The organism is Cupriavidus sp. 05T41 (assembly GCF_056396525.1).
Map to the genome: position 1 here is coordinate 1 of NZ_JBFTLQ010000050.1, position 57061 is coordinate 57061.

Here is a 57061-nt window from a genome sequence, read left to right on the forward strand (position 1 = left end):
GAACCGGGCTGGCCTGCCGCGGCGCGCGGGCCGGGCGGGCGGGCGGCGCCGCTCATGCCGTATCTCCGGCGACGGGCCGGCGCAGCGTGATGCGGAAGCAGGCGCCGGCCAGGCGCGGCTCGGACTGGTAGACGTTGTCGACGATGCTGACATCGCCGCCGTGCTGCTGCACGATCTCGCGCACGATGGCCAGGCCCAGGCCGCTGCCCTGGGTCTGCGTGCCCAGCACGCGGTAGAAGCGCTCCATCACGCGCTCGCGCTCGGCCACCGGGATGCCCGGGCCGGTGTCCTCCACCTCGAGGTAGGCGAACGGTTCGAAGGCGTCCGCCCTTGCGCGCACGGTGGCGTGGCCGCCCGCGGGGGTGTAGCGGATCGCGTTGTCGATCAGGTTGTTCAGCATTTCAGTGAGCATCAGGCGGTTGCCCTGCACCATGACGGGATGATCGTCGGCGTCGACGCCGAGATCGATGCTGCGGGCCCAGGCCTGCGGCAGCCAGTCCTTGACCACCTCGCGCGCCAGCGCGCCCAGGTCCAGCGGCGCCATGCTGCCGGCACCGGCCAGGTTCTCCGTGCGCGCCAGCGACAGCAGCTGCGTCACCAGGTGGGCCGTGCGTTCCGAGCTGCCGGCGATCTGCGCCAGCGACTTGCGCAATTCCTCGGGCGACTGTTCGCGCTGCGCCAGTTCGGCCTGCATGCGCAGCCCGGCCAGCGGGGTCTTCATCTGGTGCGCGGCATCGGCGATAAAGCGCTTCTGTGTCTGCACCGACATGTCCAGGCGCGCCAGCAGGTCGTTGAAGGACGCCACCAGCGGCGTGATCTCCTGCGGCGCGGCGTGCTCGTCGATGGGGCTGGTATCGCCGGGATTGCGCGCGCGGATGCGTTGCTGGATCGCGGTCAGCGGCGCCAGCCCGCGCGTCAGGCCGAACCACACCAGCACCACCGCGAGCGGCAGGATCACGAACTGCGGCAGGATCACGCCCTTGATGATCTCGTTGGCCAGGCGCGCGCGCTTGTCCAGGGTCTCGCCCACCTGCACCAGCACCGGCTGCGTGTCGCCGCCGTGCTTGAGATCGACATAGGTGTAGGCGACGCGCACGTCGTTGCCGGCCACCCGGTCGTCGCGCAGCGACACCAGCCCGGCGTGGCCGCGGTCGTCCTCGCTGGGCAGCGGCAGGTCGTTGTCGCCGGCCACGAACTCGCCGTGCGTGCCGACTACCTGGTAGTAGATGTTGTCGCTCTCGTCGGCACGCAGGATCTCGCGCGCGGACAGCGGCAGCTGCAGCGTGACGCGCCCGTTGACCTCGCGCACCTGCTGCGAGAGCACGATGGCGCTGGCTTCCAGCGAGCGGTCGAACGGGCCGTTGGCGATGGATTTGGCCACCAGGTAGGTCACCGCGATGCTCATCGGCCAGAGCAGCAGCAGCGGGGCCAGCATCCAGTCCAGGATCTCGCCGAACAGCGAGCGCGGGGACGGATGGCCGGCGCTGTCCTCAAGGTGCGGCAGGGCTTCGGCCAGCGCTTCGTCGGCGACGCCGGCATCCGGCGAGGCGGATCCGTCCGGGGACGATGCGGGCGGCTCGGGCCGTGCGGCCCGCGCGCGCCGCCGGGGCAGTCGCAGCAGGCTCATGAGACGGGAGTAGGGTGGTCCGGAGTGGCCGGAGTGGCGTAACCAGGGTAAGCAGGGGAAGGCAAGGCGCGGATGGTGTCTCCTAGCCGTGGACCGCGGCAGCCTGGAATTTCTCCAGGCAATAGCCCAGGCCGCGAACCGTGGCGATGCGGATGCCGCCCACCTCGATCTTCTTGCGCAGCCGGTGCACGTAGACTTCGATGGCGTTGTTGCTGACCTCCTCGCCCCATTCGCACAGGTGGTCCACCAGTTGCTCCTTCGATACCAGCCGCCCGGTGCGGGTCAGCAGGATTTCCAGCAGCCCCACCTCGCGCGCGGAAAGGTCCAGCATCTGTTCGTTCAGGTAGGCGATGCGGCCGACCTGGTCGAAGGCGAGCGGCCCGTGCCGCGTCAGCGTGGCACCGCCGCCGGACCCGCGCCGCACCAGCGCGCGCACGCGTGCCTCCAGCTCGGACAGGGCAAAGGGCTTGGCCATGTAGTCGTCGGCGCCCAGGTCCAGTCCCTTGACGCGCTCGTCCACGCCGTCGGCCGCGGTCAGGATCAGCACCGGCACCATGGCGCCGCGCGCGCGCAGGCGCTTGAGCACTTCCAGGCCGGGCATGCGCGGCAGGCCGAGGTCGAGGATCAGCAGGTCGAAGGTCTGGGTGGACAGCGCCGAATCGGCCTCCACCCCGCTGGCGACATGATCTACGGCATAGCCGGAGTGGCGCAGGGAGCGCGTGAGGCCGTCGGCCAGCACATCGTCATCTTCGGCGATCAGAATACGCATGGTTGTCTCCACCCAGGCTCGGCTTTGGCGCACCTTTTGTGACCCGTCGTTGCCAGGTGACGCGGGTGGGGCTTGCCAAGCATACTGTTTTTTTATACAGTACCCGCTTGTTCCGGTCGCGCTTTGCGCGGGCCGGCATTTACCGGATTACTAGCCGCCTCTTTTACGCGCAAGTCGCGTGGCGAGTTGCGCGGCGCGGGGCGGGCGCAAGCCCGCAAAAGCAGGCAGCGCGCCACATGCGGCCTATTTATACACCATTGATGGAAGGACGACCATGGATGACGGCAAGAAGGCGAGTGCTGGCGTGAACGCCGAAAAGCAGAAGGCGCTGGCGGCCGCGCTGGCCCAGATCGAGAAGCAGTTCGGCAAGGGCTCGATCATGAAACTGGGCGAAGCCGACATCGATCAGGATATCCAGGTCGTGTCCACCGGCTCGCTGGGCCTGGACATCGCGCTGGGCGTCGGCGGCCTGCCGCGCGGCCGCGTGGTGGAAATCTACGGTCCGGAATCCTCGGGCAAGACCACGCTGACGCTGCAGGTGGTGGCCGAGATGCAGAAGCTGGGCGGCACCTGCGCCTTTATCGACGCCGAGCACGCACTCGACGTCAACTATGCCGGCAAGCTGGGCGTGTCCGTGGGTGATCTGCTGATCTCCCAGCCCGACACCGGCGAGCAGGCGCTGGAAATCACCGACGCGCTGGTGCGCTCCGGCTCGGTCGACCTGATCGTCATCGACTCGGTGGCGGCACTGGTGCCCAAGGCCGAAATCGAAGGCGAGATGGGCGATTCGCTGCCCGGCCTGCAGGCCCGCCTGATGAGCCAGGCGCTGCGCAAGCTGACCGGCACCATCAAGCGCACCAACTGCCTGGTGATCTTCATCAACCAGATCCGCATGAAGATCGGTGTGATGTTCGGTTCGCCCGAAACCACCACCGGCGGTAACGCGCTGAAGTTCTACGCGTCGGTCCGCCTCGATATCCGCCGCATCGGCTCGATCAAGAAGGGCGACGACGTGATCGGCAACGAAACCAAGGTCAAGGTGGTCAAGAACAAGGTCTCGCCGCCGTTCCGCGAGGCGTTCTTCGACATCCTCTATGGCCAGGGCATCTCGCGCCAGGGCGAAATCATCGATCTCGGCGTGGATGCCAAGGTCGTCGAGAAGTCGGGCGCCTGGTACAGCTACAAGGGCGAGAAGATCGGCCAGGGCAAGGACAATGCGCGCGAATACCTGCGCGAGAATCCCGATATCGCCGACGAGATCGAGAACAAGGTGCGCGAATCGCTGGGCGTGGTGCTGATGAACGGCACGCCTGCCGCCGCGGTCACTGCCGCCGAGGCCTGAGCGCAGCCGGCCGGGGCAATCCCGGCCGCGATCCGAGCCTGACCGGGGCGGCACGTGCGACAGCGCGCGCCGCCCCGGTGTCATTTGGTGTGCATTCGCGACGTCTTTCTTCATGGCCACCCGTCCCCCTCTCTCCCTCAAGGCCCGCGCGGTCGGCTACCTGTCGCGCCGCGAGCACAGCCGCACGGAGCTGGCTCGCAAGCTGGCCCCGCACGCGGAGTCCCCGGAAGCCCTGGAGCAATTGCTGGACGCGCTCGAGCGCGAGAACTGGCTGTCCAATGCGCGCTTCGTCGACAGCCTGGTGCACCGCCGCGCCAGCCGCTACGGTGCCGCCCGCGTCATGCAGGAGGCTCGCACCCACCAGCTCGGCAGCGATCAGCTGGCCGACCTGCAGGAGCGCCTGCGCGATTCCGAGCTGGAGCGGGGCCGCGCGGTCTGGCAGAAGCGCTTCGGCGCCCCGCCGGCCACGCCGGAAGAGCGGGCAAGGCAGATCCGCTTCCTGGTGGCCCGCGGTTTCTCCCGCTCGGTGGTCAGCCGCATCATCAAGGGCGCGGACGAGTGGCTGGACGGCGGCGACTGAGGTGGGCCGCCGCGGGTCGTGGCGTGTCCCTGCGCGACGTGACGCACCCGCAATATCATGCACCGGCACGGGGCGCATACCTGCGTTGCAAGTAGGCGTATTCGCGCCGCGCGCAGCCTGGCCGCGCGGGCCGCATGACCGCCTCGGGGCGCGCTTTCCCGCACCGCAGCAGGCGATCCGCCGCCCGACAATCGCCTCCAACAGCACCGCGTGCAGTTAGTTCCCGGCCAAAGTTGTCCGTCATGTTAAAATCCTGCGGTTTTCCGGCCCAGCCGCCCCCAAAAGCAGTCCTTTGGTCGTTCGTAGCTGTTCATTAGCCGTCCGTTCCCCCCGCTCCAGCCTGCTGTCATGCCGCTTTCCCCGCCCGTCAACCGCTCCCTGCGCCATCGTCGTGCCATCACGGCCGAGGCCTATCTTAGGGACGATGGCCTGTGGGATATCGAAGCGCGCCTGACCGACACCAAGCCGCGTGCGATCCCGCTGGCCGGCGGCGGCGTGCGCCCGGTGGGCGAGCCCCTGCATGACCTGTGGCTGCGCGTCACGATCGACGTGCGCATGAATGTGGTGGACGCCGATGCCTGTTCTGACTGGGTGCCTTACCCCGGGCAGTGCGACACCATCGGCCCGGCCTACCGCAAGCTCATCGGCCTGAACCTGATGAAGGGCTTCCGCAAGGCGGTGCGCGAACGTCTGTCCGGCGTGGCCGGCTGCACCCACCTGACCGAGCTGGCCGGCGTGCTGCCGACCACCGCGATCCAGGCCTTTGCCGGCGACGTCATCAATATTCGCGACGCCGGCGCCGAAGACACCAATCCCGAACCCCCTTACCAGTTGCACGGCTGCCATGCCCTGCATTTCGAAGGTGAGGTGGTGCGCCAGTTTTACCCGCGCTGGTATGGTCACCAGCCGAAGCCGAGGATCAGGACCGAAGGGTCCCCGACCCCGGCGGCGCAGCCAGCGGAGGCGCTCGCCGCCGCCGAAGGCGGCGCCGTATCCCGCAGGCCTACCGGCACGTCCGGCTAAGTCGCACGGCCTGCAAAACGCCGAGATTCCATCTCTACACTTTTACGCCTACCCGAAAGGAAACACGCATGAATATCCATGAGTACCAAGGCAAGGAAATCCTGCGCAAATACAATGTGCCGGTTCCGCGCGGCATCCCCGCGTTCTCGGTCGAAGAGGCCCTGAAGGCTGCTGAGCAACTGGGCGGCCCGGTCTGGGTCGTCAAGGCGCAGATCCACGCGGGCGGCCGCGGCAAGGGTGGCGGCGTGAAGGTGGCCAAGAGCATCGACGATGTGAAGACCTACGCCAGCAACATCCTGGGCATGACCCTGGTCACGCACCAGACCGGCCCGGAAGGCAAGAAGGTCAACCGCCTGCTGGTCGAAGAAGGCGCTGACATCAAGAAGGAACTCTACGTCAGCCTGGTGGTGGACCGCGTTTCGCAGAAGGTGGCCCTGATGGCTTCCAGCGAAGGCGGCATGGACATCGAAGAAGTCGCTGCCCACAGCCCGGAAAAGATCCACACGCTGATCATCGATCCGGCAACCGGCCTGGCCGATGCCGACGCTGACGACATCGCCCGCAAGATCGGCGTGCCCGACGCGAGCGTGGCGCAAGCCCGCCAGGCCCTGCAAGGCCTGTACAAGGCATTCTGGGACACCGATGCTTCGCTGGCCGAAATCAACCCGCTGATCCTGACCGGCGACGGTAAGGTGATCGCGCTCGACGCCAAGTTCAACTTCGACTCCAACGCCCTGTTCCGTCACCCGGAAATCGTCGCCTATCGCGACCTGGACGAAGAAGATCCGGCTGAAATCGAAGCTTCGAAGTTCGACCTGGCCTACATCTCGCTGGACGGCAACATCGGCTGCCTGGTGAACGGCGCCGGCCTGGCCATGGCCACCATGGACACCATCAAGCTGTTCGGCGGCGAGCCGGCCAACTTCCTCGACGTGGGCGGCGGTGCCACCACCGAGAAGGTGACCGAAGCGTTCAAGCTGATGCTGAAGAACCCGAACCTGAAGGCCATCCTGGTCAACATCTTCGGCGGCATCATGCGTTGCGACGTGATTGCCGAAGGCGTGATCGCTGCGTCGAAGGCCGTGTCGCTGTCCGTGCCGCTGGTCGTGCGCATGAAGGGTACCAACGAGGAAATCGGCAAGAAGATGCTGGCCGACTCGGGCCTGCCCATCATTGCTGCCGACACCATGGAAGAAGCCGCCCAGAAGGTGGTGGCTGCGGCCGCGGGCAAGTAAGCCAAGACGCACGAACGCCAACAAAACGCGACGCGAGCAGCGCGCCGGGCCAGGCCCCGCGCTGCTTGGAGCCAAGCAAAGGATTACAGCATGTCGATTCTGATTAACAAAGACACCAAGGTCATCACCCAGGGCATCACCGGCAAGACCGGCCAGTTCCACACCCGTGGCTGCCGCGACTATGCCAACGGCAAGAACTGCTTCGTGGCCGGCGTGAACCCGAAGAAGGCCGGCGAAGACTTCGAAGGCATTCCCATCTACGCCAGCGTGAAGGACGCCAAGGACTCCACCGGCGCCACCGTTTCCGTGATCTACGTGCCGCCCGCAGGCGCCGCCGCCGCGATCTGGGAAGCCGTCGACGCTGACCTGGACCTGGTGGTCTGCATCACCGAAGGCATCCCCGTGCGCGACATGATGGAGCTCAAGGACAAGATGCGTAAGGGCAACAAGAAGACCTTGCTGCTCGGACCGAACTGCCCTGGCCTGATCACGCCGGACGAAATCAAGATCGGCATCATGCCGGGCCATATCCACCGCAAGGGCCGCATCGGCGTGGTGTCGCGCTCGGGCACGCTGACCTATGAAGCCGTGGGCCAGCTGACCGCGCTGGGCCTGGGCCAGTCGTCGGCAGTGGGCATCGGTGGCGACCCCATCAATGGCCTGAAGCACATCGACATCATGAAGATGTTCAACGACGATCCCGAAACGGACGCCGTGGTCATGATCGGCGAAATCGGCGGTCCGGACGAAGCCAACGCCGCCGAGTGGATCAAGGACAACATGAAGAAGCCGGTGGTTGGCTTCATCGCTGGCGTGACCGCGCCTCCGGGCAAGCGCATGGGCCACGCCGGCGCGCTGATCTCGGGCGGTGCCGACACGGCGCAAGCCAAGCTGGAAATCATGGAAGCCTGCGGTATCAAGGTCACCAAGAATCCGTCGGAAATGGGCCGCCTGCTGAAGTCGATCCTGTAATCGCCGCTTTCTGGTGATATCTGGCGGACCCCGCCCGAGGGCGGGAGATTTGCCGGTGCCGGGGTGGCCTGCCTGAACGCAGGTGCGCCGCCGGCCCTCGATGCCCCCGCCTTCGCGCGGGGGCGCGTCATTCTGGGACGCCAGGAACCTAGGGTATCTCCCGAGGCTGGCGAACTGGCGATTGAAACCGAATCGAAAGCTTGATACGGTAAATCTCATGTCTGAAGACTCAGACATCCGAATTCCGTCATCATCGGCTGGACGTCGTCGGTTGGATCGCCCGTCGCCATGCGGCGTTCGAATCATAATTTAAGAAAACTCGAGGAGCTTTACCGTGGAACTGCTGTCCTCCACCGCGTTCTGGATCGCGCTGGGATCCATCATCCTGACCAATATCGTGCTCTCCGGCGACAACGCCGTGGTGATCGCGCTCGCATCCCGCAACCTGCCGCCCGCCCAGCAGAAGAAAGCGATCTTCTGGGGCAGCGCCGCCGCCATCATCATGCGGGTGGTGCTCACGGTTGCCGCGGTCAAGCTGCTCAGCCTGCCTTACCTCAAGATCGTCGGCGCCTTGCTGCTGGTCTATATCGGCGTGCAACTGCTGACCGGCGAAGACGACGAAGACGGCCATTCGGCCAAGGACAATATCTGGGCCGCGATCCGCACCATCCTGATCGCCGACCTGGTGATGTCGCTCGATAACGTGGTGGCCGTGGCCGCCGCGGCGCAGAAGGGACCGGAAGGCAGCCAGCTGATGCTGCTGGTGCTCGGCCTGGGCCTGTCCATCCCCCTGATCGTGTTCGGCAGCACCATCCTGCTCAAGGTCATGGACCGCTTTCCCGTCATCATCGTGCTGGGCGCCGCGCTGCTGGGCTACCTGGCCGGCGAAATGCTGGTGAGCGATCCCGTGGACGCCGCCTGGTTCGAGATGCACGTGCCGCATGCGCACCTTGTGTTCGGCATCATCGGTGCGGCGCTGGTGGTGTTGGTCGGCAAGCTGCTGCAGAAACGCGCGGCGCAGCCAGCCTGACGGCATGACGTATTGAAGCGGAGCCGTCCGGATCGGACGGCTCCGTGAACGGACGGTGCACCTTGCTGCACTACCGGACGGGTGGCCCAGGGGCCACCCGTTTCGTTTTCCGCCGCACCGCCGCGGCCCGGGAATTCAGTGCGGTTTCGCACAGAGTTAAACAGGATTTTGTGTTTACTGACTGTCCGCGTCATCTTAAGTGACAAAATTTGCGCCGTATCAAGGCTCGGAACACTCCGAAGTGGCGAAAATTGTCACTCGCCGACGAAGCCACCGGGGTTTGCGGCGCTGGCACGCTAAGTGCTAAAGGATTTACAGCATCACATGAAACAAAATGTTTCTATCTGTATCCAAAATTCCTTCGAGGGGTCAATCATGCAAAAACGGGTTCAACTGAAGAAACTGGGCCGCCGTGTCCAGAAGGGTTTCACCCTGATCGAACTGATGATCGTTGTGGCGATCATCGGTATCCTGGCTGCGATTGCGATTCCGCAATATCAGCAATACACGCAAAAGGCGAAGTTCTCCGAAGTCATCAATACTGCGGAGTCGTACAAGACCGCTGTGGGTGTCTGCGTCCAGGAAACCAGCAGCGCGACGGGCTGCAGTGCTAACTCCAATGGTATTCCGCAGATTCCGACTACGCTGCCCGGTAACGTTCAGGCATTGACTGTTACAGACGGCGTCGTGACGGCGACTGGCACGGCCGCGGCCGGTGGTTATGTTTTTGCGGTTTCGCCGGTAATTGACAACGGTGTTCTCAAGTGGGCTCATGTCGCCGGTACCGATACCTGCTTCGCCGCGAATTATTGCAAGTAATTGCTGCATCTCCTGCCGCGCCGCGATTACGCAATGCGCGGCAGGTGAAGGAAAGGCGCCTCAGGGCGCCTTTTTTTATGGATCCAGGGAGTGTGCAAACTCTGCGCCTCAGTCTTCTCCGGTGCAGCCTGTGGCGCGCGTGAGAGCTGTTTTCCTGACATCGGAACCAATGCCGTGAAAGCCAGATCTGGGCCGCTGCGCCTCTCGATTACGCTGGTGATGACGTTCGCCCTGTGGACGGTCCCATACCTGATAGCGCCACATCCCCTTCCGATTCCATCCTTCTATGCCGAGTCGCTGGCCATTGCTGCGGCAATGACCATTTGTCTGCTTGCATTCTCTATGGAGGCAGGTCGTGGAGGGGCTTCCAGGGTGGCCGCTGTCGCCGTGGCACCAATTGCCTTTGCCGCCGTGTTGATTGTCCAACTGGCGGCGATTCGGCTCGAGCGGCCCGTGGCCTCTTATCTGGCGATCTTCTTTTGCATCGCTGCCGCACTGACGATCCAGGCCGGATGCTGGCTGTCCCTGGACCGGCGGCGAGCGGAACTGATCCTGCATGTCTGTGCAGTTGGGTGCGTGATTGGTGGCATCATCTCCAGCGGCATGGCTTGGATGCAGGCTTTTGGCCTGGAGCGGTACCTCGCGCCGTGGGTTGTCGCATTGCCCTTTGAAGAGGGGCGCAGGCCTTTCGCCAACCTCCTGCAGGCAAACCATCTTGCCACCCTCGCTGCGCTGGCCGTGGCCAGCGCGCTTTACCTGTGGTGCGGGCGCCTGATCGGCAGGGCCACCTTAGGGGCCTCGCTTGTCGTGCTGAGCATTGGCATCGCGCTGACCGTATCGCGCACCCCGATACTGCAGGCCGTCGTGGTTGGCGCAGGCGCCGCCGCAACGGCGCTTTCGGCCACGAGAGGCAGGCCGGGGAGAGCCGACTGGGTGCGTGCGGCGGTCCTGGGGGCCTTGCCGCTTCTGGTACTGATTGCGGCGATGGCGCTCGTGTCTTTGCTCAATCAATCCCTTGAACTTCATCTGGCCTCGACTACCGAACGCCTGGCGAGAGAGTTGCACGTGTCGCCGCGTCTCGCGCTATGGCGCTATGCGCTGGAAATTGCGCGCGAGCATCCGCTGCTTGGGGTTGGCTGGGGCGAGTATATGCGGGCGCAATATCTCATTGCTGATCGTCTCGGACCTGTCGTCGTTGCCGATAATGCGCACAATATCGTGCTGGATCTGCTTGCCAAGACAGGCATTGCGGGGGCGCTTGCCGTGCTGGTGCCATGCGTCCTGTGGGCCTGGCGTTGCGCGCAAGCCGTGCGCGCAGGCCGCGAGGCTTCGCAACGTATCTATTGCCTCACCATGGTTACGGTGGTCGCGGTGCATGCCATGCTGGAATTCCCGCAAACCTATGCCTTTTTCCTGTTGCCGGTTTGCCTGCTGCTTGGCATGGCGGAAACCTCGGTTTGGCAAAGCGCCTCCGGCAGGCTTCTGTCAGTCCTGAGTCTGTTTTCGCTCGGCGGCGTGCTGTTCGGGCTTGTCGCGGGTGGTTTCGACTATCAGAATGCGAGGGCTGTTTACGAGGGCCAGGCTGCCAGGAACTACACGCTGAATCCGTCACTGATCTTCGGCGACTGGGGACAGCGCGGGCTCGTTGGCGGAATTCCTCTGACCACAGATATGCTCCGGGAAAAGATCGCCCTTCACGAGAGCGCCTTGGACGTGGCTGCTTCACCCAAGTACATCCGCCGCTACACAGTCCTTCTCGCGCTGGACCGTCGGCCGGAGGAGGCGCTTCTACAGGTCAAGCGCCTCAGGAATCTTTCGGGCACGGAATTCGATGCGCACTATGCGTGGCTGATCGCCATGTGCGATAACCAAAAATCCCTGCTGAGTGGATTCAAGTCGCAGTTGCTCAGCCTCTATGGAGAGCCAAAAGTGCATGCCGAGGTGGTGGCCGCGGGCAGTTGAGCAAAACGGATCATTCCCCTGATTTGCATCCCCGCCCTACATCCTCAAGAAAAAGCGCCTCCGGGCGCTTTTTCTTTTCCCGCCCCCCAAGCTATCATCCGCCTTTTGCCAACCGGCATCACAAGGCATCCCGCATGCTGTCCTCCCGGTCAGCCATTCCCCTCAGCTTCCTCGCCGCCACGCTCGTCGTGCCGCTGCTGGTTTCCCGGCATACGCTTCCGCTCGCCACCTTCTACGGCGAATGGACTTCCGCGCTGCTGTTCGCCGTCGCCGTCATCATTCTGGGCGCCGTAACGCCCCGGCAAGCCGCCGGTTACGGCTATGGTTACCAGGCGGGGCCAGCCCAGCTTCCCTGGATCCTCCTCTTCCCCCTCTGGCTGATCGCTACCGGCATCGTGCAGGGGCTCGCCGGCATGGAAGATGTGTCCGGCAGCCGCCTGGTGACGGAACTGGTGCTCGCGCTTGCAGCGGCTGTGATGTGGGCGGCGTGGCGACAGGGGCGGACCGCATCATCGGCCGAGCGGCAGGCAATGGTCGATACGCTGGCCATCGCGTGGCTGGTGGCGGGACTGCTGGGCGCCGTGGCGCAGTGGGTCCAGGTGTTCGGGCTGGAGCCCGACACAGTGGGGCTGGTATCCACCTACTTCTATGACGACAACCGCCGCCTGTGGGGCAATCTGAACCAGCCCAATCACCAGGCCACGGTCGAGGGCCTGGCGCTGGCGGCGGCGGTGTGGCTGGCGGCGCGCGGCCGCTTGCGGGCGCCGGCCTGGCTGGCCGCGGCGGTGCTGCTGGTGAGTGGCATCGTGCTGTCCGGTTCGCGCACCGGGGTGCTGCACGTGGGGCTGGCCGCGGCTTACGCGCTGGTGATGGCGTGGATGGCGCGCGGGCAGGGCGCAGGCGGCGGCATGATGCGGCGTGCGCGTCCGGGCGGCAACAATCCGATGCGCCGTCCCGCGGGACTCGTGTTTGCCGCCGTGGCGATGGTGGTGACGCTGCTGATCCTCCAGCCCGCGATCAAGAGTGCGGGACAGGCAATGGGCTGGCGGCTGTTCGATACGGTGGCGCAACTGCAGGGCGCGGACCAGTTGTCGTGGCGGGGCGCGATGTGGACCCACGCGTGGGCCATGTTCCGCTCGCATCCGTGGCTGGGCGTGAGCTGGGGTGAGTTCGGCTGGGCGCAGTTTGCCCAGATGGAGCAGGTGGGCGTGAAGGTGGAGATGTCCCTCCATGCCCACAACGCCTTGCTGGACCTGCTGGCCAAGACCGGCCTGGTCGGGACGGCCGGCGTGATGTTGTCGCTGCTGGCCTGGCTATGGCGCGTTGCGTACCGTCGCCTTTGGCGCGGCGACGCGAAGGAGCGGGCGCAGACGGTCCTGGTGCTGACCTGGCTGGCGATGCTGTGCGCGCATTCCATGCTGGAGTATCCGCTGCATTACCTGTACTTCCTGCTGCCGTTCTGTTTCATGCTGGCCTGGCTGGAGCCGTCCGGCTTCGGCCGCATGCGTTTGCCGCGCGCGGCCGCCGTGCTGGCCGGGCTCGTGTATGCGGGCGTGGCGGCCGTTGTCCTCACGACCATGTGGCAGGACTTCCGCCGCGCCGAGGCGCGCGAATATGCCCGCGCCGAGCGCCGCGCCGCGCTGCCGATGCCGCAGCGCTGGTTCCGCCAGGCCGCCGCTTCCGACGCCGCCGAGGATGCGGTCATCACGCCGGCGAACGCGGCGCGGCTGCTCGGGCCGCATATCGCCGCCGTACACCTGCTGCCCACGCCGACGATGATCGCGCGCACCGCCTGGCTGCTGGCGCTGACCGGCGATCCCGCGCAGGGCCGCGCCTGGCTGGAGCGCCTGCGTTTCTACTATGCCGGTGACGAAGCGCACCAGTTTGCCGAACTGGCCCACGCCTGTTCCGAGGTGGACGCGGCCGCGCGGCCGCAGGCGTTCTGCGACTGGGTGCAGTCGCGCAGCCAGGCGATGCCCGGGCATGGGCAGGCGCACGATGCCCAGGACGATGCGGAGGACGACCCCGAATAGACACATCCCGCGCCGCGCGGCATCAGGCCTGCGCGGGCACGGGATGCGGGACTGGCTGGCCGGTCGCTACTGCGGAACGTAGCCCGGGGGCGGAGGCGGATAGTAGTAGGTCGGCGCTGCCGGCCGCGGGGCCGACGACACCATCTGGCCATAGACCGGCACGCGGTGGCCGCTGGCGTACATGCATTGCACATAGGCCGCGTCGTACTGGCGCTGGCTGCCATAGCCGGCATATTGCGCGTTGCCCGCACCAACCGCGGCGCCGGTCAGCAGGCCCACGCCCGCACCTACCGCCGCGCCCGCTCCGCCGTTGAAGGCCGCGCCCGCCGCCGCGCCCAGCGCCGTGCCCACCGCGGCGCTGCCGACCGCGCTGGTGGTGGCGGCCTGGTTGGCGGTCACGCCGCCGACCTGCCCGAAGGCGAACTGGCGGCAACCATAGTCGTCGGCGCGGAACTGGTCGAAGTTCTTGCCCGTGCCCGGCAGCACCATCACGCTGGGGCCACTGGGCATCACGGCGCAGCCGGCCAGCACCAGGGCGGCCAAAGGCAGGGCCAGCAAGACGGGGCGTTTGGCCAAAGCTGGACGGATCAACGTTTTCATCTCTGCACCTCGGTACCTCGGTCAGCAAATCGTCAGTCAAGAAAACCGTCGCACGCGGCCGCAAGGCGATGCCGCGAGCGCACGGGTACGCGTTCTCTGCGCGCGCTCAGGCCGGTGGCTGGGCCGGTACCTTCTCCCACCCGCCCGGGCAGGCCTTGATATACGGGTAATAGCCATCCGGCCGGCCGCAGTGATACCAGAACGCCTGCGCGGGAGCGGGCGCCGCGGCTGCCGGGCCGCCCATGTCGACCGGGCCATCCTGGCCCTGCTCGATATATTGCGGCGGCCCCGACGGTGCCGCGACTACGGGCGGATAGTAGTAGCCGGGCGCGTAGTACGGATAGGGGTAGCCCCAGCCATAACCATAGCCATAGCCGAAACCGGGACCGATCACGACGCCCACGCTGCCGTGCCATCCGCCATGCCATCCGCCGCCATGCCATCCACCGCCGCCGTGCCATCCACCGCCGCCGTGCCCGCCGCCGCCATGGCCGCCACCCCCTCCCGCCAGGGCGGTCCCGCTGACCGCCAGCGCTGCCACCACCAGCAGAAGCTGGCCAAACCTACGCCCGTTCATGTTGCTCACCCATGGATGATCGCGGGACGACACCCCGCCGGCGGCGCATTGGCGCCCCCTAAACTGCATTGAATACCAATTTGCCCCAGGCGGCGCGCGCCCCACGGCTGGCGAAATGCCGCGTTACGCTTGTTACAGCGGAATACGCATGGGCGCCAGATCATGTCGGTCGCGACACGAATCGCGGACGCTGGCGAGGGACGGCCTCGATACCCCGGCGGGCGGCGCGCTCCCGTGGCGCCCGCCGGGTGGGCTTGGGTTCCTGCCGCGCCCGGTCCGCCGAGTTGCCACCATGCTGATGGAACTTCACGCATTGCCGCGGGAATGTCCGACAGGCCACGGCGCTGCCGGACGGCACCGCGCAAATGGTTCCGGCCGGCTTCCTGCTACTTCCTCCTATTGCCTCCTATTCGGCGAACAGGTCTGGCCCAAACACTTCGTAGTGAATATGCGGCTCCTGGATTCCCAGCTCTTTCAGCGCGTCATGCTGCATGCGCATAAAGGGGATCGGCCCGCAGATGTAATAGTCGGCATCGGGCAGCAGGATCGCATCCTTGATCGCCTTGACATCGACAAGCCCTGCGTAATCGTAGTCCCGGCCAGCAACATCCTGCGGCAGCGGGTCGTCGTAGAACACGATCACATCGAGATTGGCATACGTCTTGGCGGTTTCACGCAGCCGGTCACGCATGGCGTGTACCCCGCTGTTGCGCGCGCCATGCACGAATACCACTTGCCGCTGCGGGTCTTGTATTGCCCTTTTGAGCATGCTGATCATGGGCGTCAGCCCCACGCCACCGCTGATCAGGACGATCGGGGTCCTGGCATCGACATCGATATGGAAGGTGCCATACGGCGCTGCCAGCTGAACCTCGTCTCCAACCTTGACATGATCATGCAAGAGGCACGACACATGCCCCGGAGGGTTCGTACCGCCGCCTTCACGCTTCACCGAGATTCGATAGCTGCGCCCGTTTGGCATATCCGACAGACTGTACTGGCGAATCTGCCGCACACCGAGCGCAGGCACGTCGACTGCGATGCTGATGTATTGACCGGGTTCGAAGTTCAACACGGGGCCGCCATCCTTGGGCTCGAGGATGAACGACGTGATCACGCTGCTTTCGGGCCGCTTCTCGCGAACGACAAAGGTACGCCCGCCGGTCCAGCCCCCGGGTTCCTCCGCGGACCGCTCGTACAGCTCGCTTTCCATGCCCATCAGCACGTCTGCAAGGTTCCCGTAAGCCTGTGCCCATGCGGAGATAATCTCTTCCGTCGCGGCGCCGCCTAGTACCTCCTTGATGGCCGCCAGCAGATGCTCCCCGACAATCGGATACTGCTCAGGCCTGACGCCCAGGCTCGCATGCTTGTTGGCAATGTTTTTCAGCACTGCCGCCAGGCTGCTCGGATCCTCGATATTCTCGGCATACGCGTAGACCGCGCGCGCGAGTGCTTCCTGCTGCTGCCCCTGCTCCTGATGCGCCATGTTGAACACATTCTTCAGCTCGGGATGCGCGCCGAGCATGCGTTCATAGAAGCGCTTTACGATGGCGGAGCCATGTTCGGCCAGCACCGGCGCAGTTGCCTTCACGATGTCTTTTGTCTTCTGCGTCAACATAGCCGGTCTCCTTTGGGCGCGGTGGTGGACTCGTCAGCTGGATCAAGTCTAGACGGCGGCTTGCCTTGTGACTTCTGCTTTCGCGATTCGACGGTTCGCCTAAGTGAGGAGTCAACGCGAGGAGCCAATGCGGGGAGTCGCCGTTCGATACGCAGGCAGAAACGCAAACACTTCGGATTCCCCCAAGGCCGAAGACCATTTTTAGATCACGGGGTTGCCACCCAGTCCCCCGACTTCCCCCCATGCTTCTCCAGCAACTTCACATCCCCCATCACCATCCCCCGGTCCACTGCCTTGCACATGTCGTAGATGGTCAGCAGCGCGACCTGGACGCCGGTCAGCGCTTCCATTTCCACGCCGGTCTGGCCGTGGGTCTCGGCGCGCACGGTGCAGCGCACGGTGGCGGCGGCCTGGTCCAGCGCAAAGTCCACCGCAACCTTGGTGAGCGCCAGCGGATGGCACAGGGGGATCAGGTCGGAGGTGCGCTTGGTGGCCATGATGGCGGCCACGCGCGCAATGCCCAGCACGTCGCCCTTCTTGGCGGTGCCGTCGCGCACCAACGCGAAGGTTGCCGGCAGCATGGTGATGGCGCCAGTGGCGATGGCCACGCGGTGGCTGTGCGCCTTGGTGCCGACGTCGACCATATGGGCTTGTCCGGCGGAATCGAAATGGGTGAGCTGGCTCATGGCGTGGACGGGAATCGAGGGGAGTTGCGGAAAAAACGGCACGGCACGGATGCTTCGCCGCGCCCGCGGGCTCAACGTCTGGCAGGGCCCGGGCCAAGCCCGGGGATGCCCGATGGGAATGGCTTCCAGAGGCCGCTATCATAGCAAGATGCGCAAGAATTCAACGCTCCGCGGAGCGCTCTCCTCGCCCGCCCGACAGGCAAGCCCGGACTCGCCCGAGGCTCGCATGCGGCATGGCGGACCCGCCGCTTTCCTGGTCCCTCCGATGCTCGTGCGCCGCTCGCTTGCGGCGCTGCTGGCGCTGACCATGGCACTGCCCGCCTGGCCGCAGCAGCGCCAGTTGCTGAACGATCCCGCGCGCACCGCCGCGGATGCCGCGGGCGGCGCAGACGGCAGCGACCAGGTCTACGACAACCTGAACCGCAGCGTGAAGGCGGGCCAGAAATCCGAGTTCGGGTTGCGTACCAATAACACGGTGGTGGAAACCAGTGGCGTGCAGTTGCCGGATCTTGGCGATCCCTCCACCGCCTCGCTCACGCCCGACATGGAACGGCGCCTGGGCGAGCGCATCATGCGCGACATCCGGCGCGATCCGGACTATGTGGTGGACCCGCTGCTGGCCGACTACCTGAACGCGCTCGGCTACCGGCTGGTGCAGGCGGCGCGCCGGCAGAACATCTCGGGCTCGACGGGGTCGGGCACCTTTGCCACCGGCTTCGAGCTGTTCGCGGTGCGTGACCGCAGCATCAACGCCTTCGCGCTGCCGGGCGGGTATATCGGCGTGCATTCCGGCCTGCTGGTGCAGTCGGACACGGAGTCGGAACTGGCCTCGGTGCTCGGCCACGAAATCGGCCACGTGATGCAGCGCCATATCGCGCGCGGCATCACCTCGCAGGACCAGTCGATGTGGATCGCGCTGGCATCGATGGTGCTGGCGGGCCTGGCCGCCACCAAGAGCGGCGACGCGGCGTCGGCGCTGGCAGTGGGCGGGCAGGCCGCGGCGGTGGCCAACCAGCTGTCGTTCTCGCGCGGCGCCGAGCGCGAGGCCGACCGCGTCGGCTTCCAGATCATGACCGCGGCCGGCTTCGATCCGCAGGGCATGCCGGACTTCTTCAAGCGCCTGCAGCGGGTGATGGGCATCTCGGAAAGCTCGGTGCCTGCCTATGTGCGTACCCACCCGCTGACCTCGGAGCGTATCGCCGACATGCAGGACCGCGTCAGCCATGTGGCGGTGCGCCGCGTCGCCAGCACGCCAGAATACGAATTCGCGCGCATGCGCGCCCGCATCATCCAGGAAACCACGCCGAGCGACGTGCAGAACGCCCGCACCGCGCTGCAAGCGCAGCTGGCCGGGGCCTCGCCGGCGCGCACGCCGGCGCTGTACTACGGCATCGCCTTCGCCGAGCAGCGCCTGGGCCGCCTTGCCGCGGCCGAGCAGTCGCTGGCCGAAGCGCGCCGGCTCTACGGCAATATCCCCGGCGCGACCTCGGGCAGCCCCATGCTCGACGTGATGGCGATCGAACTGGCGCGCGGCCAGGGCCGGCCCCAGGAAGCGCTGAACCAGGCGGTGGCGTCGATGAAGGCCTTCCCGCTATCGCACGCGGTGGCGGTGAGCTACGCGGCGACCCTGCTGGGCGCGGGGCGCCTGGACCAGGCGGTGGCCTTCCTGCGCGAACGCACGCGCGAGGATCTCTCGCGCTCGGAATGGTGGGACATGCTGGCGCGGGCCTATGCGGCCCAGGGCCGGCGCGTGCAGCAGCACCAGGCGCTGGCCGAGAAGTACGCGGTCGACGGCGCCTACCAGGCCGCCATCGAACAATTGCAGATCGCGCGCAAGGCCGGCGACGGGGATTTCTACACGCTGTCGGAGGTCGATGCGCGCCTGCACCAGCTCGAACGCCAGTATCGCGAGGAAAAGCAGGACAACAAGGGCATGCCGAACTAGCGGCCCGCGCCCCTGGCTCAGGCTGCGTTTTCGCCTGCGGGCGGCGCGGGCTGCCGCACGAAACCGTAGCGCGACGGCACTTCGTCCTCGATGATCGGCTCGATCGGCACATCGGTGCCGTGGAAATGGGACACGCCGAGATTGCCGCCGCACGCCTCGCCATGCCAGGTGCAGGCGCTGCTAAACGCGTCGAGATCATGGTCGTGCAACAACGCGGCGGTGACGCCGCCACCTGCTTGCCCGTCGATCTCGCCTGCCAGGACCACGTTGCCGTGTTCGTCCGCATGGCAGCCGCGCAGGGTGAAGGCGCGCCCCGTGGTGGTGTGCAGCCGTCCTTCGTGCAGCCGCACGATCCATGGCGCGTAGGCCAGCGCAACGAATACGCGCTGCGGTCCGTTCTGGAAATGCCAGGCGCCGCGCTCGTCGTGCTGGTAGTTGCGCTCGATAAAGGCCACCAGCGCCGGGTGCCGGATCGGGTCGCCCGACAGGCCGTTCTGCTGGGCATACTCATTGCGCATGCGCCATTGCCCGCGCCGGTCCAGCGCCAGCCAGCCGTAGCAGTTAGGTACGTTGGGCCAGCGGGCCATGGCTTGCTTGACTGTCTCGTCCATTGTTGCTGTCTCCTGTGCGGGAAGCCCTGGAGCAGGCCTTCCCGCCGGTGAATCTCGCCGCGCCCGGCGCCGCCGCTAGCGCCGCTAGCGCCGATAGCCTATGCGACCGAGTCGAAATACTGCAGGATGCGCGCCGGCAGCCACTCGATATGGCCGGCATACGGCAGCACGGGCAACGCCCGCAGCAGATCTTCGCGCGGCGTCATGAAACCGACGTGACCGCCGTGTTCCGGCTGCTCCAGCCGGACTTGCGGGCTGACCTGGGCGGGGCCGGGCAGGTGGCGCGCCGGCAGGAAGGGATCGTTGCGCGCATTGAGCACCAGGGTCGGCACGGCGATGGCGCCGAGCACTGGCTTGCTGGAAGCGCGCTTCCAGTAATCGTCGGTATCGCGAAAGCCATGCAGCGGGGCCGTCACGATATTGTCGAAGGCGTACAGGTCGCGGCTGGCAAGCATGGCGGTGCGGTCGAACAGGCCGGGATACTGGCGCAGCTTCTCCTGCGACTTGCGCTTGAGCGTCTGCAGGAACATGCGCGTATAGAGCATGTTGAACCCCTGCGAGAGCGCCGCGCCGCCGCCGGCCAGGTCCAGCGGCGCCGAGACCGATGCCGCCGCGCTGACGAAGCGCGCACCGCCCCCTTCCTCGCCCAGGTAGCGCAGCAGCGCGTTGCCGCCCAGCGAGATGCCCACTACCAGCAGCTTGCGCCCGTGCGCGCAGTACTCCCGGTGCAGCCGCTCCAGGATCCAGCGGATCTCCTGCGCGTCACCGGAGTGGTAGAAGCGCGGCGCCAGGTTCAGCTCGCCAGAGCAGCCGCGGAAATGCGGGACCACGCCCTGCCAGCCGCGCGCGGCCAGCGCATGCATCATGGTCTGCGCGTAGTGGCTCTCCGAGTTGCCTTCCAGGCCGTGGAACATGACCAGCAGCGGCGTATCCGGCGTGACCGCGTGGGTGGTCCAGTCGAGGTCGATGAAGTCGCTGTCGGGCGCCGTCCAGCGTTCGCGCCTGAAGGCCGTGCGCGGGCGCCGGGTAAAGCGCGCGGGGATGATGGTCTGGGTGTGGCCGCCGGACAGCCACCAGGGCATGCGGCGACCGCTGCCGAATGCGGTCATGCTGCGTTGGGTATCTCGTGCGCCAGTCCGGCAATCCACTAATGCAGAGCCTGGCCCGGCGCCGTGCTGACGGCGGCGACCTGGGCGGCGTTGGCCGGGCTGCAGTGGATATGCGCGAGGCGCCAGCCCTCGTGGTTCTGCATCAGCACGTAGGTGGTGTGCACGTAGAGGTCCGCCTCGACGCGGTCGTCGCCGAAGCGCAGCGCCTCGGTCACGTCGAAGATGGCCACGCCGAGCGAGGCATGGCTGCTGGTCTCGATCACGTCGATCAGCACCGGCTGCAGCTCGAGCAGCTGGGCGAAGGCCTGGCGCAACTGCTCGTGGCCGATCAGGCGCTGGCCGTCCGGCATCACGCAGGTGACCGAGTCCTCATCCAGCCACAGGCGCAGCGAGCCATCCGCATCGCGCAGTTTCATGGCTTCGCGAAAGGCTTCGACAATGTCTTCGGCGGAATCGAACAGGCGGGCAAAACGAGGCATGGTGACTGGACTCAGGATTCGTTGGCCGGATTGACACGAACTGCGGGCCGGCGCTTGGTGCGTCAGGCGCGGTGCAGGAGCTTGCGCAGCTCCACGAACACCATTTCGGGTTCGATATCTTTCAGGCAGCGCAGGTGACCCAGGGGGCACTCGCGTTTGAAGCACGGACTGCATTCGAGCTGCAGCCACATGATACTAGCAGCCTGCGACAGCGGGGGGGTATGGCGCGGGTCACTGGAGCCGAACACCGCCACCTGGGGCCGGTTCAGCGCCGCGGTGACGTGCATCAGGCCGGAATCGTTGCACACCGCGCCTTCGGAAAGCGCGAGCAGGTCCACGGCATCGTCCAGCGAGGTCTGGCCGCACAGGTTGCGCACGAAGGGCGCGCCCTTGACGATCTCGGCGGCGATCTCCGCGTCCTTGGGCGAGCCCAGCGTGATCATCTGCGCGTACGGGAACGAGCGCTTGAGCATCTGCGCCAGCTCCGCGAAATGCGCCGCCGGCCAGCGCTTGGCCGGGCCGAACTCCGCGCCCGGGCAGAAGGCGATCAGGCGCGTCTGCGGCGGGATGCCGAAACGCTCGGCGGTCTTGGCCATGCGCGCGGGATCGGTGCGCAGGCGCGGCTCGGGCAGGTGCTCGGGCAGGCGCGCGCCGGGCTTGAGCGCCAGCCGCGCATAGTGCTCGACCATTGGCGGGCGCTGGTCGCGCGGCGGGTTGGCGTGGCGGATATTGAGCATGCCGAAGCGCGCTTCGCCGCGGTAGCCGATGCGCAGCGGGATGCCGGCCAGCCAGGGGATCAATGCCGACTTGAGCGAGTTGGGCAGCACGTAGGCTGCGTCATAGCCTTCGTTCTTGAGCTGCTGCGCGAACATCAGCCGCGCCGACAGCTGCAGCTTGCCGTGCGCCAGTTCGCTGGGGAAAACCTGGTTGATCTCGGGCATGCGCGCCAGCACCGGCGCCACCCACTTGGGGGCGAGGGCGTCGATGAGCAGGCGCGGATGGCGCGCTTTCATGAGCGAGAAGAGCGGCTGCGCCATCAGGGCGTCGCCGATCCAGTTGGGGGCGATGACGAGGGCTTTTTTCATGGATGGAGCGCTGCCGGATAAAGGGGCGTGATACGGGTGGTGCGGACGGTGCGGGCCTTGCGTTCCACGCGCGCCGCGCACGCCGACGCTCCGGCGCGCCTGCTGGCGGGCCGAAGCGTCGAGTCGGCGCGGTCAGGCGTGGCGCGTGTCAGTGGTGACCCTTGATGACGGTGCCTGCCTTGAGCTTGTAGACGGTGCCGCAATACGGGCACTTCACTTCGCCGGTGTCCGTCACGTCGAGGAAGACGCGCGGATGGTAGTTCCACGCGGGCGTGTTGCCGGTGGGGCAGTGCAGCGGAAGGTCTTCTGCGCCGATTTCGATTACGGAGGCGGTTTGCGTCATGGTGTTGCGGGGATGGTTTTGGTCTTGTGTGGAACTGGAATCCGTTTCCCCGTCCGGTCCGTTGCGTGGACCGGACGGGAGCCCGGTGAACAGGTCAGCTTCGGTAATTCGGTGACTGGGTGATTCGACTCAGTGTTGCGCCTCGGCGTGGTCACGTTCAGACCAGCGTCAGCCAGTGCTTGTACTGCTCGCTGGTGCCGCCCACGGCGGCGAAGAACGCGTCCTGCACGCGCTTGGTCACCGGGCCGCGGCGGCCTTCGCCGATGAGGCGGTCGTCCAGCTCGCGGATCGGCGTGACCTCGGCGGCGGTGCCGGTGAAGAACGCTTCGTCGGCGCAGTAGACCTCGTCGCGCGTGATGCGCTTTTCGCGCACCGGGATGCCCAGGTCGCCGGCGATGGTGAGGATGGCGTCGCGCGTGATGCCGTCCAGGCAGGAAGCCAGGTCGGGGGTGTAGATCACGCCGTCGCGCACCACGAACACGTTCTCGCCGGAGCCTTCGCTGACGTAGCCTTCGGTGTCTAGCAGCAGCGCTTCGTCATAGCCGAGGCTGGTGGCTTCCTGGTTGGCCAGGATCGAGTTGATGTAGTAGCCGCTGGCCTTGGCCCTCACCATCGACACATTGACGTGGTGGCGGGTGAACGAAGACGTCTTGACGCGGATGCCGCGCTCCAGGCCTTCTTCGCCCAGGTATGCGCCCCACGGCCACGCGGCGATCGCCACGTGGATGGTGTTGCCCCTGGCCGAGACGCCCAGCTTTTCCGAGCCGATCCACACCAGCGGGCGGATATAGCAGGACTCGAGCTGGTTGGCCTTGACCACTTCGAGCTGCGCCGCTTCCAGCGTGGCCGCGTCGAAAGGCATCGCCATCTGGAAGATCTTGGCCGAGTTGAACAGGCGGCGGGTATGTTCCTTGAGACGGAAGATCGCGGTGCCGGCCGGCGTCTTGTAGGCGCGCACGCCCTCGAACACGCCCATGCCGTAGTGCAGGGTATGGGTGAGCACGTGGATCTTGGCGTCACGCCATTCGATCAACTTGCCGTCCATCCAGATTTTTCCGTCGCGATCCGCCATCGACATGGTTTGCTCCGTGTGCGCCGTCAGCCATGCAAAAGCGACATTGTAAACCCCGGGACCCCACGTGCCAACGCGGGCACGGGGCCGGCGGGGCTTAAAATCGTCACATTGTGTCCGCCGCCGCCCCGCCCGTGCCCCTGCCGCCTACGTCCCGCTTTGCCGACCTACGCACCAGCCCGCTTGCCGGCCAGCTGCGCGAGGCCCTCTTTTCCGGCGCGGCGCAGTCCGTGATCGAGCCGTTGCTGGCGCGGTTCGGCGACAGCGCCGGCCAGGCCGAAGCGCTGGTGGACGCCATGCTGGACGCCGGCGACGCGCAGTTGCTCGACCGCGTGGCGCCGGACTACCGCTGGCGCATCGTGTTGCATGCGCTGGCGTCCCTCCACCACGACTGGGACCCACGGATGCGGCCCTGCCTGGACTACGCGCTGTCCCGCGCACGCGCGGATGCGCCGGCGGTGCCGGCCCCTGTCCGCGGCGCGCTGGCCATGGGGCAACTCTACGCGGGCGATGTCACGGGGGCGCTGGCGCTGCTGCAGGCCGGCAACGCGGGCGGGGACGAGACGGCACGGCGCGCGCTTGCCCGCGTGCAGGAAGGCGACTGGCCCGCTGCCCAGGCCGGTTTCGAGGCTGCGCTCAAGCAGCTGCGGGCCGGATCCGGGGAACGCACGGGCCTGATGGATGCCACGCTGGCACCGTTCTACCCGCTGTCCCTGCTGGCGCAGCGCTCGCCCGCGCATCTCGAGCGGGCCCGCAAGTTCTGCCAGGCGGAATCGGGCGCGCGCGCGCCCACGGCGGCAGGGCGCTGGGGCTTGTGGGTGCACGCCCTGGACGCGCAGCGCGGCGACGCGCGGCTGGACGAAGCCGCCTTCGTCCTGCATCCGGACGTCCCGCCACTGGCGCAGTTCTGGCGCGTGCTGCTGCGCGCCTGGCTGGGCGATGGGGTGCCGGCCAGCGGGCGCCGCCAGCCCGAAGCCGCCCGCGCCGAGGCCATCGCAGGCCTGCGGGGCCGCCTGCAGGCCTGTGGCCTGCATTGGCTGGATGGGCAACTGGAGGGCGCGGTGGCACTGGCGGCCGGCGAACCCGTGCCTGAGCACTTCTTCGCCGGCCAGCGACGCGAAAGCTGGCGGCTGGCGCTCGACGCGCTGCAGGCGCTGGCCGGCGACACGCGCGCGCCCGACGGCGCCAGCGCCAGCCGGCTGCTGTGGGCGGTCACGCTGGACGCCGACGGCGCCGTCGGCGCGATCGAGCCGCTCGAGCAGCTGCGCGGGCCGCGCGGCTGGAACAAGCCGCGCCCGCTGCCGCTGGCCAAGCTGGCGGAAGACGACCGGCTCGAACCGTGGGACGCCCGCGTGGCGCGCGCGATCCGGCGCGACCAGTCCTACCGCCGCCGCCATGTGCTCGACCGCGCCGCCGCCATGCTGGCCCTGGTCGGCCATCCGGGCGTGGTGCTGGCGCAGGCCCCCGAGCAGACGCTGGAAGTGGTGGAAGGCGCCCCCACGCTGGAGGTGGTGCGCGAAGGCGCGCGCTACGTGCTGCGCATCTCTCCGCCGTTGCGCGAGGCGCCGGCCATGGACAGCTTCCTGCCCGCCGGCAGCCGCGCCGATGCCCAAGCGCTGCGCCAGGTCACCGTGCTGCGCGAAGGCTCGCAGCGCCTGCGCGTGATCCGCCTGACGCCGGCGCAGCAAGGCGCGGCGCAGCTGATCGCCGGCGGACTGGCAGTGCCGGCCGAGGCGCAAGGCCAGCTCGATGCCACGCTGCGCGCGCTGTCGGGCCATTTCCAGGTGCATTCCGACCATGGCGGCGGCACGCGCGAGCTCGAGACCGAGAGCCGCCTGCGCGCCGAACTGGCGCCGCTGGGCGAAGGCCTGGCGCTGCGCCTGGCGGTGACGCCGCTCGGGCCGCTCGGCCCGCGGCTGGCGCCGGGCAGCGGACGCGAACGTCTCATGGCCGCGGTCCAGGGCGAGACGCTCGCCACCCAGCGCGACCTGGCCGCGGAGCTTGCCAACGTGGCCGAGGTGTTCGATGCGCTGCCGTTCCTGGTGCCGCGCGCGCCGGAGAGCGGCGAGTACGACTGGGCCCTGGCCGATCCCGAGGAGGCGTTGTCCGTGGTGGAGGCGCTGCCCGGCCTGGCCGGCGTGCTGGCCCTGGAGTGGCCCCGGGGCAAGGAGCTGAAGGTGGCCAGCGCGGACATCGCCCGGCTGGCGGTGCATATCGAAACCGAAAGCGAATGGTTCAAGCTGGTCGGCGAGCTCAAGGTGGCCGAGGGGCTGGTGGCGCAGCTGGGCGAACTGCTGGCCTGGGCCGGCAGCCACGCCGGGCGCTTCATGCCGATGGGGCAGGGGGTCTACGTGGCGCTCACGCGCAGCCTGCACGCCCGGCTGCGCGACCTCGCCAGCGTGGCGCACGGCGCGCCCGACGGCATCCGCGTGCCGCTCATGGCCGCGCCCTGGCTGGATGATGTGCTGGCCGGCGCCGGGGTCGACCCCGACAGCCATTTCCGCGAGCGCGTGCGGCGCCTGCGCGGCGCGCGCGCCAGCCGGGCCGCGCTGCCCGCCAACCTGGCGGCCGAGCTGCGGCCCTACCAGGAAGACGGCTATCGCTGGGCCATGTCGCTGGCCGAGGCTGGCTTCGGCGCCTGCCTGGCCGACGACATGGGCCTGGGCAAGACCCTGCAGGCGCTGGCGGTGATGCTGGCGCGCGCGCCCGGCGGCGCGGCGCTGGTGATCGCCCCGACCTCCGTGTGCGGCAACTGGGCCGAGGAGGCGCGCCGCTTCGCGCCGACGCTGCGCGTGCATATCTATGCCGAAGGCGAGCGCGCGGCGCTGCTCGGGCAGGCGGGCGCCTTCGATGTGGTGATCGTGTCCTACACCCTGCTGCTGCAGGCGCGCGAAGCGTTCTGCGAGCGCGAGTGGCACACGATCGTCGCCGACGAGGCGCAGTCCTTCAAGAACGCCGCCACCAAGCGCTCGCAGGCGATCTTCGAGCTCAAGGCCGGGTTCCGCATGGCGCTGTCCGGCACGCCGGTCGAGAACCGGCTGGCCGAGCTGTGGTCGATCATGCGGTTCTGCAACCCGGGGCTGCTCGGCTCGCTGGTCCGCTTCAACGAACACTTCGCCGTGCCCATCGAGCGCAACGGCGTGCGCGAAGCCGCCCAGCGCCTGCGCCGCATGATCGCGCCCTTCGTGCTGCGCCGGACCAAGGCCCAGGTGCTCGACGAACTGCCGCCGCGCACCGAGCTGGTCCTGCGCGTCGAGCCCGACGCGGTGGAAGCCGCGCACTACGAAGCGCTGCGCCGCCAGGCGCTGGCCGCAGCCGAGGCCGCCGTGGCCGCGCCGGCACGCCGGACCAGGCAAGGCCAGCCCGCCCCCGAGGCTCGCATCCACGTGCTGGCGCAGCTCATGCGGCTGCGCCGCGCGGCCTGCGACGCGCGCCTGGTCACGCCCGAGCTGGATCCCGGGCAGGAGGGCGCCAAGCTGCGCGCCTTCGTGCAGCTGGCCGGCGAGCTGGCCGCCAACGGCCACAAGACGCTGGTGTTCAGCCAGTTCGTCGATTTCCTGCAGGTGCTGCGCCGCGGCCTGGACCAGGCCGGGCTGGCCTGGCAATACCTCGACGGCGCGACCCCCGCGGCGGAGCGCACCCGGCGCGTGGCCGCCTTCCAGGCCGGCGAGGGCGATGTCTTCCTGATCAGCCTGAAAGCCGGCGGCTTCGGCCTCAACCTGACCGCGGCCGACTACGTGATCATCGCCGACCCGTGGTGGAACCCGGCCGCCGAAGACCAGGCCATGGGCCGCGCCCACCGCATCGGCCAGCAGCGCCCGGTCACGGTGTACCGCCTGATCAGCGCCGGCACCATCGAGGAGCGCATCCTCGCGCTGCATCACGGCAAGCGCGCGCTGGCCGACGGCATCCTGGAGGCGGGGGAAGACGGCGGGGCAGGCCTGGCCGGGACCGCGGCGCCGCTGCCCGACATCGACGAGCTGGTGGGGCTGCTGCGCAGCTAGCTGCCCGCGGGCGGCGCGCCATGTCTGCTTATACCAACATGGCATACCGTCAAGCGAACTGGATCGTTGGTGATGCGGCGGATCATTGGTATCTTGCTGGCTTGGCCCGGGGCGGCAGACCCCGGCCGGCACGCCCCATTTGCCGTAGCTCCACATTCATTTCCACTTCCGACGGTGCCCCCCATGTTCCGCATTGCTTCCCGCCGCATTTCCTTCCGTACCCGCCCTTCGCGCCTGGCCGCCGGCCTTGGCGCGCTGGCGGCGATCTGCGCGCTCTCGGCGCCGGCCCGCGCCCAGGACCCGGCATGGCCGGCCCAGCCCATCACCATCCTGATGGGCTTCACCGCGGGCTCGGGCGTGGACATGGTGGGCCGGACGCTGCAGGAATCGCTGCAGAAGTCGCTCAAGACCACCATCATCTACGACTACCGGCCCGGCGCCGGCGGCAACGTGGCCTCCGAAGTGGTGGCCCACGCCAAGCCCGACGGCTACACCCTGCTGCTCGGCACCGCTGCCACGCACGGCATCAACCCGGCCTTGTACAAGAGCCTGCCGTTCGACGCCGAAGCCGATTTCACGCCGGTGGCGCCGCTGGTCGAAGTGTCCAACGTGCTGACCGTGAATCCCGCCGTGCTCGACGTGAAGTCGGTCAAGGAGTTCATCGAGAAGGTCAAGGCCAGCCCGGGCAAGTACAACTACGCCTCCACCGGCAATGGCACCGGCACCCACCTGGCCTTCGCCGAATTCAACGCGCGCGCCGGCCTGGACATGGTCCACGTGCCATACAAGGGCGGCCCCGACGCGCTGCAGGCCGTGCTCAAGGGCGAAGTCTGCTGCATCTTCAACCAGGTGCAGAGCGTGCTGCCGCAGTACCGTGCCGGCAAGGTGCGCTTGCTGGGTGTGACCACCAAGAGCCGCGTGGCGGTGATCCCCGAAGTGCCGACCATCGGCGAGAGCGGCCTGCCGGGCTTCAACAGCACGATCTGGTTCGGCTTCTTCGGGCCCAAGGGGCTGGATCCGAATATCAGCAAGAAGCTCAACGACGCGGTCAAGGTGGCGCTGGAAACGCCCGCCATCCGGCAGAAGCTGATCGAAGCGGGGAATTCGCCGCGCGTCGAGACGGTCGACCAGTTCCGCAACACGGTGAAGGCGGACCGGCAGAAGTGGGCGGGGGTAGTGAAGAGCGTGGGGGCTTCGATTGACTGATTGATCCGCTGATCCGCTGATCCGTTGATTGCTTGAGGTTGTGCTGGCGTTGGCGTTGGCGAGCGCTCTCGCGCTTTGAAGACGAGACCAGCCAAGACCGGGAGATCTGGTTCCCGGCACGCAAAATTCGAGTTAAGCGGATGCTTACGATGGCGCGGGCAGGGCCTATAATGGCCGCTTGCCCGCGCGCCGGGAGTGCCAGCATCTGTGCTGGCTTCGTTTTTCCCCGGTGCCGCCCCATCCCGATCCCTTGAGTCATGACTTTCCAGTCCCCCCAGGCCCTGCAGCGCGCCTGGCAGCGTTTTGATCCGGCCGAACGCTCGGGTTTTATCGAAGGTGCGCGCTATTTCGCGCCGTCGCTGCCGGCGGTGTTTTCCTGGGGGCTGGTGACCGGCGTGGCCATGAGCAAGTCGGTCATGAACGTGCCTGAGGCCATCGGCATGTCGCTGCTGGTCTACGCGGGTTCGGCGCAACTGGCCGTGCTGCCGCTGTTTGCGGCGGGTTTGCCGCTGTGGACGATCTGGCTCACCGCGGCCATCGTCAACCTGCGCTTCGTGATCTTCAGCGCGGGGCTGCAGCCGCATTTCAGCTACCTGCCGCTGTGGCGCCGCACCGTGCTGGGTTCGTTCAACGGCGACCTGCACTTCGTCTATTTCATGCAGCGCTATGCCACGCCGGACCGCGAGCCCGGCAAGGAAGGCTACTTCTGGGGCATGGCGCTGACCAATTTCGCCATGTGGCAGGTGTCGTCCATCATCGGCATCGTGCTGGCGAGCGCCTTTCCGGATAGCTGGGGCCTGGGGCTGGCCGGCACCATGGCGCTGATTCCGGTGATGGTGACCACCATCCGTTCGCGCTCGACATTGCTGGCGGTCGCGGTGGCGGCCACGCTGGCGCTGCTGTGCTTCGATCTGCCGTACCGGCTTGGCCTGGTGGCGGCGGTGGTGGGCGCGATCGCCGCGGGCATGGCCAGCGATGAGCTGGCGGCGCGCGCCACCCTGCGCGGTATCCGCCGCCGCAAGGCGGAGCATGCGATCGCGTCCGCGCAGTCGTCGGCGCAATCGTCGGCGCAGTCGTCCGCACAATCGTCGGCGCCATCGCGGGAGGACCGCGCATGAGCCATCTCGAGATCTGGATCGCACTGTTCGGCATGGCGGTGGTGACCATCGTCACGCGCGCCCTGTTCCTGATGGCGGGCGAGCACGTGAGCGTGCCCGACCGCATCCAGCGCGCGCTGCGCTATGCGCCGGCGGCCGCGCTGGCCGCGATCATCCTGCCGGACCTGATGACCTGGCAAGGGCACTTCTCGGCGGCGCCGACCAACTACAAGCTGGTGGCCGGCGCCGTGGCGCTGTTGTTCTACCTGCTGACGCGGCGCATGGTCGGCATGATCGTGGCGGGCATGGCGGTGTACACCGGGCTGCGCTTGTTCGCGTAGGCCTTGCCTGCGGCGCGTCAGGCCGGGGTGTCGCCTTCGCTGGCCGGGGCCAGCGCCGCGCCCAGCTGGGTCAGCAGCCGAGCCAGCCGCGCCTGCGTGCTGGTGCCGGTCTTCAGGAATATCGCCTTGAGCTGGCTGCGGGCGGTTTCATGCCGCACGCGCAGGCGCTCGCTGGCTTCGGGCAGTCCCATGCCGGTGGCCAGCAGGCTCGCCAGCCGGATCTCGGCCGGCGTCAGGGCGTAGATGTCGCGCAGCAGCAGCGGCAGGTGCTGCGCCGACGGTGCCTCTTCGTGGATCACCACCAGCGCGGCCGGCTTTTGCCACGGCAGCGCGAACAAGTGCGAAGGCGGCAGCGGCAGCACGACCACCTGCGCCGTGTTGCCGTCGGCGTGGCGCGCCTGCGCGGCCTGGGCCGGCAGCAGGCTGCCGGGCTCGCAGGCGGCGGCCACCATGTCGGCCAGCGCACGCGAGAGCTGCCAATCGCTGGTCTTGCCGGCGGGGTCCAGGCGCCGCACCCAGCGCTCGCCGATGCCGTTGCTCAGGAGCACGCGGCGCTCGGGCGAGAACGCAATCACGCCGAACGACATCTGCTCCAGGACCTGCGCCGACAACTGCGCCTGCACCGACAGCCCGATGGTGCGGTCGCGCAGGGCCATGGCGCTGCGTATATGGGGCAGGGCCCAGTCAAGCGCGCGCGTGTCGGCCTCGGTGAACACACCTTGCGAGAACGAGCGCTGCAGGGCGAAATACACTTCGTAGTGCGGTTGCCGCTCGACCAGGCAGGCAGCGTACGAGCACAGGTCGAACCGGTGGAAGAAATCGCGGTAGAACGGGCTGCGCCGCATCGAGCCTTCGCCGAAATCGCGCGCGTCGATATACCACTGGCCGGGCGACAGCTTGTGCGCGAACAGCTTGCCTGGATCGATCTCGTGGAACTCGTTCTCGTAGGCGGCGAACAGTTCCTGTACCGGGCGCACCATCTCGTTGACCGTCATCAGGTCACGATCGGTGTCGCGCACGATCATCGAAGCGTGCGCGCTGCCGGCCATGCTGCTCAGCGTGTGCAGGCTGCGCTGCCAGGCCTGCGCGTCAAGAATCCCCTCGTACAAGCCACGGATCGCCCGGTGCATGTCCTCATTCATGATTACCCCTCGCTTCGCGACAACGGCGTATGCCGTGTGGCGCCGGCGCCCTTTCCCGAAAGTGCATCCCGGCACAGTGCCGTGGGTCCCGTCTGAATGCAGGCCTCTGGCTATGTTCGTGCAAGCATAACTTCTCTGCCCATTGCACGCTTTTGCGCAGAGTACGAGACAGGCGCGGATTGTTTCACCCCACTTAGCGGGGGTGCGTTGCAAGGAAGCGGCAGCTTTGGGGCCAAATGTGCCGGATGACTAACCCGGAGCATGGCGCGCAAGGTGGGCAAACGCGCAAATCGGCTGTTGCGATCAGGTAAAATGCCGAATTTCCCCGATTTCTGCTCTCTTCCTCTTCGCCATGACCTCTGTGCTGCGTCTCTCCGACCTCATCTCCGAAGGCAAAATTGCCGGCAAGCGTGTCTTTATCCGCGCCGACCTGAACGTGCCGCAGGACGACGCAGGCAATATCACCGAAGACACCCGCATCCGCGCCTCGGTGCCGGCCATCGAGGCCTGCCTCGCGGCGGGCGCCGCCGTGATGGTGACCTCGCACCTGGGCCGCCCGACCGAGGGCGAGTTCAAGCCCGAGGATTCGCTGGCGCCGGTGGCCGTGCGCTTGTCCGAGCTGCTCGGCAAGCCGGTCAGGCTGGTGCAGAACTGGGTCGACGGCACCGGCGAGGTGAGCCAGGTCAAGCCCGGCGAAGTGGTGCTGCTGGAAAACTGCCGCGTCAACAAGGGCGAGAAGAAGAACAGCGACGAGCTGGCGCAGAAGATGGCCAAGCTGTGCGATGTCTATGTGAACGACGCCTTCGGCACCGCGCACCGCGCCGAAGCCACCACCCACGGCATCGCCAAGTACGCGCCCATCGCCTGCGCCGGCCCGCTGCTGGCCGCCGAGATCGACGCGCTGGGCAAGGCGCTGGGCCAGCCGGCGCGTCCGCTGGTGGCCATCGTCGCCGGTTCCAAGGTGTCCACCAAGCTGACCATCCTCAAGACGCTGGCGGCCAAGGTCGACAACCTGGTCGTCGGCGGGGGCATCGCCAATACCTTCATGCTGGCGGCCGGGCTCAAGATCGGCAAGTCGCTGGCCGAGGCCGACCTGGTCGGCGACGCGCGCGCCATCATCGACATCATGGCTGCCCGCGGCGCCTCGGTGCCCATCCCCGTGGACGTGGTCTGCGCGAAGGAATTCAGCGCGACCGCCGCTGCCACCGTCAAGGATGCGAATGACGTGGCCGACGACGACATGATCCTCGACATCGGCCCCAAGACCGCGCAGATGCTGGCCGACCAGCTCAAGGCCGCCGGCACCATCGTGTGGAATGGCCCGGTCGGCGTGTTCGAGTTCGACCAGTTCAGCAATGGCACGCAGGTGCTGGCGCAAGCCATCGCCGAGTCCAAGGCGTTTTCCATCGCCGGCGGCGGCGACACGCTGGCTGCCATCGCCAAGTACGGCATCGCCGACCGCGTGGGCTATATCTCTACCGGCGGCGGCGCATTCCTGGAATTCCTCGAAGGCAAGAAGCTGCCCGCCTTCGAAGTGCTGGAACAGCGCGCAGCGGGCTGAGATGCAGGCTTCGCGCGGCATGGCCGGCGGCGCATGCTGTCCGGGATGAGCGGTCCGCCGCGGGCCGTCGCGGCGCAAGGCACCGGCCTGGCGCCGGCGCTACCGGGCTCGCAGGATGCAGGCCGCGCCGGCTTCGCCGGACGGCGGCGCACAACCACAAGGAAAACGTGTTCATGACCCGCTCGACAAAGATCGTCGCCACCATCGGTCCCGCCTCCAGCACGCTGGAGGTCCTCACGCGCATGATCTCGGCCGGGGTCGATGTAGTGCGCCTGAACTTCTCCCACGGCAAGGCCGAGGACCATATCGAGCGCGCGCAGCTGGTGCGCCAGGCGGCCCAGGCCTGCGGCCGCGAGGTGGCCATCATGGCGGACCTGCAAGGCCCCAAGATCCGCGTGGGCAAGTTCGAGCACGGCAAGGTCACGCTCAAGCCCGGCGACCCCTTCATCCTCGACGCGACCTGCTCGCTGGGCAACCAAGAGCGCGCCGGCCTCGACTACGAAGACCTGCCGCGCGACGTGGGCCCGGGCGACCTGCTGCTGCTCAACGACGGACTGATCGTGCTGGTGGTGGTCCGCGTGTTCGGCCACGAGATCTTCACCACGGTGAAGATCGGCGGCGAGCTGTCCAACAACAAGGGCATCAACCGCCAGGGCGGCGGGCTGTCGGCGCCGGCGCTGACCGCCAAGGACATGGAGGACATCAAGACCGCCATGGCGCTGGGCGCGGACTATGTCGCGGTGAGCTTCCCGAAGAACGCCACCGACATGGAAATGGCGCGCCAGCTGGCCGCCGTGGCCGGCCAGCCGCACCAGCACAAGACCCGCATGATCGCCAAGATCGAGCGCGCAGAGGCGATCCGCCCGGGCGTGCTGGAAGAGATCCTGCAGGCCTCCGACGGCATCATGGTGGCGCGCGGCGACCTGGCCGTGGAAGTGGGCAATGCCGCCGTGCCGGCGCTGCAGAAGCGCATGATCCGGCTGGCGCGCGAAGCCAACAAGCTGACCATCACCGCCACCCAGATGATGGAGAGCATGATCGTCAACCCGGTGCCGACGCGCGCCGAGGTGTCCGACGTGGCCAACGCCGTGCTGGACGGCACCGACGCCGTGATGCTGTCGGCCGAGACCGCCGCCGGTCGCTATCCCGTGGAAACCGTCGAAGCCATGGCCGCGGTGTGCGTGGAGGCCGAGAAATCCGAGGTGGTCCAGCTCGACACCGATTTCCTGAACCAGACCTTCGCCCGCATCGACCAGTCGATCGCCATGGGCGCGTTGTTCACGGCCTATCATTTGCAGGTGAAGGCCATCGCCGCGCTGACCGATTCCGGCGCCACCGCGCTCTGGATGAGCCGGCACCGCATTCACGTGCCGATCTACGCCATGACGCCCAACCTGGCGTCGCAGCGCAAGATGCAGCTCTACCGCAACGTCGTGGCGCTGCCGCTGGAAGCCAGCACCGACCGCGACACCGCGCTGGAGCAGGCCGAGGAACTGCTGCTGGCGCGCGGCGTGGTGCAGCGCGGTGACTTCATCGTGCTCACCATCGGCGAGCCGATGGGGCAGCCCGGTGGCACCAATACGCTGAAGATCGTCAGGGTTGGCGCCTGATGCCGGGATGTGTGCCTTGCCGTCCAGAGCTGCAGGCGCGTGCCAGCGACAATTCGAAAGACATAAAGAAATACCGAGACACCCCATTCTTTCTTTAGGAGTTTGACATGCCACTCGTATCGATGCGCCAGCTGCTCGACCACGCCGCCGAAAACGGCTACGGTCTGCCTGCCTTCAACGTCAACAACCTGGAACAGGTTCAGGCCATCATGCAGGCCGCCGACGAAGTCAACGCGCCGGTGATCATGCAGGCCTCGGCGGGCGCGCGCAAGTATGCGGGCGAGCACTTCCTGCGCCACCTGATCGAAGCCGCAGTGGAAGCCTACCCGCATATCCCGGTGGTGATGCACCAGGACCACGGCCAGTCGCCGGCGATCTGCCAGGCCGCCATCGACCTGGGCTTCTCCTCGGTGATGATGGACGGCTCGCTGCGCGAAGACGGCAAGACCCCGTCGGACTATGAGTACAACATCGACGTGACCCGCAAGGTGGTGCAGCTCTCGCACGCCATCGGCGTCACCGTGGAAGGCGAACTCGGCTGCCTGGGCTCGCTCGAGACCGGCGAAGCCGGCGAGGAAGACGGCATCGGCGCCGAAGGCAAGCTGGACCACTCCATGCTGCTGACCGACCCCGAGCAGGCCGCCGACTTCGTCAAGGCCACCCAGCTCGACGCGCTGGCCATCGCCATCGGCACCTCGCACGGCGCCTACAAGTTCACCCGCAAGCCCACCGGCGACATCCTGGCGATCGGCCGCATCAAGGAAATCCACGCCCGCATCCCCAACACCCACCTGGTGATGCACGGCTCGTCCTCGGTGCCGCAGGAACTGCTCGAGGAAATCCGCCAGTTCGGCGGCGACATGAAGGAAACCTACGGCGTGCCCGTCGAGGAAATCCAGGAAGCCATCAAGTTCGGCGTGCGCAAGATCAATATCGACACCGATATCCGCCTGGCCATGACCGGCGCGATCCGCCGCTTCTTCGCCGAGAACCCGGGCAAGTTCGACCCGCGCGAATACCTCAAGCCGGCCCGCGAAGCCGCCAAGCTGGTCTGCAAGGCGCGCTACATCGCCTTCGGCTGCGAAGGCCAGGCTTCGAAGATCAAGCCGGTCGCGCTCGAAGCGATCGCCCAGCAGTACAAGTCGGGCGCGCTGGCGCAGGTCGTGCAGTGACCTTGCAGTAAATCGCAGTCCGTGCCGCCGGCCCGCCGGCGGCACCACCGTATGCCCCTGAGTCCCTGCCCAGGCCCCCGTAGCGGGGGCCGGCGGGGACGACGCTTTTCCAGGCCGTGCGCCTAGCTCCGCGTTTTTTCGGAACCACCATGTCCAACGCCCTTTACCAGTCCTCCATCACCTCGCTGCCGCTGCTCGGCCACGGCAAGGTCCGCGACAACTACGCCGTCGGCGAAGACAAGTTGCTGATCGTCACCTCCGACCGCCTGTCGGCCTTCGACGTCATCCTGGGCGAGCCGATTCCCGGCAAGGGCCGCGTGCTCAACCAGATGGCCAATTTCTGGTTCAAGAAGCTGGCCCATATCGTGCCGAACCACGAGACCGACGTCAGCGCAGAAAGCGTGGTGAGCCCGGCCGAAGTCGAACAGGTGAAGGGCCGCGCCGTGGTGGTCAAGCGTCTCAAGCCGATCCTGGTGGAGGCCGTGGTGCGCGGCTACCTGGCCGGCAGCGGCTGGAAGGACTACCAGGCCACCGGCAGCGTGTGCGGCATCAAGCTGCCCGCCGGCCTGCAGAACGCGCAGAAGCTGCCCGAGCCGATCTTCACCCCGGCCGCCAAGGCCGAGATGGGCGAGCACGACGAGAACATCTCCTTCGGCGAAGTCGAGACCCGCATCGGCGTGGACCTGGCGCGCCGGATGCGCGAGATCTCCATCCGCCTGTACAAGGAAGCGGCCGAGTACGCTGCCACGCGCGGCATCATCATCGCCGACACCAAGTTCGAGTTCGGCCTGGACGAAGACGGCACGCTGACGCTGATGGACGAAGTGCTGACGGCCGATTCCTCGCGCTTCTGGCCGGCGGATTCGTACCAGGTCGGCACCAACCCGCCGTCGTTCGACAAGCAGTTCGTGCGCGACTGGCTCGAGTCCGTGCGCATCGACGGCAAGCCCTGGCCCAAGACCGCCCCGGCGCCCAAGCTGCCCGACGACGTGATCGAGAAGACCGCCGCCAAGTACCGCGAGGCGCTGACGCGCCTAACCGGCGAGGAACTGCAGTAATGACCCGCGCGGGTCCCGCCTGCGTGGGCCGGACTTGCAAGATGTTGGCTCCGCCCGCCCCCGTAGCGGGAGAGCGGAGGCCACCGCCGCGGGGCGCAAGCCGGCGGCGGGGATTCATAAGGATTTGAACGTGAGCAATACAGTCAAGCCGCTGGTCGGCGTCGTGATGGGCAGCAGTTCCGACTGGGACGTGATGCAGAACGCAGTGGCCATGCTGAAGGATTTCGGCGTGGCCTTCGAGGCGCGCGTGGTGTCCGCCCACCGCATGGCCGACGAGATGTTCGAGTACGCCGCCACCGCGCGCGCGCGCGGCCTGCGTGCCATCATCGCCGGCGCCGGTGGCGCCGCGCACCTGCCAGGCATGATCGCCGCCAAGACCATCGTGCCGGTGTTCGGCGTGCCGGTGCCCTCCAAGTACCTGCGCGGCGAGGATTCGCTGCTGTCGATCGTGCAGATGCCCAAGGGCGTGCCGGTCGCCACCTTCGCCATCGGCGAGGCCGGTGCCGCCAATGCCGCGCTGCACGCCATCGCCACGCTGGCCACCACCGACGACGCGCTGGCCGCCGCGCTCGAAGCGTTCCGCGCGAAGCAGACCGAAGCCGCGCGCGCCATGACGCTGCCGGTGTAAGCGCCGCACGTCCACGCTGCCCGAGCCAGCCCAGCCCCGTTTTACCGCAAAAGAGCGCCATGCCTACCGACATCCATCCCTACCTGGTCGAAGCCCACACGCCCGAGTCGCGTGCCGAGTTCGGCCTCGACAATCCCGGTGCGCCGGTACTGCCCGGCGCCTGGCTCGGCGTGCTCGGCGGCGGCCAGCTCGGCCGCATGTTCGCGCAGGCCGCGCAGTCCATGGGCTACAAGGTCTGCGTGCTCGACCCGGACCAGGACAGCCCGGCCGGCACCATCGCCGAGAAGCACATCTGCGCGCCTTATACCGACGAGGCGGCGCTGGCCGAGATGGCTCGCCTGTGCCCGGCGGTGACCACCGAGTTCGAGAACGTGCCCTCGCTCTCGCTGGACCGGCTCGAGCAGCTCGGTGCCTTCGTCGCGCCGCGCGGCTACTGCGTGTCGATCGCGCAGAACCGCATCGGCGAGAAGAAGTTCTTCGCGTTGTGCGCCGAGCGCACCGGCGTGCCCACCGCGCCGCACTGGGTGATCCAGCACGATGCCGACGTCGACCAGCTGCCCGAGGAACTGCTGCCCGGCATCCTCAAGACCGCGCGCATGGGCTACGACGGCAAGGGCCAGGCCCGCGTGAAGACCCGCGAAGACGTGCGTGCCGCGTGGCGCGCCATGCAGCACGTGCCCTGCGTGCTGGAGAAGATGCTGCCGCTGGCCTACGAAGTCTCCGTGCTGGCCGCGCGCGCCGCCGACGGCAGCACCGCTACCTGGCCGCTGGCCGAGAACGTGCACCGCGACGGCATCCTGTTCGCCACCACCATGCCGTCGACCAGCGTCTCCGACGAGATCGCCGATCGCGCGCGTGCCGCTGCCGCCACCATCGCCACCGAGATGGGCTATGTGGGCGTGCTGTGCATCGAGTTCTTCGTGCTGACGGACGGCTCGCTGGTCGCCAACGAAATGGCGCCGCGCCCGCACAACTCCGGCCACATCACCATGGATGCGTGCGAGACCAGCCAGTTCGAGCAGCAGGTGCGCGCCATGGCACGCCTGCCGCTGGGCAGCACGCGCCAGCACTCCGCCGGCAAGATGCTCAACCTGCTCGGCGACGCCTGGTTCGAGTTCGGCCTGGAGCGTACGCCGGCCTGGGACGAAGTGCTGGGCCAGGCAGGCGCCAAGCTCCACCTCTACGGCAAGAACGACGCCCGCCCCTCGCGCAAGATGGGCCACGTCAACTGCGTGGGCGGCGAGGCTGCCGATGCCGCGCGCGCCTTCGACACCGCCTTGAAGGCGCTCCATATCGAGCCCTGACCGGCCCCCGGCGCGCCCGCCGTCGCGCCTCACCCCCGCCCCAGAGATCCATCGATGTCGCGCATGCCTACCCCCGCCGAACTTGACCAGGCGGTCCAACTGCTGGAAGCCGGCCAGCTGGTCGCCTTTCCCACCGAGACCGTCTACGGCCTCGGCGCCGACGCGGAGAACCCCGAGGCCATCGCCCGCATCTTCGCCGCCAAGGGGCGCCCGTCCAACCATCCCATCATCGTGCACGTGGTGGACGGCGGCGACATCAGCTACTGGGTGGACGACGTGCCGCCGGCCGCGCAGGACCTGATCGACGCGTTCTGGCCCGGCCCGCTCACGCTGATCCTCAAGCGTGCCGCCCATATCCCCGCGGCGGTGGCGGGCGGCCAGGACAGCATCGGCCTGCGCTGCCCCTCGCATCCGGTCGCGCAGGCGCTGCTGTCGCGCTTCAAGCGCGGCCGCGGCGGCATCGCCGCACCGTCGGCCAACAAGTTCGGCCAGGTCAGCCCGACCACGGCCCAGCACGTGCGCGACGAATTCGGCGACAGCGTCTTCGTGCTCGAAGGCGACGGCGTGGAAGTCGGCATCGAATCCACCATCGTCGACCTGTCGCGGCTGGAGCAGGGCATCGGACCGGTATTGCTGCGCCCCGGCGCGATCACGCCGGCGATGATGGCAGGCGTCCTGGGTGCGACGCCCTTGCCGCCGGACGCCGCCGCGCCGCGCGCCTCGGGGACGCTGAAAGCGCATTACGCACCGCATACGCCGCTGGTGTTGTCGTCGATGGCGGACCTGCCCGCGCAACTGGCGAACCTGCCTGCCGGTGCGAAAGTGGCCTGGGTGGGGCGCGAGGCTGCCACCGATCCGCGCTGTACCTGGGTGCCGGCGCCCGCGGATGCCGAGGCCTTTGCGCGCGAGCTGTACCGCCTGTTGCGCAGGCTGGATCGGGAGGGGTACGGACTGCTGGCGGTTGAGGCCCTGCCGGCCGGGCACGAGTGGGATGGGGTGAGGGACCGGTTGCAGCGGGCCGCCGCGGCGTTCAACTGATCCCGGGCACTTGAGCTGACTTTCCGCCCGGCGCCGCAAGCCTCACCGTCACCGCCTGGCTTGAAAGCCAGGACAGCTTCAAAGGCAGCGATGCCTTGAAGCTGTCTTTGACTTCAGCCCGGAAGCGCGAAACCTCAGGGCGCTCCCTGATAGACCCACTGCAACAACGCATCGTGCGCCTGCTGCCCGGCAGAAGCATTCGCATGATTGATATAGCTCACCACCACATACCGGTCGCCATTCAAGGCATCCACATACCCCGCCAGCGCACGCACGTCCGCCAGCGTGCCGGTCTTCATGTAGGCATTGCCGGCAGCGCCCGCGCGGGTGAGGCGGTTGCGCAGGGTGCCGTCCACGCCCAGGATCGGCAGTGAATCGATCAGCACCGGCCCCACATCGCTGGCCAGCGCCTGCTGCAACAGCCGCGACATATCGTAGGCGCTGATGCGCTCTTCGCGCGACAGGCCCGAGCCGTTGTCCAGCACCAGGCCTGGCATGTCCAGGCCCTGCCGGCCCAGCCAGCGCTGCACTACCTTGGCCGAGCGCGCGGTGCTGGCGGGACCGCTGCGGTCGATCTCGGCGCCGATGGTCAGGTACAGCTGGCGCGCCATCACGTTGTTCGAATACTTGTTGATGTCGCGCACGATCTCCGACAGCGGCTGGCCGTAGTGGCGCGCCAGCAGGAAGGACCCGCGCGGCGCGCGGCCCATGCGTAGGGCGGGCTGGTGGGTGAAGCGGCCGCCCGCGAGCTGCCATTCGGCGACAAAGCCGCCCCAGGCGAACTCGTTGTGCGAGAGCGTGGCGATATTGACCACGTGCTCGCCGCAGTCGGCTGCATAGCTGCCGTCGAAGGAGGCCAGCACGGTACCGTCCGGCTGCGGCGTGACCATCGGGTTGGCGTGCGCGCGCCAGTCGCCGCATTTGCCGTGCGACAGCGCGAGGCGGTTGTCGAGCTTGAGCTGGGCCAGCGCCGGCGTGACCGAAACCGCCACGGTCTGGCTGGCGGCATCGGGGGTGAGGGTGAAGGACAGCGTCTTGAACGCATACAGCAGCGCATCGGGGCTGACGTTGTAGGCGCGCTGGGTTTCGCCGTCGATGGTGTTGCCGTTGTCGATGGCCGCGTCGAAGAAGCTGCGGTCCAGCACCAGGTCGCCGTTGATGGTGGTGGCGCCCGCGGTGCGCGCCGAGGCGACCAGCTTGGCCATCTCCTCGGGCACCAGCTTGGGATCGCCCTGGCCGCGCAGGTAGACGTTGCCGTTGACGGTGCCGTCGGCGCCGGGCTGGCTGTCGGCGTAGAGCGAAGTCTGCCAGCGGTAGGCGGGCCCCAGCAACTGCAGCCCGGCGAAGGTGGTGACCAGCTTCATGGTCGACGCGGGGTTCATCGGCGCCTGCGCGTTCCAGCTCGCGCGCGGTGCCTGCGCCCCGACCTTGATCACATAGAAGCTGGTGGATGCCGCGGGGATATGGGCGCGCTTGAGCGCGGCCATCACGCCGGCCGGCAGGCCCGAGCGCGCGGCGGCGGGCTCGGCGGCTTCACTGCCGGCGTGCCTGGTGGTTGCGGCGGCAGCGTGGGCGGCCTTGGCCTTGGCGGTCTTTGCCGTGGCGGCCGGCAGGCCGTTGACGAATAGCAGCGCCGCGGCGCAAAGCGGCAGCAGGCGGCGAAGAAGTGGGGAGGGGCGTTTCTGCATGGTGCCCATGTTAACGCATGGACATGGCGCCGCGGATGACGCCGTTTTCAGATTTCCGCGAGGCCGCCCGCTTGCGCGGCGGCGGCGCCACCGGGCGGCGCCAGCTGGCCGAGCAGCGCACGCAGCGTGTCTTGCTGCTCCGCGCTCAGGGCCGCCGCCACGCGCGCATCGTGCTCGCACACGGCCGCGGTGGCGGCTTCCAGCGTGCGACGCCCGCCCGGGGTCAGCACCAGGCTGTAGGCGCGGCGGTCGTGCGGGGCCGGGCGGCGCGCCACCAGCTTCATGTCTTCCAGCGCATCGACCAGCAGTACCGCGCCGGAGCGCGCGATGCCGAGTATGCGTGCCAGCTCGGTCAGCTTGAGATGGGGGTTGCGCGCGATGATCACCAGCGCGGAAAAGCGCGGCGGCGTGATGTTCCACTGCGCCAGCGACTGCACGAAGTCTTCGTAGATGCGGATCTGCGCGCGGCGGATGGCGTAGCCCACCAGTCTATCGAGCACGCCGTAGTCGATGTCGGCCACGTGCGGGTCGAAGCCGGCGGCGGCATCGGTGCCGCCACCCGGGCTGGCGGGATCAGGGGCGAGGGCTTCGCGGCTGCGGCGCGGGCGCGCCTTGGCTGTGTTCATGGGGCTGCGTCGGTGTGGAAGTCCAGGATTGCGGCCGGCATCTCATACCACGCGAAAATACCGCATTTCGACCCGGTCGGGGTAGCGTGCGCCGGTGGCGACGAACAGGTGCTGCATCAGCCAGCCGTAGCCCGGCGCCGCCGTTTCGAAGCGCGGCGCGGTGCGGAAGTAGACCAGGCCAGGATCGATGAGCTCGCCGGCAGCCAGGCGCGCGATCAGCCCGGCGGGGCCGCTGCGCACGCCGGCATTGACGATGTAGATGCGGGCGCCGTCGTCGGTCTCCAGCACATAGCGCGCTTCGATATCGGCCACGCTGACGGCGTCGCCATTGTCGCCTTTGTCGCCTTTGTCGCCATCATGGCGGACCAGCTGGAAGTCCGCGCCGCCGGGCAGGATGCGGCCTTGCAGGCGCGGCCCGGTGACGACGCCGTCGAGGATGGGGATCACGCGGCGGTTGCCGAGCGCGCTGACGCCGACCTCGGTGGCCGGGGCCAGCCGGAAGCGGAAATCCGCGACATGTTCGAGCGTGGGGGCCGGCAGCGCCAGCGCGCCGGCGGCAGCAGCGGGCGCCGTCATTTCAGCAGCTTCCAGTTGCCGTTGTCGATGGTCAGCATGACGCGCCCGCGCGTGTCGAAGCCGAAGTGGTCCTGTGCCGTGTAGTTCAGCACGCCGTGCGAGACCACGATATCGCGCTCGCTTTCCAGCGCCGTCTTGAGCGCGCGGCGGAACTCGGGCGTGCCCGGCCTGGCCCGCTTGAGCGCCGCCGGCACGATCCGCTGCAGCACCAGGCCCGCATCGTAGGGATGGGCGCCGAACTGGGTGCGGCTGTCCGGCCCGAACTGCTTTTCGTAGCGGCCCACATAGTCGAGGCCCGGCTTCTTGACCGCCGCGCTGTCCGCCAGCTGCTCGGCGACGATGACCGGGCCGGCCGGCAGGATGGAGCCGTTGACGGCCTTGCCGCCGATGCGGATCAGGTCCTTGGTGGCCGCGCCATGCGTGTGATAGACCGGCCCGGTGTAGCCGCGCTCGCGCAGCGCGGTATGCGGCAGCGCCGCGCCGGTGCCCGCGCCGGCGATCAGCACGGCATCGGGGCGCGCGGCAATCAGCTTGAGCGTCTGCGCCGTGACGCTGGTGTCCGAGCGGGCATAGCGCTCGGTAGCGACGAGGCGGATGCCGCGCGCGGTGGCGGCCGTGGTGAATTCCTTGAGCCAGGTTTCGCCGTAGGCGTCGGCAAAGCCGATGAAGGCGACGGTCTTGACGCCCCTGGCATGCGCCGCATCCGCCACGGCTTCGGCCATCAGCCTGACGGGCTGCGCCAGGCGATAAGTCCATTCGCCGTGTCCGGGCTTGAGTTCGATCGGCGAGAAGGCCAGCTGCACGGTCTGGCTTTCGTCGGCGACCTCGGCGATGGCGATGGACGGCGCCACCGCGGACGAGCCGAGGATGATGTCGACCTTGTCCTCGCTGACGAAGCGGCGCGCCACCTTGGTGGCCTGGGTAGGGTCGGAGGCGTCGTCCAGCACCACGTAGCGGATCTTCTCGCCGCCGATGGCGTCCGGCAGCAAGGGCATGCTGTTCTTCTGCGGGATGCCAAGCGACGCCGACGGCCCGGTCGACGAAATGCTGACGCCGACGGTCACCTCGGCCAGCGCGGGCGCCGCGCCAAGCGTGGCGAGGGTGGCGAGGGTGGCGGCAAGGCTTGCAGCCGCCACGCTATGGCGGCGGAACGCGGTTGCATTGGCGAAGCGGCAAAAGCTGGGGCGCGGCACGGTGTCTCCCTCTCTCATTTTCTCTGGCGATGGCGCCGGCTGTTCACGGCCGGTCGCGGGTGGGCATGATTTGACGAACGACGATGCCGGCGGACCGGCGGCGAGCGGACGCGCTAGCGCGGCGGCAGCTGCAGCGACTGGCGGTCGAAGCCGGCCAGCTGCTTGTAGCGCTGCGCGATGCCTTCGAGCTCCGCGCGCGGGATCACCGTCTCGATATCGCTGAAGCCTTGCGGCGCGCGCTGCTCGGCCAGCTGCATGACCTGCTCGGGGCCGTTGAGGCGGTTGCGCAGCACGATGGCGGCGGTGCGCGGCAGCCGTTCGGCCTCGTACTCGCGCAGCGCGTAGCCGGCGCCGGACTTGTCGTGCGGCGCGCCGTTGGCCAGCAGGCAGTCGGTCAGGTAGCGCGCATCGAGGATGGCCTGCGCGCTGCCGTTGGAGCCGATCGGATACATCGGGTGCGCGGCATCGCCCAGCAAGGTCACGCGGTCGAAGGTCCAGCGCGGCAGCGGATCCTTGTCCACCATCGGAAATTCATAGATGGCCTGCGCGCCGTCGATCAGCGCGGGAATGTCGATCCAGTCCCAGCGCCAGCCGGCAAAGGCGGCGGCGAACACGGACTTGTCCACCTGCTTGTTCCAGTCGCTGCGCGGTGGCGTATCGGAGACGTGGTCGGGCACGCGCAGCTCGGCGATCCAGTTGACCAGCGAGCGGCCTTCGCGGCGCAGCGGCCCGGAGATCGGGTAGGCCACGAACTTCTGGTCCTGGTGGCCGGCCATGAACATCGCGCTGCCGTCGAGATACGGTGGCGCCTCGCTCACGGCGCGCCACAGCGTGCGGCGCGAGAAGCGTGGCGCGTCGCCGTGCGGGTAGAAATGGCGGCGTACCGCGGAATGGATGCCGTCGGCGCCCACCAGCACATCGGCCTGCGCGGCGATCACGGCGTTGTCGCTGCGGCGGCGCAGCGTGAAGGTGACCGGTTCGCCGGCGGCGGCGCCGGTGCTGGTCACCGTTTCGAAGGCGTGGCCCGCATGCACGCGATGCGCGCCCAGGCGCTCGATCGCGGTACGGTAGAGCAGCATCTGGAACTCGCCGCGATGGATGGAAAACTGCGGCAGCTCGTAGCCGGCGGCGAGGCCGCGCGGCTCGTGCCAGATGCGCTGGCCGAGCTTGTTGTAGTAGGACAGCGACGAAGTCGGTACGGCGAGCTCCGCGATGGCGTCGCGCAGGCCGAGCTCGGCCAGCTCGCGCACCGCGTGCGGCAGCAGGTTGATGCCCACGCCGAGCGGGCGCATGGTCTCGCTGGCTTCCCAGACCTCGGCCTCGATGCCGTGGCGGTGGCACAGCAGTGCCAGCGTCAGGCCGCCGATGCCGCCGCCGGCTATCGCGATCTTCATGGTGTTGTCTCCATCGCTTTTGTCGTGGCTTGCCGCGTGTCCGTGCACGGCGGAGGGCAAGCCGCAGATTTGTTATGGAGTATAACTAAATGGCGGCGCGCTTCAAGCATGCGGCGATGGGGGATAACCCGTGAGAGCAGGGCGCACGCCGTCCCGCCCCATCCTCGGCCGGGTCACTTGTGGGAATCGTCCGACAGGAGGTTCGGCCTGGGCCCGCTCCCGAAGTGCTTTGCGCGACGCCATACTTGGTGCATGAGACGCGCCCGGCTCCCTTGCCCGGCGCCCACGCAAATCCAGAAAGGAGCCCCACCATGCGTACCCTGACCCTGACACTTGTGCTGGCCACCCTGCTGAGCGCGGCGGGTTGTGCCGACATCACCCCCAAGCAGCGCAATACGGCAATCGGTGCAGGCGTCGGCGGCGTAGCCGGCGCGGCGCTGATCGGCGGCCCGGCCGCGACCCTCGGCGGTGCCGCGCTGGGCGGCGTGGTGGGTAACGTGGCGACGCCGGAGCGCCACTGAGCCTCCCCGGCCTTGCATGCCGGGTGCATACCGGCTGCGTGCCGGACAATAAAAAACGGATGCCGCCGGCATCCGTTTTTCTTGTCGTGCCGCGCCTGGCCTTAGCGGCTGCACGGCTCCGCCAGCACCGCCGGCTTTTGGCTTGCCGCGGTCTTGCCGACCGGGAACACGGTGTCGTAGGCCCAGTTGTAGATAAACGCATAGACCACATAGAACGCCGCCACGGCGATATCCATGACGAAGGCGTCGAACAGGCTCATGTCGAGGTACCACGACACCAGCGGCAGGAACACCACGAGCAGGCCTGCCTCGAACAGGATCGCGTGAAGCACGCGCACCGCCACGGGTTTGCGCAGCTGTCCGGTGAACCGCAGCATGGCCTTGTCGAACAGCAGGTTGTAGAGATAGTTCCAGCCGGCGGCGATGACCGAGGCGACCACGGCGATGACGCCCATCTGGTGCAGGGCGAAGCCGAACACCAGGCTGGCGAGCGGCGCGAAGATAAACAGGCCGATGACTTCGAAGCCGATGGTGTGGCGAATCCGGTCCTTTGTCGTACGCATGATCCTTCCTGTGTGACAACACGATGGAGGCCATTCTATCTGGATTACGATGATGGTAAAGTTGGTATCCATCGCTTTAACAGATAGATTGTCGCCCTCCGGTCTGGTGGCGGCCGGGAGCATCACATGAGCCTTTCCCTCGAACAGTTGCAGGCCTTCGCCGCCGCCGCCGAATGCGGCTCTTTCTCGGCCGCCGCGCGCCGGCTCGGCAAGGCGCAGTCGGTGGTCAGCGCGGCCGTCTCCAATCTGGAGATCGACCTCGGCAACCAGCTGTTCGACCGCAGCGCGCGCTATCCCGTGCTGACCGCCGCCGGCGAGCGCCTGCTGGCCGAGGCGCGCGTGATCCTGGAGCGCTGCGAGCACTTCCGCGGGGTGGCCAAGAGCCTGGGCGAGGGTGTGGAAAGCCGTCTGGTGCTGGCGGTGGACGAGCTGTATCCGGAGGAGACGCTGGGCGTGATGCTCGAAGAGTTCTCGACGCGCTTCCCGGCGGTCGAGCTGGAACTGCTGTTCCCGCTGATGGAGGATGTCAGCCGCCTGGTGCTGGAAGGCAGCGCGGACCTCGGCCTGATGTGGCGCCAGGAAGTGCTGCCGCCCGAGCTGGGCTTTCGCGCGCTGGGCTGGGTGCCGATGCAGATCATCTGCGCGCCGGATCATCCGCTGGCCGACCAGCGCGTGGGCTGGGAGGAGCTCAAGCGCTACCGCCAGCTCATGGTGGCCGTGCGCAGCAGCGACAGCGAGGAGAAAAAGCGCCTGCGCGTGGCGGCCGAGGTGTGGTGGGTGGAAAGCCAGTGGGTGATCGTAGAACTGGTCAAGCGGCGCCTTGGCTGGGCCTTCGTGCCGTGGCACGTGGCGGCCAATTCGCCGGCGGCGGCGCAACTGGTGTCCCCGGTGCTGGAATTCGACGACCAGGACTGGCCGGTGGCGATGGAACTGGTGTGGCACAAGCAGCGGCCGCTCGGCAAGGCCGCCACCTGGCTCAAGGAACGCGTGAGCAAGCAGCCGCTGCCGCGTCCCGCCGGCGATGCCGCCCGTGCCGCCCATGCCGCGCAAGCCCCAGGCGCCGCGCCATGAGCGTACCGCGCCGCTAGCGCACCAGGCCGAACTCCTTGGCCAGCGTGCCGTAGCGCTGCACGGTGCGCTTGACGTAGGCATCGAGCGCGGCGGCATCCATGTCGGCGGGATAGAGGCCTTGCTCGGCGCGCAGGCGGGCAAAGGCCGGGCTGGCCTGCAGGCGCTCGAAGCGCGCCGCCCAGCGTGCGTAGTCGGCCTGCGCCACCTTCGGCCCCATGTAGAAGCCGCGCACGACCGGCCAGTCGATGTCGTAGCCTTGCTCGCGCGCGGTGGGCACGGCGGCCAGCGTGCCGGGCAGGCGCCGCTCCGCCAGTACCGCGAGGATGCGGATGTCGCCCATGGCCAGCTGCATTGTTGCTTCGGATGCATCGCCGGAGACGGCCTGCACCTGGCCGGCCCGCAGCGCCGTAAAGGCCTCGCCGCCGCCCTCGAAGCCCACGAAGCGCATGCGCTTGTAGCCCACCCCGGCCTGGCGCGCCAGCAGCGCGGCCTTCATCCAGTCCTGGTTGCCGATGGTGCCGCCGGCGCCGAACAGGACCTGGTCCGGATCCGACCTGAGCGCCGCCACCAGATCCTTCAAGGTCTTGTAGGGCGAATCGGCGCGTACCGCGACCACGCCGTAGTCGGTGGCCAGCGCGCCGACCCAGCGCACGTCCGCTGCGCCATACTTGCCGAACTTGCCTTCGGCCAGCGCCAGCAGCGAGCCGCTAGAAAAGGCGACGATGGTGTCCGGCTCGGCGGGGCGCTGGGCCACCACGCTGTTATAGGCTACCGCGCCGATGCCGCCCGGCATGTAGGCCAGGCGCATCGGCTGCCCGGTCATGCCGGCCTCCAGCAGCGCGCGCTGCGCCAGCTTGCAGGTCAGGTCGAAGCCGCCGCCGGGCTTGGCGGGCACGATGCACTCCGGCGCGGCGGCGCTCGCCCCGAACGCGCAGGAAGCGGCAAGCGCCAGCGCGGCGCGCGCCAGGTGCAAGGCTGCCGGGAAGGGCTTCATCGGGTCTCCTCGGGTGCGGCCGCCCTCCGTGTGGCGGATGCCGGGCGGAATCCTCCCGCCAGAACCGGACGGTGCTGGCAGAAGGTGCAAAATTCAGGCATGTTAGCGGCGCGCGAGCCCGAAGGCCAGCGGGTCCGCATGACAACAAGATCAGGCAGGAGGAGGGATTTCCGTGAGAGTGCTACTGGTCGAGGACCATGACGAACTGGCCACCTGGGTGACGCAGGCGCTGCGCGCCATGCATTTCACCGTGGAGCGCGCCGCCGACGCGGCCAGCGCCGAATCGCTGCTGTTCAGCACGCACGCCGGCGCGGCCGGGGCGGGCGGCATCGACTACGCACTGGTCCTGCTGGACCTCACCCTGCCCGACCGCGACGGGCTGGACCTGCTGGCACGCCTGCGCAAGCGCGGCTGCCGCGTGCCGGTCATGATCCTGACCGCGCGCGGCGAGGTGGGTGATCGTGTCAAGGGCCTGGACCTGGGCGCCGACGACTACATGGCCAAGCCTTTCGACCTCGCCGAGTTCGAGGCGCGCGTCAAGGCGCTGCTGCGGCGCGCGCGGCAGACCGAGGCGCCGCTGGTGATGTGCGGCGGGCTCGGCTTCGATACCGTGGCGCGGCATTTCCAGGTGGGCGGCGTGCCGCTGGCGCTGACGCCGCGCGAGCACGCGGTGCTGGAGATCCTGATGACCCCGCCGGGCAAGACGGTGAGCAAGGACCGCATCTACGCCAGCATCTTCACGCTGGCCGACGAGACCCAGCCCGACGTGATCGAGGTCTACGTGCACCGGCTGCGGCGCAAGCTCGAGGGTTCGGGCGCCGCCATCGTCACCTTGCGCGGGCTTGGCTACGTGCTGGAGCCCGGCGGTGGCTGAGCCGGGCAGGCGCCGGGCGCGTCCCGCCAGCCTGCGCGCGCGCCTGCTCTGGTGGCTGATCCCGCCGATGCTGCTGCTGCAGGCCGTGTACGGCGTGGTGGCTTACTCGAACGCCCTGGCCTCGGCCGACCTGGCCTACGACCGCACCCTGCTGGCGTCGGCGCGCAATATCTCCGAGCGCATCACGCTCACGCCGGAGGGCGTGCGCGTGGATGCGCCCTATATCTCGCTGGACACCTTCGAGGTGGGCATGAACGCCACCATGTTCTATCGCGTGAGCGGCGTGCGCGGCGAATTCGTCTCAGGCTACGACGACCTGCCGCCGTTCGATTCCAGCCAGCCGCGCACCAAGCTCTATCCGGCGCTGGTGAGCTTCTATGACCGCACCTACCGCGGGCAGCCGATCCGCATCGCCGCGCTGCGCCAGCCGGTGATGGACGCCAGCGGCACGCACGGGGGCATGGCGCTGATCGAGGTGGGCGAGACTCTCGATTCGCGCCAGGCGCTCACCCGCAACATCCTGTTCGACGTGCTGTGGGGCCAGGCCATGCTGGTGCTGGCCGTGGTGCTGGTGATCTGGCTGTTCACGCGGCGCGCGCTGGCGCCGCTCGATGCGCTGCGCGCCGAAGTGGCGCGGCGCCAGCCCGGTGCCACCACGCCGCTCCCGCTGGACAGCGCGCCGCGCGAGACCGCGCCGCTGGTGCAGGCGATGAACGGCTACATGGCACGGCTGGAGCAGATGCTGGCTGCGCAGCGCCGCTTTGTCGCCGACGCCGCGCACCAGTTGCGCACGCCGCTGGCGGTGCTGCACACGCAGGCGCAGCTGGCCGCACGCGAGCACGACCCCGCCGAGCAGCGCCGCATCGCCCAGGGCCTGGCCGACAGCACCGCGCGCATGGCCGCGCTGGCCGACCGGCTGCTGTCGATGGCGCGCGCCGCGCACGGCGGCGCCGAAGCGCCGCGCCCGCTGGACCTGGCGGCGTTGCTGTGCGAGGTCTGCCTGGAACTCATGCCGGCGGCGCGCGCGCGCCGCATCGACCTGGGTTTCGAGGGCGAGTGCGCGCAGCCGGTAAGCGGCACCGAGCTGCTGCACGAACTGGCTACCAACCTCGTCGAGAACGCGCTGCGCTACACGCCGGCCGGCGGCGTGGTGACCGCGCGCGTCTATCGCGACGGCGATGCGGTGGTGCTCGAGGTGGAGGATGACGGCCCCGGCATCGCGCCGGCGGAGCGCACCGCGGTGCTGGAGCCGTTCTACCGCGGCAAGCCGGCGCGGGCCGGCGAAGCCGCGCCGGGCGGATCGGGCCTCGGGCTCACCATCGTGCGCGACATTGCCGCCGCGCACGGTGCATCGCTGGTGCTGCTCGATGGTGCGGCAGGCAAGGGACTGCTGGCGCGGGTGTGCTTTCCCGCAGCCTAGGGCGGCGGGTGCCTACCGCTTCGCCGACACGGCCGCCGGCAGCGCGCCCTGCGTGCCGGCCGGCGGCGGCATATTGCCCGGTGCCGGCGGCCTGGGCAGGTCGGGCGCGTTGAGCGGCGAGGCGGGCTGCGAGGCGGGCTGCGAGGCGGGCGCCGGAACTTGCGCGCTGTCCGGCACGATATGCCAGCCGCCGCCCAGCGCCTTGATCAGCACCGCGCTGGTGGTGTACTGGCGGCCCGCGATGGTCAGGGCGGTACGCTCCGCCGTGTAGGCCGTGGTCTGCGCGGTCAGCACGTCGAGCAGGCTGGCGGTGCCGGCGCGGTAGCGGTTGTTGACCAGCGCCAGCGCGTCGCGCGCGGTACGCAGCGCATCGTTCTGCACCACGGCCTCCTGCTCGAGCAGGCGCGCGGCGGCCAGGCTGTCTTCCACTTCCTGGAAGGCGCTGAGCACGGTCTGGCGGTAATTGGCCACGGTCTGGTCGTAGGCGGCCACCGCCTGCGCCTTGGCCGCGCTGCGCAGGCCGCCGTCGAACAGCGTGCCGGCCAGCGCCGGGCCGATCGACCAGATCCGGTCCGGCAGCGACAGCCAGTGTGCCAGCGTACTGGCGGACAGGCCGCCGGTGGCCGACAGCGTCAGCGTGGGGTAATAAGCCGCCTGCGCCACGCCGATCTGCGCATTGGCCGCAGCCATGCGGCGCTCGGCCGCGGCGATGTCCGGGCGGCGCTCGAGCAGCGCCGACGGCACCACGGTGGGAACGCGCGGCACATTGACGGCGTAGTCCGTCGGCGTGACGGACAGGTCCGCGGGCGGCTTGCCGGTCAGGATGGCGATGGCGTGCTCCAGCTGCGCGCGCGTGATCTGGATGTCGATCTGCAGTGCCTGCGCGCTCTTGAGCTGGCTCTCGGACTGCAGCACATCGGAGCGTTGCGCGGTGCCGGCCGCATACTGGTTGCGCACGAGTTGCAGCGAGCGGGCGTAGTCGGCCACGGTGCGGTCCAGCGCGGCCTTCTGCTGGTCGGCGATGCGCAGCAGGAAGTAGCTCTGCGCCAGCGTGGACTGGGTCGACAGCAGGGTCGAGGCGAGATCGGCCTGGCTGGCCTGCGCGCTGGCATCACTGCTCTCCACCTGGCGGCGCACGCGGCCCCACAGGTCGATCTCCCAGCTGGCCGACAGCGTCGCGCTCTGGCCGTTGCCGATCTGGCCGTTGCTGCCGCGCGTGCGGTCCAGTCCCGCGGCAGCTCCCACGGTGGGGAAGTAGCCGGCGCGGGCGGATTGCAGCGCGGCCTGCGCCTGCCGGTATTGCGCCTCGGCCGCCTTGATGTTCTGGTTGGAGATCTGCACCTGCGACATCAGCGCATCGAGCTGCGGGTCGTTGAAGACCGACCACCAGTTGCTGCGCTCGCTCGCGTCCTGCGGCTCGGCGGGTTTCCACTGGCCCCACTGCGTGCTGTCGGCGCGCGCTTCCTTGAAGGCCGGCGTGTCGGGCGCATCGGGGCGCTTGTAATCGGGCCCCACCGCGCAGCCGGCCAGCAGCAGCGCGCAGGCCAGCGTCAGCGCGCTGGCCGGGAAGGAGGGGACAGGGATGCGGAAGAGGGTGTTCATGGATCGCATTCAGGGTTCGAGGCTGGCCGTGGCCGGGGGCACGGAAGCGCGGCGCTGGCGCCAGGCTTTTACCTTGAGGCGCCAGCGGTCCAGCGTCAGGTAGACCACGGGCGTCGTGTAGAGCGTCAGCAACTGGCTGACCAGCAGGCCGCCGACGATGGAGATGCCCAGCGGCGCGCGCAGCTCGGCGCCGTCGCCGCGGCCGATGGCCAGCGGGATGGCGCCCAGCAGGGCGGCCATGGTGGTCATCAGGATGGGCCGGAAGCGCAGCAGGCAGGCCTGGTAGATGGCCTCGCGCGGCGACAGGCCCGCGCGCCGCTCGGCATCGATGGCGAAGTCGATCATCATGATGGCGTTCTTCTTGACGATGCCGATCAGCAGGATCACGCCGATCAGCGCGATGATGCTGAAATCGGTGCCCGAAGCCAGCAGCGCCAGCAGCGCGCCCACCCCGGCCGACGGCAGCGTGGACAGGATGGTGAGCGGGTGCACATAGCTCTCGTACAGCATGCCGAGCACGATGTAGATGGTGATCAGCGCGGCCAGGATCAGCAGCGGCTGGCTCTTGAGCGAATCCTGGAAGGCCTTGGCGCTGCCCTGGAAATTGGCCTGCAGCGTCTCCGGCACGCCGATGCGCGCCATCTCAGCCTTGACCGCGTCGGTCGCCTGCGACAGCGAGACGCCCTCGGCCAGGTTGAAGGAGATGGTGGACGCGGCGAACTGGCCCTGGTGGTTCACGCCCAGCGGCGTGCTGGTGGGCGCCACGCGCGCGAAGGCCGACAGCGGGACCCGCCTGCCGCCGCCGGTGACCACGTAGACATCCTGGAGCGCATGCGGTCCCTGCAGGTACTCCGGGCTCAACTCCATCACCACGCGGTACTGGTTGAGGGGGTTGTAGATGGTGGACACCAGGCGCTGGCCGAAGGCGTCGTTGAGCACGGCATCGATCTGCTGCGCCGTGACGCCGAGCTTGGAGGCGGTGTCGCGGTCGATGGTCACCGTGGTCTGCAGGCCCTTGTCGTTGGTGTCGGTGTCGACGTCCTCCAGGCCCTTGAGGTTGGACAGCGCCGCGCGCACCTTGGGCTCCCACTCGCGCAGCACGTCGAGATCGTCGGACTGCAGCGTGAACTGGTAGGCCGAGCTGCTCTGGCGCCCGCCGATGCGGATGTCCTGCACCGAGGTCAGGAACAGGCTGGCGCCGGGCTCCTTGGCCAGCTTGCCGCGCAGGCGGGCCACGATGGCGTCGGCCGATTCGCGCTCGGAAATCGGCTTGAGCGTGACGAACATCTGGCCGGTATTGCGCTGCGAACCGCCGGTGAAGCCGGTGACATTGACCACTGCGGGATCGGACTGGACGATCTTGATGAAGTTGTCGAGCTTGATGCGCATGGCCTGGAACGAGGTGGCCTGGTCGGCGCGGATAAAGCCGATCAGGCGCCCGGTATCCTGCTGCGGAAAGAAGCCTTTGGGCACGATCGTGTAGAGCCAGACATTGAGGCCGATGGTGGCCAGCAGCACCAGCCACACCAGCGCGCCATGGCGCAGCGCCACCGCCAGCGTGCGCGCGTAGCGGTCGTGCATCCAGGTGAACACGCGCTCGCTGGCGCGGTAGAAGCGGCCCTGCCGTTCCGGGCGCACCGGCTTGAGCAGGCGCGCGCACATCATCGGCGTGGCGGTCAGCGAGACCACCAGCGACACCAGGATCGCCACCGACAGGGTGACGGCGAATTCCTGGAACAGGCGGCCGACGATGCCGCCCATCATCAGCAGCGGGATGAACACGGCGATCAGCGACAGGCTCATCGACAGCACCGTGAAGCCCACCTCGCGCGAGCCCCTCAGCGCGGCCTCGAGCGGCTTCATGCCTTCCTCGATGTGGCGGGAGATGTTCTCCAGCACCACGATGGCGTCGTCCACCACGAAGCCGGTGGCAATGGTGAGCGCCATCAGCGACAGGTTGTTCAGAGAGAAGCCTGCCAGGTACATCACCGAGAACGTGCCGATCAGCGACACCGGCACGGCTACGCTTGGGATCAGCGTGGCGCGCACATTGCGCAGGAACAGGAACACCACCATGATCACCAGCGCCACCGAGATCATCAGGGTGCGCTCCACCTCGCGCAGCGAGCCGCGGATGGTGGGCGTGCGGTCCATCATCACTTCCATCTTGATGGCCGACGGGATCATCATCTGCAGCGAGGGCAGCATCTCGTTGACGCGGTCGACGGTCTCGATGATGTTGGCGCCGGGCGAGCGGTTGAGCACCAGCAGCACCGAGGGCTGGCCGTTGGCCGAGCCGGCGTTGCGGATGTCCTGCACGGAGTCGGTCACGCGTGCCACGTCGGACAGGCGGACCGGCACCGCGAACGAGTTGGGCCCGCCGCTGCTGGTATTGCCGCCGGTGGCGCCGGACGAGATGGTGGTGGTGCCGCTGCTGGTGGTCAGCGTGGTGGTGGTCACGCCGTTGACGGTCTTGGTGCTGACACCACCGCCGGCGGTGGCGTTGGCGGTGCTGGCGATGAGCGCGCCGGCCGAGGCCGAGGAATAGGTGCCCGGCGTGGCGTAGCGGATGATCAGCGGCATGTAGTCCGCCGCCTTCATGGCCTGGTCGTTGGCGTAGACCTGCCAGTTGGTGGTGCTGTTCTCGAGCGAGCCCAGCGGGCGGTTGGCGTTGGTCGCGCTGATGGTGTTGCGCACGTCCTCGAGCGAGACGCCGTACTTGTTGAGCGCGGTCGGGTTGAGCTCCACGCGCACCGCGGGCAGCGACGAGCCGCCGATGGTCACCTGCCCCACGCCCTCGATCTGCGACAGCTTCTGCGAGAGGATCGTGGAGGCCGCGTCGTAGAGCTGCCCGCGCGTCATGGTCGGCGACGTGAGCGCGATGATCATGATCGGCGCGTCGGCCGGGTTGACCTTGCGGTAGGTGGGGTTGCTCGGCAGGCTGGTGGGCAGCGTGGCGCGCGAGGCGTTGATGGCGGCCTGCACGTCGCGCGCGGCGCCGTCGATGTCGCGCGAGAGTTCGAACTGCAGCGTGATGCGGGTCGAGCCCAGCGAGCTGCTGGAGGTGATCTCCGTCACGCCGGCGATGGCGCCGAGCGCGCGCTCCAGCGGCGTGGCCACCGTGGCGGCCATGGTCTCGGGGCTCGCGCCGGGCAGCGACGCCGACACCGAGATGGTGGGGAAGTCCACCTGCGGCAGCGGCGACACCGGCAGCAGCCGCAGCGCCGCCAGCCCCGCGAGCAGGATGCCGATGGTCAGCAGCGCGGTGGCGACCGGGCGGTGGATGAAGGTGGCCGAGAGATTCATCACGGCCTCGGCTCCCCGGCGGGCGCGCCGGTGTCGGGGTCGCCGAAGCGGCGCTGGCGCCAGTCCTTGAGGCGGCAGGCCAGGCGGTCGAAGGCCAGGTAGATCACCGGCGTGGTGAACAGCGTCAGCACCTGGCTGACCAGCAGGCCGCCCACCATGGTGACGCCCAGCGGGCGGCGCAGCTCGGAGCCGATACCGCTGCCGAGCATCAGCGGCAACGCCGCCAGCAGGGCCGCCATGGTGGTCATCAGGATCGGGCGGAAGCGCAGCAGGCAGGCCTGGAAGATCGCCTCGCGCGGCGCCATGCCGCCTTCGCGCTCGGCCTCGAGCGCGAAGTCGATCATCATGATGGCGTTCTTCTTGACGATACCGATCAGCAGGATGATGCCGATGATGGCGATGATGCCCAGGTCCTGCCCGGACACCAGCAGCGCCAGCAGCGCGCCCACGCCGGCCGATGGCAGGGTGGAGAGGATGGTCACCGGGTGGATGGTGCTTTCATACAGCACGCCCAGCACGATGTACATCGTGATGACCGCCGCCAGGATCAGCCAGAGCGTGTTGGACAGCGACGCGCGGAACGCCAGCGCCGCCCCCTGGAAGTCGGTCTGCATGGAGATCGGCAGGCCGATTTCCTTCTCGACCTTGGTGATCTTGTCGACCGCCGCGCCCAGCGACTCGCCGTGCGCGAGGTTGAACGAGATGGTGGCCGCGGGGAACTGCCCCTGGTGGTTGACCACCAGCGCGCCGGTGCGTTCGCTGATGCGCGCGAAGGCGCCCAGCGGCACCTGGCCGCCGGACGACGACGGCAGGCGCAGCTCGGCCAGCGATTGCGGGTCGGTGCGGAACTCGGGCATGGCCTCCAGCACCACGCGGTACTGGCTGGCCTGGGTAAAGATGGTCGACACCAGGCGCTGGCCGAAGGCGCTGTAGAGCGCGCTGTCGATCACCGCCGTGGTGATGCCGAAGCGCGCCGCGGCGTCGCGGTCGATATCCACGTAGGCGCGCAGGCCGTTGTTCTGCTGGTCGCTCGCCACGTCGCGCAGCTCGGGCTCCTGCTTGAGCCGCTCGACCAGGCGCGGCACCCAGGTGGCCAGCGTGGCCGGGTCCGGGTCCTGCACGGTGAACTGGTACTGGGTGCGCGAGACGCGGTCCTCGATGGTCAGGTCCTGGACCGGCTGGGTATAGAGCGAGACGCCGCCGAGCTTGTCGACCGCGGCCTGCAGGCGGCGCGTGACGTCCTCGATGGAATCGCTGCGCTCGTCCTTGGGCTTGAGGTTGATCAGCAGGCGTCCGGCGTTGAGCGTGGTGTTGGTGCCGTCCACGCCGACGAACGAGGACAGGCTTTCCACCGCCGGGTCTTCCAGCACCACCTTGGCCACCGCCTGCTGCTTGAGCTGCATGGCGGGGAAGGAGGTGGTCTGAGAGGCTTCGGTGATGCCCTGGATCACGCCGGTGTCCTGCACGGGGAAGAAGCCCTTGGGCACCACCAGGTAGAGCAGCACGGTGAGCACCAGCGTGCCGACCGCCACCAGCAGCGTGGCCGTCTGGCGGT

General features: G+C 68.2%; 48 protein-coding genes (1 of these 48 cut by a window edge). 25 read left to right on the top strand and 23 right to left on the bottom strand.

The window, feature by feature from the left end; genetic code table 11:
* Positions 1-52: 52 nt before the first annotated feature.
* Positions 53-1627: a sensor histidine kinase N-terminal domain-containing protein gene (locus AC1DKV_RS25735; RefSeq protein ID WP_477138316.1), complete on the bottom strand. Its 1575-nt coding sequence runs from the start codon at positions 1625-1627 to the stop codon at positions 53-55.
* Positions 1628-1709: 82 nt separating this feature from the next.
* Complete coding sequence (locus AC1DKV_RS25740) at positions 1710-2396, bottom strand: response regulator (protein WP_441621457.1); 687 nt, start codon at positions 2394-2396, stop codon at positions 1710-1712.
* 274 nt (positions 2397-2670) lie between these two features.
* Here AC1DKV_RS25740 and recA point away from each other — a divergent pair, with 274 nt between their 5' ends.
* The 9 genes from recA (at position 2671) to AC1DKV_RS25785 (ending at position 13392) form a co-directional block, all read left to right on the top strand.
* Positions 2671-3738 carry a recombinase RecA gene (recA, locus tag AC1DKV_RS25745; RefSeq protein WP_441643541.1) on the top strand — a complete coding sequence of 356 codons (1068 nt, stop codon included), beginning with the start codon at positions 2671-2673 and terminating at the stop codon, positions 3736-3738.
* A 112-nt stretch (positions 3739-3850) separates the two neighbouring features.
* Positions 3851-4318, top strand: a complete 468-nt coding sequence (gene recX / locus AC1DKV_RS25750; protein ID WP_441621461.1) for a recombination regulator RecX — start codon at positions 3851-3853, stop codon at positions 4316-4318.
* Between the two features lie 348 nt (positions 4319-4666).
* Positions 4667-5341, top strand: coding sequence for a DUF2889 domain-containing protein (locus AC1DKV_RS25755; RefSeq protein ID WP_441621463.1), 675 nt, complete (start codon positions 4667-4669; stop codon positions 5339-5341).
* Positions 5342-5409: 68 nt separating this feature from the next.
* Positions 5410-6576 carry an ADP-forming succinate--CoA ligase subunit beta gene (gene sucC / locus AC1DKV_RS25760; protein WP_441621464.1) on the top strand — a complete coding sequence of 389 codons (1167 nt, stop codon included), beginning with the start codon at positions 5410-5412 and terminating at the stop codon, positions 6574-6576.
* Between the two features lie 90 nt (positions 6577-6666).
* Positions 6667-7548: a succinate--CoA ligase subunit alpha gene (gene sucD / locus AC1DKV_RS25765; RefSeq protein WP_441621466.1), complete on the top strand. Its 882-nt coding sequence runs from the start codon at positions 6667-6669 to the stop codon at positions 7546-7548.
* 334 nt (positions 7549-7882) lie between these two features.
* Positions 7883-8578 (top strand): TerC family protein, encoded by a 696-nt coding sequence (locus AC1DKV_RS25770; protein WP_441621468.1) that lies wholly within the window; start codon positions 7883-7885, stop codon positions 8576-8578.
* Positions 8579-8953: 375 nt separating this feature from the next.
* Positions 8954-9397 (top strand): pilin, encoded by a 444-nt coding sequence (locus AC1DKV_RS25775; RefSeq protein WP_441621535.1) that lies wholly within the window; start codon positions 8954-8956, stop codon positions 9395-9397.
* 174 nt (positions 9398-9571) lie between these two features.
* Positions 9572-11359, top strand: coding sequence for a PglL family O-oligosaccharyltransferase (locus AC1DKV_RS25780; RefSeq protein ID WP_441621470.1), 1788 nt, complete (start codon positions 9572-9574; stop codon positions 11357-11359).
* Positions 11360-11493: 134 nt separating this feature from the next.
* Positions 11494-13392: a PglL family O-oligosaccharyltransferase gene (locus AC1DKV_RS25785; protein WP_441621472.1), complete on the top strand. Its 1899-nt coding sequence runs from the start codon at positions 11494-11496 to the stop codon at positions 13390-13392.
* 66 nt (positions 13393-13458) lie between these two features.
* Here the strand turns inward: AC1DKV_RS25785 and AC1DKV_RS25790 are convergent, their stop codons facing one another.
* The 4 genes from AC1DKV_RS25790 to moaC form a co-directional block, all read right to left on the bottom strand.
* Positions 13459-13992: a hypothetical protein gene (locus tag AC1DKV_RS25790; protein WP_441621473.1), complete on the bottom strand. Its 534-nt coding sequence runs from the start codon at positions 13990-13992 to the stop codon at positions 13459-13461.
* Between the two features lie 106 nt (positions 13993-14098).
* Positions 14099-14569 carry a hypothetical protein gene (locus tag AC1DKV_RS25795; protein WP_441621474.1) on the bottom strand — a complete coding sequence of 157 codons (471 nt, stop codon included), beginning with the start codon at positions 14567-14569 and terminating at the stop codon, positions 14099-14101.
* 406 nt (positions 14570-14975) lie between these two features.
* Entirely contained in the window at positions 14976-16187 is a 1212-nt protein-coding gene (gene hmpA / locus AC1DKV_RS25800) for an NO-inducible flavohemoprotein (RefSeq protein ID WP_441621475.1), read from the bottom strand.
* 206 nt (positions 16188-16393) lie between these two features.
* Positions 16394-16873, bottom strand: a complete 480-nt coding sequence (moaC, locus tag AC1DKV_RS25805) for a cyclic pyranopterin monophosphate synthase MoaC (RefSeq protein ID WP_441621477.1) — start codon at positions 16871-16873, stop codon at positions 16394-16396.
* Positions 16874-17138: 265 nt separating this feature from the next.
* On the opposite strand from moaC, the gene AC1DKV_RS25810 reads away from it, so the two are divergent.
* Entirely contained in the window at positions 17139-18818 is a 1680-nt protein-coding gene (locus tag AC1DKV_RS25810) for a M48 family metallopeptidase (RefSeq protein ID WP_441621479.1), read from the top strand.
* 17 nt (positions 18819-18835) lie between these two features.
* Here AC1DKV_RS25810 and AC1DKV_RS25815 read toward each other — a convergent pair whose 3' ends face one another.
* The 6 genes from AC1DKV_RS25815 to AC1DKV_RS25840 form a co-directional block, all read right to left on the bottom strand.
* The gene (locus AC1DKV_RS25815; RefSeq protein WP_441621481.1) at positions 18836-19429 is read right to left on the bottom strand and encodes a DUF2946 family protein; all 594 of its coding nucleotides are present in this window, start codon (positions 19427-19429) and stop codon (positions 18836-18838) included.
* Between the two features lie 98 nt (positions 19430-19527).
* The gene (locus tag AC1DKV_RS25820) at positions 19528-20538 is read right to left on the bottom strand and encodes a YheT family hydrolase (RefSeq protein WP_441621483.1); all 1011 of its coding nucleotides are present in this window, start codon (positions 20536-20538) and stop codon (positions 19528-19530) included.
* Positions 20539-20576: 38 nt separating this feature from the next.
* On the bottom strand, positions 20577-21017 hold the full coding sequence (locus tag AC1DKV_RS25825) for a YybH family protein (RefSeq protein ID WP_441621485.1): 441 nt from the start codon (positions 21015-21017) through the stop codon (positions 20577-20579).
* 62 nt (positions 21018-21079) lie between these two features.
* Positions 21080-22102 (bottom strand): lipopolysaccharide heptosyltransferase II, encoded by a 1023-nt coding sequence (gene waaF / locus AC1DKV_RS25830; RefSeq protein WP_441621487.1) that lies wholly within the window; start codon positions 22100-22102, stop codon positions 21080-21082.
* A 148-nt stretch (positions 22103-22250) separates the two neighbouring features.
* Positions 22251-22445, bottom strand: coding sequence for a zinc-finger domain-containing protein (locus AC1DKV_RS25835; RefSeq protein ID WP_017228539.1), 195 nt, complete (start codon positions 22443-22445; stop codon positions 22251-22253).
* 157 nt (positions 22446-22602) lie between these two features.
* Positions 22603-23523: a branched-chain amino acid transaminase gene (locus AC1DKV_RS25840; protein WP_441621489.1), complete on the bottom strand. Its 921-nt coding sequence runs from the start codon at positions 23521-23523 to the stop codon at positions 22603-22605.
* 1079 nt (positions 23524-24602) lie between these two features.
* Here AC1DKV_RS25840 and AC1DKV_RS25845 point away from each other — a divergent pair.
* The 4 genes from AC1DKV_RS25845 to AC1DKV_RS25860 all read left to right on the top strand — a co-directional run bounded on the left by AC1DKV_RS25845 (position 24603) and on the right by AC1DKV_RS25860 (position 30165).
* Positions 24603-27521: a DEAD/DEAH box helicase gene (locus tag AC1DKV_RS25845; protein WP_477115931.1), complete on the top strand. Its 2919-nt coding sequence runs from the start codon at positions 24603-24605 to the stop codon at positions 27519-27521.
* Between the two features lie 183 nt (positions 27522-27704).
* Positions 27705-28727, top strand: coding sequence for a Bug family tripartite tricarboxylate transporter substrate binding protein (locus AC1DKV_RS25850; protein WP_441621491.1), 1023 nt, complete (start codon positions 27705-27707; stop codon positions 28725-28727).
* Between the two features lie 257 nt (positions 28728-28984).
* Positions 28985-29845 carry an AzlC family ABC transporter permease gene (locus AC1DKV_RS25855; RefSeq protein WP_441621493.1) on the top strand — a complete coding sequence of 287 codons (861 nt, stop codon included), beginning with the start codon at positions 28985-28987 and terminating at the stop codon, positions 29843-29845.
* On the top strand, positions 29842-30165 hold the full coding sequence (locus tag AC1DKV_RS25860; protein WP_441621495.1) for an AzlD domain-containing protein: 324 nt from the start codon (positions 29842-29844) through the stop codon (positions 30163-30165). The genes AC1DKV_RS25855 and AC1DKV_RS25860 overlap by 4 nt, the downstream gene beginning before the upstream one ends.
* 17 nt (positions 30166-30182) lie before the next feature.
* Here AC1DKV_RS25860 and AC1DKV_RS25865 read toward each other — a convergent pair whose 3' ends face one another.
* Positions 30183-31307, bottom strand: coding sequence for a helix-turn-helix transcriptional regulator (locus AC1DKV_RS25865; RefSeq protein WP_441621497.1), 1125 nt, complete (start codon positions 31305-31307; stop codon positions 30183-30185).
* 352 nt (positions 31308-31659) lie between these two features.
* On the opposite strand from AC1DKV_RS25865, the gene AC1DKV_RS25870 reads away from it, so the two are divergent.
* The 7 genes from AC1DKV_RS25870 (at position 31660) to AC1DKV_RS25900 (ending at position 39678) form a co-directional block, all read left to right on the top strand.
* Positions 31660-32868 carry a phosphoglycerate kinase gene (locus AC1DKV_RS25870; RefSeq protein WP_441621499.1) on the top strand — a complete coding sequence of 403 codons (1209 nt, stop codon included), beginning with the start codon at positions 31660-31662 and terminating at the stop codon, positions 32866-32868.
* Between the two features lie 173 nt (positions 32869-33041).
* On the top strand, positions 33042-34478 hold the full coding sequence (gene pyk, locus AC1DKV_RS25875; RefSeq protein ID WP_441621501.1) for a pyruvate kinase: 1437 nt from the start codon (positions 33042-33044) through the stop codon (positions 34476-34478).
* Between the two features lie 107 nt (positions 34479-34585).
* The gene (gene fba / locus AC1DKV_RS25880) at positions 34586-35650 is read left to right on the top strand and encodes a class II fructose-bisphosphate aldolase (RefSeq protein WP_441621503.1); all 1065 of its coding nucleotides are present in this window, start codon (positions 34586-34588) and stop codon (positions 35648-35650) included.
* 149 nt (positions 35651-35799) lie between these two features.
* Entirely contained in the window at positions 35800-36708 is a 909-nt protein-coding gene (locus tag AC1DKV_RS25885; protein WP_441621505.1) for a phosphoribosylaminoimidazolesuccinocarboxamide synthase, read from the top strand.
* 130 nt (positions 36709-36838) lie between these two features.
* Positions 36839-37336, top strand: coding sequence for a 5-(carboxyamino)imidazole ribonucleotide mutase (gene purE, locus AC1DKV_RS25890; protein WP_441643544.1), 498 nt, complete (start codon positions 36839-36841; stop codon positions 37334-37336).
* 59 nt (positions 37337-37395) lie between these two features.
* A complete protein-coding gene (locus AC1DKV_RS25895; RefSeq protein WP_441643545.1) occupies positions 37396-38640 on the top strand; it encodes a 5-(carboxyamino)imidazole ribonucleotide synthase in 1245 nt (414 codons plus the stop codon).
* 54 nt (positions 38641-38694) lie between these two features.
* A complete protein-coding gene (locus AC1DKV_RS25900) occupies positions 38695-39678 on the top strand; it encodes an L-threonylcarbamoyladenylate synthase (protein ID WP_441621511.1) in 984 nt (327 codons plus the stop codon).
* 134 nt (positions 39679-39812) lie between these two features.
* On the opposite strand, the gene dacB is transcribed toward AC1DKV_RS25900, so the two are convergent.
* The 5 genes from dacB to AC1DKV_RS25925 form a co-directional block, all read right to left on the bottom strand.
* Positions 39813-41375, bottom strand: coding sequence for a D-alanyl-D-alanine carboxypeptidase/D-alanyl-D-alanine endopeptidase (dacB, locus tag AC1DKV_RS25905; RefSeq protein WP_441621513.1), 1563 nt, complete (start codon positions 41373-41375; stop codon positions 39813-39815).
* A gap of 38 nt (positions 41376-41413) precedes the next feature.
* Positions 41414-41992, bottom strand: coding sequence for a MarR family winged helix-turn-helix transcriptional regulator (locus AC1DKV_RS25910; protein ID WP_441621514.1), 579 nt, complete (start codon positions 41990-41992; stop codon positions 41414-41416).
* A 42-nt stretch (positions 41993-42034) separates the two neighbouring features.
* Entirely contained in the window at positions 42035-42568 is a 534-nt protein-coding gene (locus AC1DKV_RS25915) for a DUF3237 domain-containing protein (protein ID WP_441621516.1), read from the bottom strand.
* Positions 42565-43704, bottom strand: a complete 1140-nt coding sequence (locus AC1DKV_RS25920) for an ABC transporter substrate-binding protein (protein WP_477138317.1) — start codon at positions 43702-43704, stop codon at positions 42565-42567. The genes AC1DKV_RS25915 and AC1DKV_RS25920 overlap by 4 nt, the downstream gene beginning before the upstream one ends.
* A gap of 170 nt (positions 43705-43874) precedes the next feature.
* A complete protein-coding gene (locus AC1DKV_RS25925) occupies positions 43875-45155 on the bottom strand; it encodes a flavin-dependent oxidoreductase (RefSeq protein WP_441621518.1) in 1281 nt (426 codons plus the stop codon).
* A 311-nt stretch (positions 45156-45466) separates the two neighbouring features.
* On the opposite strand from AC1DKV_RS25925, the gene AC1DKV_RS25930 reads away from it, so the two are divergent.
* Complete coding sequence (locus AC1DKV_RS25930) at positions 45467-45676, top strand: hypothetical protein (protein WP_441621520.1); 210 nt, start codon at positions 45467-45469, stop codon at positions 45674-45676.
* A gap of 101 nt (positions 45677-45777) precedes the next feature.
* On the opposite strand, the gene AC1DKV_RS25935 is transcribed toward AC1DKV_RS25930, so the two are convergent.
* Positions 45778-46239 carry a PACE efflux transporter gene (locus AC1DKV_RS25935; RefSeq protein ID WP_441621522.1) on the bottom strand — a complete coding sequence of 154 codons (462 nt, stop codon included), beginning with the start codon at positions 46237-46239 and terminating at the stop codon, positions 45778-45780.
* A 126-nt stretch (positions 46240-46365) separates the two neighbouring features.
* Here AC1DKV_RS25935 and AC1DKV_RS25940 point away from each other — a divergent pair, with 126 nt between their 5' ends.
* Positions 46366-47310 (top strand): LysR family transcriptional regulator, encoded by a 945-nt coding sequence (locus tag AC1DKV_RS25940; RefSeq protein ID WP_441621524.1) that lies wholly within the window; start codon positions 46366-46368, stop codon positions 47308-47310.
* 13 nt (positions 47311-47323) lie between these two features.
* Here AC1DKV_RS25940 and AC1DKV_RS25945 read toward each other — a convergent pair whose 3' ends face one another.
* Complete coding sequence (locus AC1DKV_RS25945; protein WP_441621526.1) at positions 47324-48304, bottom strand: Bug family tripartite tricarboxylate transporter substrate binding protein; 981 nt, start codon at positions 48302-48304, stop codon at positions 47324-47326.
* Between the two features lie 172 nt (positions 48305-48476).
* Between AC1DKV_RS25945 and AC1DKV_RS25950 the strand changes: the two genes are divergently transcribed.
* Together AC1DKV_RS25950 and AC1DKV_RS25955 are read left to right on the top strand one after the other, a co-directional pair.
* Positions 48477-49178 (top strand): response regulator, encoded by a 702-nt coding sequence (locus AC1DKV_RS25950; RefSeq protein WP_441621528.1) that lies wholly within the window; start codon positions 48477-48479, stop codon positions 49176-49178.
* Positions 49171-50598 carry a sensor histidine kinase gene (locus tag AC1DKV_RS25955; RefSeq protein ID WP_441621530.1) on the top strand — a complete coding sequence of 476 codons (1428 nt, stop codon included), beginning with the start codon at positions 49171-49173 and terminating at the stop codon, positions 50596-50598. The genes AC1DKV_RS25950 and AC1DKV_RS25955 overlap by 8 nt, the downstream gene beginning before the upstream one ends.
* 12 nt (positions 50599-50610) lie before the next feature.
* Here the strand turns inward: AC1DKV_RS25955 and AC1DKV_RS25960 are convergent, their stop codons facing one another.
* The 3 genes in view from AC1DKV_RS25960 to AC1DKV_RS25970 are tightly spaced (each overlapping or abutting the next) and all read right to left on the bottom strand, a layout consistent with a single transcriptional unit that may run on beyond the window.
* Entirely contained in the window at positions 50611-52209 is a 1599-nt protein-coding gene (locus tag AC1DKV_RS25960; protein ID WP_441621531.1) for an efflux transporter outer membrane subunit, read from the bottom strand.
* Positions 52210-55506 carry an efflux RND transporter permease subunit gene (locus AC1DKV_RS25965; protein ID WP_441643547.1) on the bottom strand — a complete coding sequence of 1099 codons (3297 nt, stop codon included), beginning with the start codon at positions 55504-55506 and terminating at the stop codon, positions 52210-52212.
* A protein-coding gene (locus AC1DKV_RS25970; RefSeq protein ID WP_441621533.1) for an MdtB/MuxB family multidrug efflux RND transporter permease subunit crosses the window boundary here: on the bottom strand, positions 55506-57061 show its 3' end. The gene runs 1573 nt beyond the window's last position; only the last 1556 of its 3129 coding nucleotides appear in the window; its start codon lies beyond the right edge, outside the window; it ends in the stop codon at positions 55506-55508. The genes AC1DKV_RS25965 and AC1DKV_RS25970 overlap by 1 nt, the downstream gene beginning before the upstream one ends.

Coding starts and splice junctions, on each gene's coding strand:
- recX (WP_441621461.1), top strand. CDS start 3,851: ATGGCCACCCGTCCCCCTCTCTCCCTCAAGGCCCGCGCGGTCGGCTAC.
- AC1DKV_RS25840 (WP_441621489.1), bottom strand. CDS start 23,523: ATGTCGATGGCGGATCGCGACGGAAAAATCTGGATGGACGGCAAGTTG.
- AC1DKV_RS25940 (WP_441621524.1), top strand. CDS start 46,366: ATGAGCCTTTCCCTCGAACAGTTGCAGGCCTTCGCCGCCGCCGCCGAA.
- AC1DKV_RS25795 (WP_441621474.1), bottom strand. CDS start 14,569: ATGAACGGGCGTAGGTTTGGCCAGCTTCTGCTGGTGGTGGCAGCGCTG.
- AC1DKV_RS25965 (WP_441643547.1), bottom strand. CDS start 55,506: ATGAATCTCTCGGCCACCTTCATCCACCGCCCGGTCGCCACCGCGCTG.
- AC1DKV_RS25790 (WP_441621473.1), bottom strand. CDS start 13,992: ATGAAAACGTTGATCCGTCCAGCTTTGGCCAAACGCCCCGTCTTGCTG.
- AC1DKV_RS25785 (WP_441621472.1), top strand. CDS start 11,494: ATGCTGTCCTCCCGGTCAGCCATTCCCCTCAGCTTCCTCGCCGCCACG.
- AC1DKV_RS25810 (WP_441621479.1), top strand. CDS start 17,139: ATGCTCGTGCGCCGCTCGCTTGCGGCGCTGCTGGCGCTGACCATGGCA.
- AC1DKV_RS25915 (WP_441621516.1), bottom strand. CDS start 42,568: ATGACGGCGCCCGCTGCTGCCGCCGGCGCGCTGGCGCTGCCGGCCCCC.
- AC1DKV_RS25855 (WP_441621493.1), top strand. CDS start 28,985: ATGACTTTCCAGTCCCCCCAGGCCCTGCAGCGCGCCTGGCAGCGTTTT.
- AC1DKV_RS25935 (WP_441621522.1), bottom strand. CDS start 46,239: ATGCGTACGACAAAGGACCGGATTCGCCACACCATCGGCTTCGAAGTC.
- moaC (WP_441621477.1), bottom strand. CDS start 16,873: ATGAGCCAGCTCACCCATTTCGATTCCGCCGGACAAGCCCATATGGTC.
- AC1DKV_RS25945 (WP_441621526.1), bottom strand. CDS start 48,304: ATGAAGCCCTTCCCGGCAGCCTTGCACCTGGCGCGCGCCGCGCTGGCG.
- waaF (WP_441621487.1), bottom strand. CDS start 22,102: ATGAAAAAAGCCCTCGTCATCGCCCCCAACTGGATCGGCGACGCCCTG.
- AC1DKV_RS25910 (WP_441621514.1), bottom strand. CDS start 41,992: ATGAACACAGCCAAGGCGCGCCCGCGCCGCAGCCGCGAAGCCCTCGCC.
- AC1DKV_RS25870 (WP_441621499.1), top strand. CDS start 31,660: ATGACCTCTGTGCTGCGTCTCTCCGACCTCATCTCCGAAGGCAAAATT.
- fba (WP_441621503.1), top strand. CDS start 34,586: ATGCCACTCGTATCGATGCGCCAGCTGCTCGACCACGCCGCCGAAAAC.
- AC1DKV_RS25820 (WP_441621483.1), bottom strand. CDS start 20,538: ATGACCGCATTCGGCAGCGGTCGCCGCATGCCCTGGTGGCTGTCCGGC.
- dacB (WP_441621513.1), bottom strand. CDS start 41,375: ATGGGCACCATGCAGAAACGCCCCTCCCCACTTCTTCGCCGCCTGCTG.
- AC1DKV_RS25895 (WP_441643545.1), top strand. CDS start 37,396: ATGCCTACCGACATCCATCCCTACCTGGTCGAAGCCCACACGCCCGAG.
- AC1DKV_RS25740 (WP_441621457.1), bottom strand. CDS start 2,396: ATGCGTATTCTGATCGCCGAAGATGACGATGTGCTGGCCGACGGCCTC.
- recA (WP_441643541.1), top strand. CDS start 2,671: ATGGATGACGGCAAGAAGGCGAGTGCTGGCGTGAACGCCGAAAAGCAG.
- AC1DKV_RS25960 (WP_441621531.1), bottom strand. CDS start 52,209: ATGCGATCCATGAACACCCTCTTCCGCATCCCTGTCCCCTCCTTCCCG.
- hmpA (WP_441621475.1), bottom strand. CDS start 16,187: ATGTTGACGCAGAAGACAAAAGACATCGTGAAGGCAACTGCGCCGGTG.
- AC1DKV_RS25775 (WP_441621535.1), top strand. CDS start 8,954: ATGCAAAAACGGGTTCAACTGAAGAAACTGGGCCGCCGTGTCCAGAAG.
- pyk (WP_441621501.1), top strand. CDS start 33,042: ATGACCCGCTCGACAAAGATCGTCGCCACCATCGGTCCCGCCTCCAGC.
- AC1DKV_RS25900 (WP_441621511.1), top strand. CDS start 38,695: ATGTCGCGCATGCCTACCCCCGCCGAACTTGACCAGGCGGTCCAACTG.
- AC1DKV_RS25815 (WP_441621481.1), bottom strand. CDS start 19,429: ATGGACGAGACAGTCAAGCAAGCCATGGCCCGCTGGCCCAACGTACCT.
- AC1DKV_RS25755 (WP_441621463.1), top strand. CDS start 4,667: ATGCCGCTTTCCCCGCCCGTCAACCGCTCCCTGCGCCATCGTCGTGCC.
- sucC (WP_441621464.1), top strand. CDS start 5,410: ATGAATATCCATGAGTACCAAGGCAAGGAAATCCTGCGCAAATACAAT.
- AC1DKV_RS25735 (WP_477138316.1), bottom strand. CDS start 1,627: ATGAGCCTGCTGCGACTGCCCCGGCGGCGCGCGCGGGCCGCACGGCCC.
- AC1DKV_RS25850 (WP_441621491.1), top strand. CDS start 27,705: ATGTTCCGCATTGCTTCCCGCCGCATTTCCTTCCGTACCCGCCCTTCG.
- AC1DKV_RS25925 (WP_441621518.1), bottom strand. CDS start 45,155: ATGAAGATCGCGATAGCCGGCGGCGGCATCGGCGGCCTGACGCTGGCA.
- AC1DKV_RS25930 (WP_441621520.1), top strand. CDS start 45,467: ATGCGTACCCTGACCCTGACACTTGTGCTGGCCACCCTGCTGAGCGCG.
- AC1DKV_RS25885 (WP_441621505.1), top strand. CDS start 35,800: ATGTCCAACGCCCTTTACCAGTCCTCCATCACCTCGCTGCCGCTGCTC.
- AC1DKV_RS25825 (WP_441621485.1), bottom strand. CDS start 21,017: ATGCCTCGTTTTGCCCGCCTGTTCGATTCCGCCGAAGACATTGTCGAA.
- sucD (WP_441621466.1), top strand. CDS start 6,667: ATGTCGATTCTGATTAACAAAGACACCAAGGTCATCACCCAGGGCATC.
- AC1DKV_RS25865 (WP_441621497.1), bottom strand. CDS start 31,307: ATGAATGAGGACATGCACCGGGCGATCCGTGGCTTGTACGAGGGGATT.
- AC1DKV_RS25835 (WP_017228539.1), bottom strand. CDS start 22,445: ATGACGCAAACCGCCTCCGTAATCGAAATCGGCGCAGAAGACCTTCCG.
- AC1DKV_RS25860 (WP_441621495.1), top strand. CDS start 29,842: ATGAGCCATCTCGAGATCTGGATCGCACTGTTCGGCATGGCGGTGGTG.